The 57,671-nt window shown below is 43.0% G+C and carries 38 protein-coding genes and 1 pseudogene (1 of these 39 running past the window's edge); 24 read left to right on the forward strand and 15 right to left on the reverse strand.

Annotated elements, in window-relative coordinates; translation table 11 throughout:
- Positions 1–782: 782 nt before the first annotated feature.
- The 11 genes from QUB06_RS17770 (at position 783) to QUB06_RS17820 (ending at position 17,648) form a co-directional block, all read left to right on the forward strand.
- Positions 783–1,292, forward strand: coding sequence for a hypothetical protein (locus QUB06_RS17770; RefSeq protein ID WP_333436388.1), 510 nt, complete (start codon positions 783–785; stop codon positions 1,290–1,292).
- Complete coding sequence (locus QUB06_RS17775) at positions 1,289–1,975, forward strand: hypothetical protein (RefSeq protein ID WP_333436389.1); 687 nt, start codon at positions 1,289–1,291, stop codon at positions 1,973–1,975. Before QUB06_RS17770 ends, QUB06_RS17775 begins: the two co-directional genes overlap by 4 nt.
- A gap of 874 nt (positions 1,976–2,849) precedes the next feature.
- Positions 2,850–3,275, forward strand: a complete 426-nt coding sequence (locus QUB06_RS17780; RefSeq protein WP_333436390.1) for a plasmid mobilization protein — start codon at positions 2,850–2,852, stop codon at positions 3,273–3,275.
- A 65-nt stretch (positions 3,276–3,340) separates the two neighbouring features.
- Complete coding sequence (locus QUB06_RS17785; RefSeq protein WP_333436391.1) at positions 3,341–4,936, forward strand: relaxase/mobilization nuclease domain-containing protein; 1,596 nt, start codon at positions 3,341–3,343, stop codon at positions 4,934–4,936.
- A 469-nt stretch (positions 4,937–5,405) separates the two neighbouring features.
- Positions 5,406–7,115, forward strand: coding sequence for an SNF2-related protein (locus tag QUB06_RS17790; protein ID WP_333436392.1), 1,710 nt, complete (start codon positions 5,406–5,408; stop codon positions 7,113–7,115).
- A 19-nt stretch (positions 7,116–7,134) separates the two neighbouring features.
- Positions 7,135–8,175 carry a hypothetical protein gene (locus QUB06_RS17795; protein ID WP_333134554.1) on the forward strand — a complete coding sequence of 347 codons (1,041 nt, stop codon included), beginning with the start codon at positions 7,135–7,137 and terminating at the stop codon, positions 8,173–8,175.
- Between the two features lie 556 nt (positions 8,176–8,731).
- A complete protein-coding gene (locus QUB06_RS17800; protein WP_333436393.1) occupies positions 8,732–9,460 on the forward strand; it encodes a hypothetical protein in 729 nt (242 codons plus the stop codon).
- A 435-nt stretch (positions 9,461–9,895) separates the two neighbouring features.
- Complete coding sequence (locus QUB06_RS17805; RefSeq protein WP_333436394.1) at positions 9,896–11,077, forward strand: restriction endonuclease-related protein; 1,182 nt, start codon at positions 9,896–9,898, stop codon at positions 11,075–11,077.
- The gene (locus tag QUB06_RS17810; protein ID WP_333436395.1) at positions 11,064–14,333 is read left to right on the forward strand and encodes a pPIWI_RE_Z domain-containing protein; all 3,270 of its coding nucleotides are present in this window, start codon (positions 11,064–11,066) and stop codon (positions 14,331–14,333) included. Before QUB06_RS17805 ends, QUB06_RS17810 begins: the two co-directional genes overlap by 14 nt.
- Positions 14,317–17,097 carry a pPIWI_RE module domain-containing protein gene (locus QUB06_RS17815; protein WP_333436396.1) on the forward strand — a complete coding sequence of 927 codons (2,781 nt, stop codon included), beginning with the start codon at positions 14,317–14,319 and terminating at the stop codon, positions 17,095–17,097. The genes QUB06_RS17810 and QUB06_RS17815 overlap by 17 nt, the downstream gene beginning before the upstream one ends.
- A gap of 257 nt (positions 17,098–17,354) precedes the next feature.
- Positions 17,355–17,648, forward strand: a complete 294-nt coding sequence (locus QUB06_RS17820) for a hypothetical protein (RefSeq protein ID WP_333436397.1) — start codon at positions 17,355–17,357, stop codon at positions 17,646–17,648.
- Here QUB06_RS17820 and QUB06_RS17825 read toward each other — a convergent pair.
- Both QUB06_RS17825 and QUB06_RS17830 read right to left on the reverse strand, forming a co-directional pair.
- Complete coding sequence (locus tag QUB06_RS17825) at positions 17,645–17,890, reverse strand: CopG family transcriptional regulator (RefSeq protein WP_333436398.1); 246 nt, start codon at positions 17,888–17,890, stop codon at positions 17,645–17,647. The two genes, QUB06_RS17820 and QUB06_RS17825, sit on opposite strands and share 4 nt — an antisense overlap.
- Entirely contained in the window at positions 17,887–18,477 is a 591-nt protein-coding gene (locus tag QUB06_RS17830; RefSeq protein WP_333436399.1) for a ParA family protein, read from the reverse strand. Before QUB06_RS17830 ends, QUB06_RS17825 begins: the two co-directional genes overlap by 4 nt.
- 66 nt (positions 18,478–18,543) lie before the next feature.
- Here QUB06_RS17830 and QUB06_RS17835 point away from each other — a divergent pair, with 66 nt between their 5' ends.
- Positions 18,544–18,804, forward strand: coding sequence for a hypothetical protein (locus QUB06_RS17835; RefSeq protein WP_333436400.1), 261 nt, complete (start codon positions 18,544–18,546; stop codon positions 18,802–18,804).
- Positions 18,805–18,822: 18 nt separating this feature from the next.
- Here QUB06_RS17835 and QUB06_RS17840 read toward each other — a convergent pair whose 3' ends face one another.
- On the reverse strand, positions 18,823–19,122 hold the full coding sequence (locus tag QUB06_RS17840; RefSeq protein WP_333436401.1) for a serine hydrolase: 300 nt from the start codon (positions 19,120–19,122) through the stop codon (positions 18,823–18,825).
- A gap of 56 nt (positions 19,123–19,178) precedes the next feature.
- Between QUB06_RS17840 and QUB06_RS17845 the strand changes: the two genes are divergently transcribed.
- Positions 19,179–19,778: a DUF1819 family protein gene (locus QUB06_RS17845; RefSeq protein WP_333436402.1), complete on the forward strand. Its 600-nt coding sequence runs from the start codon at positions 19,179–19,181 to the stop codon at positions 19,776–19,778.
- Here the strand turns inward: QUB06_RS17845 and brxL are convergent.
- The 6 genes from brxL to QUB06_RS17875 all read right to left on the reverse strand — a co-directional run bounded on the left by brxL (position 19,771) and on the right by QUB06_RS17875 (position 33,818).
- Positions 19,771–21,789 carry a protease Lon-related BREX system protein BrxL gene (gene brxL / locus QUB06_RS17850; RefSeq protein ID WP_333436403.1) on the reverse strand — a complete coding sequence of 673 codons (2,019 nt, stop codon included), beginning with the start codon at positions 21,787–21,789 and terminating at the stop codon, positions 19,771–19,773. The genes QUB06_RS17845 and brxL overlap by 8 nt on opposite strands.
- Positions 21,790–21,887: 98 nt before the next feature.
- Positions 21,888–23,465, reverse strand: a complete 1,578-nt coding sequence (locus QUB06_RS17855; RefSeq protein ID WP_333436404.1) for a phospholipase D-like domain-containing protein — start codon at positions 23,463–23,465, stop codon at positions 21,888–21,890.
- Between the two features lie 64 nt (positions 23,466–23,529).
- Complete coding sequence (gene pglZ / locus QUB06_RS17860) at positions 23,530–26,082, reverse strand: BREX-1 system phosphatase PglZ type A (RefSeq protein ID WP_333436405.1); 2,553 nt, start codon at positions 26,080–26,082, stop codon at positions 23,530–23,532.
- A 12-nt stretch (positions 26,083–26,094) separates the two neighbouring features.
- Positions 26,095–29,628, reverse strand: coding sequence for a BREX-1 system adenine-specific DNA-methyltransferase PglX (gene pglX / locus QUB06_RS17865; protein WP_333436406.1), 3,534 nt, complete (start codon positions 29,626–29,628; stop codon positions 26,095–26,097).
- A 57-nt stretch (positions 29,629–29,685) separates the two neighbouring features.
- Entirely contained in the window at positions 29,686–33,222 is a 3,537-nt protein-coding gene (gene brxC / locus QUB06_RS17870; protein ID WP_333436407.1) for a BREX system P-loop protein BrxC, read from the reverse strand.
- Positions 33,219–33,818: a DUF1788 domain-containing protein gene (locus tag QUB06_RS17875; RefSeq protein ID WP_333436408.1), complete on the reverse strand. Its 600-nt coding sequence runs from the start codon at positions 33,816–33,818 to the stop codon at positions 33,219–33,221. Before QUB06_RS17875 ends, brxC begins: the two co-directional genes overlap by 4 nt.
- 517 nt (positions 33,819–34,335) lie before the next feature.
- Here QUB06_RS17875 and QUB06_RS17880 point away from each other — a divergent pair.
- Both QUB06_RS17880 and QUB06_RS17885 read left to right on the forward strand, forming a co-directional pair.
- Positions 34,336–34,389, forward strand: a pseudogene (locus QUB06_RS17880) (hypothetical protein); the annotation flags it as partial.
- 97 nt (positions 34,390–34,486) lie between these two features.
- A complete protein-coding gene (locus tag QUB06_RS17885; RefSeq protein WP_445251394.1) occupies positions 34,487–34,636 on the forward strand; it encodes a hypothetical protein in 150 nt (49 codons plus the stop codon).
- Positions 34,637–34,743: 107 nt separating this feature from the next.
- Here the strand turns inward: QUB06_RS17885 and QUB06_RS17890 are convergent, their stop codons facing one another.
- Positions 34,744–35,694, reverse strand: a complete 951-nt coding sequence (locus tag QUB06_RS17890) for a tyrosine-type recombinase/integrase (protein WP_333436409.1) — start codon at positions 35,692–35,694, stop codon at positions 34,744–34,746.
- Between the two features lie 208 nt (positions 35,695–35,902).
- Between QUB06_RS17890 and QUB06_RS17895 the strand changes: the two genes are divergently transcribed.
- The 5 genes from QUB06_RS17895 (at position 35,903) to QUB06_RS17915 (ending at position 48,689) form a co-directional block, all read left to right on the forward strand.
- Complete coding sequence (locus tag QUB06_RS17895; protein WP_333436410.1) at positions 35,903–36,784, forward strand: GIY-YIG nuclease family protein; 882 nt, start codon at positions 35,903–35,905, stop codon at positions 36,782–36,784.
- Between the two features lie 69 nt (positions 36,785–36,853).
- Positions 36,854–39,745, forward strand: a complete 2,892-nt coding sequence (locus QUB06_RS17900; RefSeq protein WP_333436411.1) for a CHAT domain-containing tetratricopeptide repeat protein — start codon at positions 36,854–36,856, stop codon at positions 39,743–39,745.
- Positions 39,746–39,759: 14 nt separating this feature from the next.
- On the forward strand, positions 39,760–42,741 hold the full coding sequence (locus QUB06_RS17905; RefSeq protein ID WP_333436412.1) for a CHAT domain-containing tetratricopeptide repeat protein: 2,982 nt from the start codon (positions 39,760–39,762) through the stop codon (positions 42,739–42,741).
- A gap of 21 nt (positions 42,742–42,762) precedes the next feature.
- A complete protein-coding gene (locus tag QUB06_RS17910) occupies positions 42,763–45,312 on the forward strand; it encodes a CHAT domain-containing tetratricopeptide repeat protein (protein WP_333436413.1) in 2,550 nt (849 codons plus the stop codon).
- A gap of 2 nt (positions 45,313–45,314) precedes the next feature.
- Positions 45,315–48,689 carry a CHAT domain-containing tetratricopeptide repeat protein gene (locus tag QUB06_RS17915; RefSeq protein ID WP_333436414.1) on the forward strand — a complete coding sequence of 1,125 codons (3,375 nt, stop codon included), beginning with the start codon at positions 45,315–45,317 and terminating at the stop codon, positions 48,687–48,689.
- 61 nt (positions 48,690–48,750) lie between these two features.
- Here QUB06_RS17915 and QUB06_RS17920 read toward each other — a convergent pair whose 3' ends face one another.
- Complete coding sequence (locus QUB06_RS17920; protein WP_333436415.1) at positions 48,751–49,704, reverse strand: DUF1822 family protein; 954 nt, start codon at positions 49,702–49,704, stop codon at positions 48,751–48,753.
- A 9-nt stretch (positions 49,705–49,713) separates the two neighbouring features.
- Positions 49,714–50,283 (reverse strand): hypothetical protein, encoded by a 570-nt coding sequence (locus tag QUB06_RS17925; RefSeq protein WP_333436416.1) that lies wholly within the window; start codon positions 50,281–50,283, stop codon positions 49,714–49,716.
- A 186-nt stretch (positions 50,284–50,469) separates the two neighbouring features.
- Here QUB06_RS17925 and QUB06_RS17930 point away from each other — a divergent pair, with 186 nt between their 5' ends.
- Entirely contained in the window at positions 50,470–51,108 is a 639-nt protein-coding gene (locus tag QUB06_RS17930; RefSeq protein ID WP_333436417.1) for a glycine-rich domain-containing protein-like, read from the forward strand.
- Between the two features lie 126 nt (positions 51,109–51,234).
- Here the strand turns inward: QUB06_RS17930 and QUB06_RS17935 are convergent, their stop codons facing one another.
- Positions 51,235–53,751, reverse strand: a complete 2,517-nt coding sequence (locus QUB06_RS17935; RefSeq protein ID WP_333436418.1) for an NB-ARC domain-containing protein — start codon at positions 53,749–53,751, stop codon at positions 51,235–51,237.
- Positions 53,752–54,124: 373 nt separating this feature from the next.
- On the opposite strand from QUB06_RS17935, the gene QUB06_RS17940 reads away from it, so the two are divergent.
- From QUB06_RS17940 to QUB06_RS17950, 3 genes are all read left to right on the forward strand, one after another.
- A complete protein-coding gene (locus QUB06_RS17940; RefSeq protein ID WP_333436419.1) occupies positions 54,125–54,580 on the forward strand; it encodes a hypothetical protein in 456 nt (151 codons plus the stop codon).
- Between the two features lie 93 nt (positions 54,581–54,673).
- The gene (locus QUB06_RS17945; protein ID WP_333436420.1) at positions 54,674–55,366 is read left to right on the forward strand and encodes a hypothetical protein; all 693 of its coding nucleotides are present in this window, start codon (positions 54,674–54,676) and stop codon (positions 55,364–55,366) included.
- Positions 55,367–55,586: 220 nt separating this feature from the next.
- Entirely contained in the window at positions 55,587–56,771 is a 1,185-nt protein-coding gene (locus QUB06_RS17950) for an NAD/NADP octopine/nopaline dehydrogenase family protein (protein WP_333436421.1), read from the forward strand.
- A gap of 163 nt (positions 56,772–56,934) precedes the next feature.
- Here QUB06_RS17950 and QUB06_RS17955 read toward each other — a convergent pair whose 3' ends face one another.
- Together QUB06_RS17955 and QUB06_RS17960 are read right to left on the reverse strand one after the other, a co-directional pair.
- On the reverse strand, positions 56,935–57,012 hold the full coding sequence (locus QUB06_RS17955) for a hypothetical protein (RefSeq protein WP_333436439.1): 78 nt from the start codon (positions 57,010–57,012) through the stop codon (positions 56,935–56,937).
- A 75-nt stretch (positions 57,013–57,087) separates the two neighbouring features.
- Positions 57,088–57,671, reverse strand: the 3' portion of a protein-coding gene (locus QUB06_RS17960) for a 3'-5' exonuclease (protein ID WP_333436422.1). 214 nt of this gene lie beyond the right edge of the window; only the last 584 of its 798 coding nucleotides appear in the window; its start codon lies off the right edge, out of view; the stop codon is at positions 57,088–57,090.

Raw genomic sequence — 57,671 nt, forward strand, 5'->3', positions numbered from 1 at the left:
CGGCTCGCGCACTCTCTCTGAAATCAAGTACAACCGTGCGGTAGCACTGCCTTCAATAAAACCAAACAAACTGAACTGCAACTCAAAAAGAGAAAAACGCTACCGCCATTGTTCCGATACATTAATATGCAATAGCTGAATGGCTAATAACGAGGCCGCTATTTTTTAGGCAACCTTAACAGCTTTTCAATTAGTTCGGCTTGCTCAATTGTGAAAGTACAGCTTGCGATAAATGCTACCACTTTTGAGCCTCTGCTACATTTGCCTAAAATTGGAGTGTAGAGCTTGCTGTTCAATTATTAAATTGATATTAAGTGTACCGTCACGGTAAAAAACCTCAAAATTAACTTTTTGGGGCTGAGTTTTCATGCCTTTTCCTGCGTTTTTTGCTGTTTTTTCGGAGAATGTGCGAGTAAACTTGTGCAAACTCAACTTAATTCTTAGCTGATTTTGGGGGCTTATTCGCAGCAAAAAACGCATGAAAACTCAAACTTATGCCAGAGAGGAAGCTTGCACAAAAAGCAGGAATGAGTCGTAGCAATAGCAATGTTCAGCGATATATTTATATCGGTAAAGGAAAGTTGTGGCTAAGTTTTCTGAAACTTATAGTGCGATCGCTCCTACAACCGCAATTCAGGCACAAGCTATCGCTGTACTCCCGAAATAACTCACGCCCTTCAACGAGCGCCGAACATTAAATTAAAGTCGCCACATCTCGATTATTCGCTATTCGCGAATGTAGAATAAAGGAAACAAGGAAACAATGCGCTCGCTCATCCGCTATGCTAAAACCCCAAGATATCCTTGCAATACTCAAAGTCCACAGTTGGGATTCAACGAACTGGACGTACAGTTCTCTCGCTCAAAGCTTGGGCATGAGCGCATCAGAAGTTCATGCTGCCCTTGAGCGTTCTGAAGCTGCCGGTCTGTATTATGGCTCCGAGCGGAAAATTTTGAAGCAAGCGGTGTTGGAATTCTTGGTTCACGGGTTGCGCTATGTATTCTACGCCCAGCCAGGCCCCCTCTCGCGGGGACTGCCAACTGCACATTCTGCTGAGCCATTGAAAAGCAAGCTGGTTGCTTCACCGTCTGAGGTTTACGTCTGGCCTGACCCTCAAGGTGTCGTGAGAGGGCAGGCAATCGCGCCTCTGTACCGCTCAGTCCCCCAAGCTGCTAGTAACGATCCAGAACTCTACGCCTTGCTCAGCCTCATTGATGCACTGAGGGTAGGTCGGGTGCGGGAGCAACGTTTGGCAATCGGCGAACTTGAAAAAAGGCTCGTCGCTCTATGAACCCGCAGATACTCATGCTGGAAATAGTTGCCAGGGTACTCTCTCAAGTACGCACTACCATCGTTTTCACAGGAGGAGCAACAATATCGCTTTACCTCGATGAAGCTGCGGCCCCCGACATTCGACCCACCGATGATGTTGATTGTGTTGTGGAAATCACGTCCAGAGCTGAATATTACAACTTCTCGAACTTGTTGCGAACTCTTGGGCTTCAAGAGAGTACAGAATCAGGTGCACCCCTATGTCGCTGGCAGTATGAGGGCATTTCAATTGATGTGATGCCGTGCGATGAGTCGGTGCTGGGGTTTTCTAACCGCTGGTACAGGCCAGGTATTGCTAATTCTATTCGCTACCAACTTCCAAGTGGTAGGCAAATCCTAATTTTTTCAACGCCTTATCTCCTCGCCTCCAAAATAGAAGCTTTCATTGGTAGAGGTGGGGGTAACTTTTATTTTAGTTCTGATATTGAAGACATTGTGGCATTGCTGGACGGGCGTTCTAGTTTGTTCGAGGAAGTGCAACAAGCTGACGAAGAAGTGAAAGCATTTTTATCAGGATGGTTTCGAGCCGAGCTGGAAAATCTGTGCTCCATCGCGCCTGCTTTCCTCTCACCCGTTGCTAAAACTTCAGGTCGCACTCGCTTGCTATTGGAAAGAATTGAAAGGCTGGCGATGGTAGTTTAGTAGTTAACTGCTAGCAATAGACAGCAGCGGACACTCGATCGAGGTAAGCCTTACACTCGCAAACAGCCCGGCTCGGAACGCAAAAACCAGATAGTCCATCCTCAACTTTATTGCTGGCATAGTGGGTACTACGCTACAAAATCGCTTCATAAATTTTAGCTACCGCCAATTTTCTCACACTTGCTCAACTTGATTTTTAATTCAATTCCGATGCCACAACTTGACTATTAAGTCAATCCACTTGTTGTTAAAAACGCTAAAAAATTAGCTAATTGTTGCGTCAGCTAAAGTCAGGCAAGTGCAGTATAAAGTCAGGGGTTTGCAGTATAAAATCAGGGAGATTACAGGTATTTGCAGGGGGTGCACTTTACCTGCATTTACCTGTAAATATCCTGCAAATGCCTGACTTTTTCGGTTAAATTGCTGCTTTTTTGTGCAAGGACTGCCTTTGGCTGTTGAGGCAGGTTATGGCTGTTCTCAATTGGTAGCAAGCAATGTTTTTGTCCGTACAAAGCTTTATTTATTACTTTTAAATAAAAACAATGCACCTCATGAATGCGGAATCTTAGCCGCCTGGTCAGGTTTAAGACTTTCTTAAGCTTTAATGACAAATGTAGCTAACTGTAATACAAATTAAGCTGAATATTATACAGCTATAAGAAATGAAAGGGAGAAAGGAGCTGACAACGCCCTCGCCTGTCGAGCAAACACTTTAAGCAAATGGATAGATTGTCAGTTATTGAGTAGCGACGATCGCAACCAAGTTATCCTCAAATGGCGGGGGTCACTTTACGCCCCTATTTTCCTCTTTGGGGTGAAGTTGAAAGTAGTTATAGATTTATAAAATGAGATAAACTCAACTATTATCATGGTTATGAAGCTCAAAAATTTGCCTCAAAGTCAGCCAAATCAGTCAAACCAGCCAAATCAGAGACTTTCAAGTCGGCTGGAAATAAGATTGTCTGACTCTGACTACAATCAAATTAAAGCAAGAGCAGAGCAAGTCAATTTGAGCATGAGCGACTTCATGCGCCGTGCAGCTTTGAGGAGAGCCATACCGCGCCCTCTCGCTGCATTTGACTTGAAAGCCTATCAACTTTTATGCAAGATTGATGCTCAATTGAGAATTGCAGGAAACAACCTCAATCAAATTTCTAAAGCTTGCAATAGTGCTAGGGCACTGGGAGAACCAGTTGTTGTCAATACAGGACTCTTAAAAAGCGTACAGCAACTCATTCGAGAGAACGGGGGTGCAATTAAAACAATAGTTGCAAACCTCGCCAAATCTACAGTACGCTAATTATTAACAACCCTCAGCTTTACCGCCTGAGCAATCGATTCTGTACAACTGACGGCTTTTCGGTTATGATTGGCAAACAAATCAAAGGTACAGGCTTTCGGGGCTGTCTAAACTACGTGCTGGGCAAAAAAGACGCCACTCTAATTGGCGGTACTATGTGCGGACAAACTCCTGAAGAACTGGCTGCTGAATTTGCCATCGCCCGACAACTAAGACCTAACCTGAAAGTAGCAGTTTTTCACGCCACTTTATCTGTCGGTAGCACCGAAAAACTAGAAGATTCTGAAGAAAATGACCAACGCTGGCTGGCGATCGCAGCCAACTACATGAAAGCGATGGAATTTGACAACAACCAGTATGCAGTTGTCAAGCACAGCGATACAGAACACGACCACATCCACATCGTCGCCAGTCGCATTTGCCTAGATGGAGGTGTTGTTGACGATAGCTGGGACTATTACAAAAGCCAAGAAACTATTCGCCAGCTCGAACGGAACTACAACCTGGAAACTGTTACACCCAGTTGGGAAACAGACAAGCGGGCTCAGACTACAGGAGAACACAGGCAATTAAAAAGCAAGGGAAACAAGAGCGTCAGGGTGCAATTGCAAGACCTAATTGATGAAGTCACCCAAGACAACCCAAGTATGCCAGAATTCGTTGAGCGGTTGCAGCAACAAGCCGTAGAGGTGCAAGTCGGATTGACTCGAACTGGCTTCAGTAAAGGCATTTCTTACAATTTAGATGAAGTCGCTTTAAGTGGTACTCAGTTGGGTAAAGCCTACACTTTTTCTGGATTGCAGAAGCATCGAGGCGTTAGCTATGACAAAGGGCGAGATAACGCCCTAATTGAGGCTTTAATGCAGCCACAACACTTAGCTATCGCCCCCAGTGAGGCAGAGGAAAATGAGCTAGAGTCGTCACAATCCGAGTTAGTAGCAACCCTATCTGCAACAGCAAATGAGTTAGAGTCGTCACAATCTGAGCTAGAAACAACTACACCTGCAATTCCTGCAACAGCAAATGAGTTAGAGTTGCAATTATCAATCCTGCCTGAAAGGGATGAAACTCAGTGGCAAAAAGTGCGTTCGCATCTAGCAGTCGAGTACAGTTTACCTTTAGAATTGCTTAATTTATTGCACTCTCATTCTTGGCTGTATGCCGGCTCAGAAAAGGCTGTCTTTACGGCACGGACGCTTGACGGGGAAGCCCGGTTCGCTTTTGTTCTCGATGAAAGAGGCAACTTTACTACAACCCATCCTCTGTCATCTGAAGCTGCTTTCTGGGTAGCCACTACAGGAGAAATTGAGCGAGCTGTGATTGCCTGTAACCCAATAGAAGCTCTTTCAATTTTGCTTATTGAACAGGAAAATAACCAGGATAACTCTGCAACAGCACCCCCCACAATTTACCTAGGAATTGAACGAGCTTCACAACTGCCTAGACAATTTTTACAAGAACTCGATAGCGTTATTATAGCGCTCGCAGAAAATTATCAGCTCGCTCGAAATGCGCTTGCGCTGCTACCGAATGCAGAACTTGTTAATCCACAGTCAAGTTGGAATGATATCTGGATACAATTAATTGAGCAAGAAGAGCAAAATATTCAACCAAATAACCAACCTTATAAACAGCGCATCCAAGACATCGAACTGGATTAATTGTTGCTACCTTAAATTTGTCTAGAATTTAAACAAAGTGCTTAGGTTCATAAAATCAATCAATATGTTTGATAAAACCTGTTGATCAATACTTCGGACAGTTTTTTAACGGCCCTGTAAGCCGAGGGCGAGGAAGCCCTGCCATTTTTTACGCATTTTCTGAAACGAGTGCGCGCTTACTTAAACCTTGAAAAAATAGTCCAGCATATAGCCAGTAAGGGTTTCGGAGACTCGACTAGATCTAAAACTGTCCTCCGTATTGCTTATGGGACAAGGATTATGTCTCACCACTACTTCCGTATCACTACCAAGCATCATAACTTGGCTGTACAATAAAGGGTTCTAGCCGTGGGTCGCCCGTATTCTTAGCCTCAAACGCTAAGGATAATGACTACACTTATTACCTAGCAAAGCTTTTAGGCTAGCGGACAGGTCTGTTTAGCAGACCAAGTAAGGAAAAACTATAAATATGGAAAAAAACTATACATTTCAATTCAATCCTTCCACTGCCTTAGAAGCCCTGAAAGCTGGTAAATACGACCCGCTTAACTTCTACGAAGCGCGTTTAGACCTGTTTAACCTCTCGGTAATGGCAGACTATGACCAACTCATTTGCCTACCCACATTAACTGCTATCGACAAATACTGGTATCAGATTGAAACAGCCCGAAAAGTCCTCAGACAAATGGGTGGACGGGCATTACTAGCGGATGAAGTCGGATTGGGTAAAACCATTGAAGCGGGACTAATCATCGCCGAATACTTAGCTAGGGGGATGGTAAAGTCCATCCTAGTGTTAACTCCGGCATCCCTAGTTTCCCAGTGGCAATCAGAGTTAAGTGACAAATTTAATATCGCTACTATCACCACAGATAACCGTGACCCACAACAACCGATAGACGAATTTTGGACAAATAATCCGCGAATTATCGCTTCATTAAACACGGCTAAGTCTGCTAAACATTATCTTCACGTCACCAGTCGTACTTGGGATTTGGTTGTTGTCGATGAGGCACACCATCTAAAAAATCGCAGTACCCTCAACTGGAAACTGGTCAACGCCCTCAATAAGCGGTTTATCCTCATGCTTACTGCTACGCCAGTGCAGAACTCCCTTGTGGAACTGTTTAATCTGCTAACCCTCCTCAAACCGGGACTGCTACAAACAGAAGCCGCTTTTAAAAAAGAATACGTCAATTCCAAGAATGGACGAGTCCCTAAAAATCCCGAAAAGTTACGCACTCTGATGCGGGAAGTTATGGTACGAAATACCCGTGCCCTAGTAGATGTCAAACTGCCCAAACGCTTCGCCACCACAATTACCGTTACCCCGGCAGCCGGAGAGGAGAAACTTTACCAAGACTTGAGCAAGTATCTACGTTCTTCAGAGGACAAACTAGACAGACTCTCCCGTACTAATTTGCTAATGCGAGCGGGTTCATCCCCTAATGCTTTAGCTGACTCCCTCAAGCAACTGACTATCCGCCTACCCGATGAAGAACTGAAGTCTTTAGCTGCACGAGCATCCCAAGTCAAGCAGGTCGAGAAAGCAAAAACCTTAGTAGAGATGCTCTCCAAATCTCGCCAGAAAACCTTAGTTTTCACAACCCATAAAGCAACTAGCACCTATTTAGCTAAAACGCTGCAAGCGGAAAATATCCCCTTTGCAGAATTTACTGGCGGAATGTCCCTTAAACAGAAAGATGAGGCTATAGCCGCATTTCGGGATAATGTTTCTGTACTCTTAGCATCGGAAACAGGGGGAGAAGGACGTAACATCCAGTTTGCTAATGCGATCGTTAATTATGACCTGCCCTGGAACCCAATGAAAATTGAACAGCGCATTGGTCGTATCCACCGCATCGGACAAACCCAGGATGTTTTTATTTTTAACTTCTGTCTCAAAGGCAGTATCGAAGAGTATATTCTGCGGATACTGCACGACAAAATTAATATGTTTGAACTGGTAGTCGGAGAAATTGAAACAATTTTAGGCAATGTGGATGATGAATTTGACTTTAGTGAAGTTGTCATGGATATCTGGCTTAAGCATCAAGTTAAACCCGAATTAGATCGAGCCTTTGAGCAATTGGCAGATAATTTGTTGAAAGCCCAAAAACAATATGAGCAAATTCAAGAACTGGATGAACAGATTTTTGGCGAAGATTTTGAAGCTTGAAAAATTGATTTGATTAAATATGTTATCAGACCCAATAATTACTACTTTAGAAAAAATTGTAGCTCTCCATGACGGAATAGCTGAACCGGCTGGGGAACACGTTTTAAATGCGCTGTTAAATGAAAACATAGCCTCGTTACTTTCTCTACCAGAAGAAGTAACTTTTACAACTATCACTGATGTACCTCAAAGTGTTTTTGTTACTTATCATTCAGAAGTATTAAATAAATTATCTGAACTATTAGCTGTCAAAGGGCAGATTAGTGCCTTGGGTGTAAAATTTGATGGCTATCTAAAAGCTACGGGATTTGACAAAAGCATACCAGAGAGATTCAAACCTCAAAATGGGTTAATTCGTTTTGTAGATGCTAAACCATCAACCACTCGCTACATTTTATGTAATGTGGCTTACACAGCGAATGCCGAAGAAAAAAGGATTGGTCTAGTTTCGTTTATTATCAATGAAATAACAGGAGTAACACCAGTACAAATTGGGGATGCTTTATTTTGGGAGTCTGACAGAATGGATGTGGATAATCAAGAAACACCATTTTCTATTCCTTTTGATGAGTTGTTGAAGTTAATCGAACATCAAAGTGGAATATTGATTGGAAAATCTTTAGATAATTGGCAGGCTAAATTAACAAGAGCAAGAGCTAGGGATGAAGAAAGACTCAAGGATTATTACAACACGATTAGCTCTGGGATTCGCCACAAGATTGAGTTAAAAAATTTGATTGGTGATGAATTAGACAAAGAATTAGCTCGAATTGAAGCTACTAATAGAGAGCTAGATCGAAAATTGTTAGATATCCAAGAGCGTTATGCAATGAGTGTAGAAGCTTGGTTGCACAGTGCAATGATTATCCATCTACCTACAGTACATATTCAATGTGAGTTGCAAAGAAAGAAAACGAAACGGACTGTAACAATAGTTTGGAATCCGTTCACTAAAATTATTGAACCTCTTTGCTGTGAATTATCAGGAGAACCTGTTTACGATTTCTATTTAGATGATCTATCAGCTAAAATTATCTCCCCGACAGTTTGGACTAGATAGGCATTGAGCCGAGATACGGGCTTTCCGAGGACACGACGTAAAGTTTTGTAACAATGCCGCTTTTCAATGTCCCTTCCGCCTAAAGAAGCTGCCAACACTCAGTCAGCTAGAGCAGAGTAGTATTACTACTCTGCCCTCGTACAGACCCAAAAAGCGTCCATCTTTTACTGCTAAACATTTCAGGCTTTGCTACTTCAAGTCATTTTGTCTTATATTTACAAAACTTTACGTCATGTCCTCGGAAAGCGCGTATCTCGGCTATACCCCATCAACAGTCGATGGCTGTCGAGTTGGCAATTGTCCTAAGTATTTGGTGGACTCTGATTTTTTGAGGCTGTACCAGGACCCTGAAAGGGTACAAATTGTGGTTGAGCAAGTCAATTTGTCGCCGGCACCGCAAGCGTTCCGATTACTTTGTCACTTGGCTGTTCAGGGAGGGGGAGGTTTTCAACCGTTTTCTAGTTCGCTGTATCAACCTATTTTTTCGGAACTGGCTGCTACTGGATCTACAATACTTTGAATGTGAGGTTATTGCTGAAACTCAGGAGGAGTAACCGTGAACGAAGATCAGTTGCAAAAATTAATTAAAAAGCTCCATGCTATCCAGAAAAAAAATGGACTATTCAAGGAGACAGAACAAGAATTGCTCACCTTAATAGGCGACTTTTTGAACAGTCTTCAGAGAACTTCCAGCCAAAGACAAAAAGTGTTAGGGGATGCGGACGAAAGTTTGGGGCAAAAGCTCGAACGGCAGATGGAATTAACAAACAAGTCAGAGGCGCAGCTTTCTTCGCCCAGTCTTTCTGTGCACAAGCTAGAACAACAGTCACAGAATTTAGAGCAACTGTTACATAACTCAGAAAAACTGTTAGCCGAAATGCGCGATTACTCTATTCGCTTTGAAACTGAACGCTATCACTGTCCAAGCGATATTGAAAACTTGTTTTACAACACGCTCAATCGCAACTATTGTCAATCGGAAGACGCGCCAAAAGACATTTTAGTTCTGATGCAGATTCGCCCCGAGGACTTAGACAAAATGCCAGCTAGGCGCGATTGGGTAATCCAAGACACCTTATCTGATACCAATGCTGATTTGAGAAAGATGTCCGGCCAAATTCTTCCCGAAAACTGCAAATGCTCCGAATGGGCAGGCATTCCCCTGAAAGTAGAGAAAGTGGAATTGTTAAAGCCAACGGCGGGGGAAGTCGCAAAAGAATTGGCTGGGATTTGGGTGATTCAGGTTGCTATTTGCGATATCAAACCTGGTGTCGGAATTATGTAGTGCAAGCGTTATCGGCATTAAGCCGAGATCCGTGTAAAATTGAGCCGTGTATCCCGGCTCAATGTCAACCCGCGTGGCTGGTGGTGAAGGGGATCTCAAATACCTTCCATTTGTTTGCCACCTTGGGATCGATCTGATTCTTTTCCTTACTCGCGAGAGAATAAATCTTGCTTGTTCGCCGATCGCGAACACCTAGAATGACGTAAATACGTCGCTCGCAGCTTGACAGGGCTAGCGGCTCAATGCATGCATGGGGGATGAGCGTCAGGAGAGTACCAATTCGTAGGCCGCCACTATGCGAACCAGGAGTGTTTAAGTAGCAGCAAGGATTTCAAAGTCGCCTTACAATCTCAAATTCTTTAGATATTTCCATATCCAAACCGCAAAAAACAAGTTACACTTATAAAAAACGTATATTTTAAGGTAGTAAACTCGGTGAAGCTCGGACTACCCACACTAGAGCAGATTTCCGCAGGTCTAATCCAGATTTCTCAGCGTCAGGGGAGGCTTTATCCTTACCCTCTCGACCTGCAACTGGGTTACGACAAGGTTGTTTTGGTGTTTTTACTGGCAGACAAGTCACGCTCGGCCCCAGCGAGCGTGCCGGAGTTTTACCAGAATTGGTGCGAAAAGCCTTTTGAAGAATGGGGAGTAGAAGTTGACGGAGAACTCGATGGCTCAGATACATTGCTGTTCTTTGGAGAACCGACGGAGCTAACCATCGAGCTGGCAGAAGCCTTTGGTGGAAGCACCCTTTCTCAAGAGCAGTCCAGAATAGCAACTATCTTGCTGCAACGGTGCCAAGCGCACTCACAAGGGGCACAAATTTATACAAAGTTCCGCAGGTTTATTGTCGAGCATCCTGTTTTGTCAGATCGGGAGCTAATAGAGGCTAAAGGCGACTTCGGACTGGGGATTGGACTGTCGGACTTGCTAGAGGAGTGCTACGTTGGGGCGCCCCTGTGCTACCAGTTGGAGGGAAACTTCTATGCCTGCCTCTACTGTCACGCACTGAGTGCAGTAGATAGTAGGGGACAAGCCATCGCCAATCCCAACTGCAATCGCTGTCCGCCTGGGCGGAGACTCAAGAAAAAAGTCAAGCTTGAGAGCGATTCTCTCAAGCTCAAACGCGGCATCGAACGCTTTTGGTTTTACCCAGGGCGAGCAGAAATTCGACTGTACGACAAATTAACAGAACTAGGGCTACAGGTTGAGCTTTACCCAGAGAGAGACCGCTACGACTTGCGGGTAACGTTTCCTGACGGCAAAGTTTGGGCGCTGGATCTCAAAGATTACTTTAATCCCTACCTATTAGTAAAGCGCCTGGGCGACGAGCCCATTCCCAAAGATCCGCCTTGGGATGAAGCCTATATTGTCATTCCCAACGAACGCAAGAAAGATCGTCCGGCTTATCTCAAAGAACTTAAATCACGCTGGCGAACTCAGGATGTAAAACCAGTTTTTGATGATGCTATTTTCGCCTTAGCCAAAAAGAAATTAGAGAAATTTCCCGTGCAACGGATGACGGGGACGCCGCCTACAGATAACAGCAACACGTCCCCCTCAAAAACTACCTCTCGCACTAAAAAAAGGAAGAGAGAACATGAGAGACACTAGATCTTGGCGAACTAGAGCGATCGCCACACTACAAAAACAAGCCAACCTCCCGAGAGACCAAATTGAAGCCTTGCTCGATGTGGAATTTGCTCTGTTTGCCGTTGAAAAGCTCGGTCTTCAATCAGAACTCGATACGGCTACTTCTGTTTGGTTGCTCATCTCCAGTCGATTTTATTTGTTTCCGCCCTTGATAGCTTTAACGAACACGGCAGAAGCAAAAAGAACGCTGTTCAATTTGAGGCAACTCCTGCACTACTTATCAAACGAGGATACTGTAGAGCAGTCGGTCAGGGCATACAGACAGATTCCTTCCAAGTATCGAGGTTATGAGATTGATGATGCTTATCGGTTCTCTCGTAAACCCATGCCTGCCGTCTGGGGCAACCGTTTCGAGCGCTTTGAGGACTTGCTGAGCAATAAACTGAAGTATCGCACTCGAACCGTTAAATACGCCGAATCTGGTAAGGAATATTCGTTTCGGTCTCAAGAATCTGCTTACAGTGTCAGAATTCCCCAAGATTTTCCCCGCTACGAGGGTCATAATATCTCCTTGCACCGCGAACATAAAGAAGCGATCTCCGTTACGCGAGCAGAAATGGAGTCAGCAGCAGAGCTTTTAGACCTCTTCAGCGATGACAAATATAGAAAGGAACACTTACAAAAAATCATTCTCGAACAATTCCAAGAAATGGGGTTTGCTGCTACTGATACGCTCGTGTTCGATGGAGTAAAACATCTAGTTGGACTACTCAATGCTGGCAAATCCACACTCATTGAAATCCTAACCGTAGCACTAATAAAGAAAGGACACCGAGTTGGCGCGGTCTTTAACGAAGTTGTCACCTGTTTGAGAATGGCGACACTTTTGGAAAAAGCCGGAGTGCGGGTGTCAGTTGTCATCGGTCAAAGGAATCGAAAAGCTCATCTAGAAAACTGGCATAGTGTCAGTGGCGGACTAGATGGTTTTGAACACTTGTCAACAGCTTGTCCTTTAAGCAGTTATTTTCAACCTTCAGTTCCCCCATCGCCTCCTTGCTTTGATTTAAGACCAATTAGAGAGGAGCGAGATAGCAATCAAGGTAGCAATCAAGGTAGCAATCAAAGTAGCGATCGAGGTAGTAATCAAAGTAGCGATCGAGGCAGTAATCAAGGTAGTAATCAAGCCGAGTATGAAAGAATCTGTCCTTTAATCGGGCAATGTCCCAGACATTTAGATGCCAATCAACTAGCAGATGCTCAGGTAATTTTGACCACCGTAGCTGCCGCTATTTTTACTCGCCCTTTACCTCACGTCAGTCCGCAATCAATTAATTATTACGAATTGATGTATCGTACTTGCAGCGTTGTGTTTTTTGACGAATGCGACAAAATTCAAGCTAATTTAGACTCTACTTTTCTACCAGCTATCAAACTTATAGAAAGGGGAAGTAATGGTTTTCTCGACCAAATCGTAACTTGGACGCGATCGCAGAAACTCCGCAACTCCCGAAATGATTTGCGACAAGTAATATTCGGACAATTCAATCACGCTATCCAAAATGCCGATACTCTAGTCGATAACATCTGCACCCAGTTGCAACTATCACCTGATGAGAGCGAATGGTTAGCCAAGCGTCAGTTTTTTACTTGCTCGTCCTTGGCAAGAGATTTTGTCTTAGAAATAGCTAAATCTCAAGGAATTGACACTGACGAGAGCACGTTTATTCTCGATAAAAACCCGGTTCACCAAGAATTAGCTGAGTTTCTTCGGGGTGATTGGAAAAGCTCTTGGCTAGCTGAATATGCTATGAGGTTGGCTAAAGAAAACTATCAAGAACAGCAGGTCACGCTTTCCCTGATTCAGAAAAAACTGACCGAGCAAGGTTGGTTAAAAACAATAAAAGATCGATGGGGATTTAGCTGTCGATTTGCCTTATTTCTCAAACTGGTACTCTTCGTCTGGTTTTTTCAGCAGGCAGTCACTACAGCTTATGGGCTGGGCGAACAAGCCGATAGCGCCCAGGATGTTGTTTTCTTTAATCGCATTCCCCGTGATTTTTATGGATTAGTACCAGGATTAGCATCGGGTTTAGTTTGCGGATTCAAATTAGAACGGCAGACAAATCAATTGACTCTTTGGTATTTTCAAGCTTTGGGACAAGGACGCTGGCTTTTAGAAAATTTCTCCCAGGTGTTTGCTTTGGAAGGAACTTCTGGCGCACACGCTTTGTTACTTTCCGGTACAAGCGTAGCTCCTCAAAGCCCTGTGGATCATATTAGTTGCCAAGTTGATTACCTCCTCCGTCCGAAAGAACGCAGTGCCACAGAAGCTATTTCTCAAAGTAGTTTCTACTTTTCTCCTTGTTATTGGGCTGATGGAAAACCCGTTCGCATTTCTGGGGTGGATGCTAAAGAAGAATCACTGTTACAAATTGTGCGATCACTGTTGCGTCAAACTGACTTAATGCAATGCGATTTTGACGCTCTCCCGGTCGGTCGAAAGCGTTTGATTTGGTATGTCAACAGTTACGAACAAGTTGACTTTGTTTACAAGGCAATTTTAACGATTGATAGTCTTGGAGAATGGAACAAGCGGGTTGCAGCTTTGACAGCTAGATCGCCCCTTGAGGAAATAGATGAATCTTTAATTCCGCGGGGCAATGTGGAAAATTTTGCTCAAACGAATCGAGCTATTCTGATTGCACCAATAGCAGCAATTGGGCGGGGTAAAAATATTCTCAACGAGCAAGGGTTGAGTGCTTTTGGAGGAGCTTACTTTTTAGTTCGTCCTCATCCTTCTGCTGACGACCTCGATTATAAATTTCGCTTGGCATTGTGCAGAGAAAGAAAGGCAATGGCTCAAGAAAGAGAGGGGAAACTCCACGAGGCTGCTTTGACTTGGAAAAGTGAAGGTTATCGCTTGTTTCTCAAGAGTCTCGATACTGTGTTGCAATATTCCCACAAAGGATTAGAGAAAGATGTCCGAGAAGGGCTAATTTGGAGCCAAATGGTGCTGACGTGGCAGGCAATTGCCCGTACCATTCGTGGCAATCAACCAACGCTCGTTCGGTTTATTGATGCCGCCTGGGCACCCAATCTTGCTGTTAACAAACCAGAAACCGAACAAGAATCCTTACTCAAGGGATTTGAGTATGTTCTTCGTCCCTACTTTGGCAAGACAAGAACAGCTTTTGACGCACGGGAACTTGCTCTCGTGCGATCGCTCTACGAACCTTTTTATCGTGCATTGGAGAAAATCGATGGCATCAAAATCTAACCCAATCCAACTGTTTGCGTTGCAAGTCCCCACCCAAATCTCGCTCCCGTTTGATTTGTATGCGCTGACTGTTCCCCAAAACTGGAAGGAACTATTTAATCGGTTGCAACAAATTAAGCTGGGGAAAAATTATGTCTTGCCACCAGTAGAATCTCTCAACCAAGCCCTTCAACTGTTGGTTGACGGCATTTTGTTCTCTTCTCCAAATGCGTTCCGATTAAAATCTACAGCCAACTGGCTGTATTTCAAGGCTGACAATATAGACACTGCCTGTATTGCTACTGCTGTCAAAACCTGGCTGAACGTCTCCTTTGAGAAGTGCAATTTTTTAACAGACGATGACATTGCTAAAATTCATGCTATCTCTGGTAGCGACTTGCAAATCGAAAAAGTGCAACTTCCCACTCCGGTGTGGGAAATTAAGGATGTCAGCTTAAAAATTGACTCTTTGTACTATGATTTGATTCCTTATTTTTTAGCAAGTGAAGTAGCCAGAAGTCCTCTTGCTTTGATTAATCCTAGAACGAATGAAGAATTTGAAAAAGTAAAATTTTGCGAAATTGTCTCGGCAGAATCTGGTGCTAAAGAAGTCATTAGCTGGCCTCCAATGCTAGCAGTTAAAACTCGCAAAAAGAAAGACAGCGAAGAAAAGGAGACAACAACACATTACTACTCATACCGCTTGACATTTGTTCTACATTACAGTACAGGTGGAGAACCATACATCATTTGTGGTTGTGGTATTAAGCGGTGGGTGAGTTGGGAATTTACATATCTGCGTTCAGGTGCAACAGTCTGCATCAAACCTACGAAATCTACAAGATTTGCTGCCTGTAAATTGAAGTATATGGGCAAGGAGAAAGGAATAGACTTTGAAAGCAATCTTGCGCGTTTAGTCAAGGAACTTAATTTTCGAGATAAATTTACTGCTCAAGATGTAATTCAAATTCCTTGTAAAAATGATGAACTTGCCTGTAAAAATGATGGACTTGTCTGGGCCGTTACTTACAGCAATATCATGTCGCGATCGCATAATACAGATGTCGGGTGGTTCCCTATCGACCATGAGATTTTTCTTCAAGCCTGCCTGAAGCGATTTGAGAAGGTTTTTGAGGGCGGCTTTTCTTTGATAGAAACTTACTCGCGTTGCGAAAACAGGAAAGCCCTTACAAAAGCGGCTTCTGAATACAAAAAGGTGGAAAAATTTATCAAGTCACACTTTGCTGAAGAACCTAAAACTCCACCCTTCTATATCCCCCCTAATCTCAAGCTACTGTTGTTAGCACAAGACACGCCATCTGAGAAACTGATATTTCCACTTGCAAAAAAGTACGGCATTAGTAATGTAGTTGTCCGAGAACTTGGAGCTCTTGGTGCAGAACTATTAGGGAACAGTTGGTCTGCTAACTGTTCGAGTAGAATTAAAGACTTCCAAAAGAAGCTCTCCCTTTCAACCGAAAATACAAAAACAGTTACCTTAGTCGAAATCCTTCCCAAAGATCATTTTTGGCGAGATGCTTCTAAAGATCCAAAACCTTGCTTTCGGCCTGCCTTGGCAATGTTGGGCAGCGTTACAGATCACTTTGAACCCAAAGATGAAGAGGATACCAGTGATTTTCTAACTACAGAAGATTTAAACAGTGAGCTTGTGCAAAGGGAAGCTGCAAGGGAAGCTGCAAAGGAGGCTGCAAAGGAGGCGGCAAAGGAGGCGGCAAAGGAGGCTGCAAAGCAGGCTGTAAAGGAGGAAGATAAAACATCTAAAGCGAAGTCACTTAAAAGTGAGTTCGCCTATCGCTTGGAAGCTACGCTACTTAGCGGTTTGTCAATGGCTGGCGCTTATGTTTATCCCCATTTTGACGCCAAAAATTTTCCCCAGGATGTTGCCAGTATAGGTGTCTATGTAATCCCTTACTACCAAGGTGAAAAAACCAAATATCTGCCGGTGGCAGTGCGGATGGATAAGACAGGTGTTACTGCCAAAGCTTATGGGTTAAACGAGTGGCTGGATTTTCACACTTTTCAAGTAAAAATGGCATCAGGGTCTAAAGACTTCCACCCTTTTGATTTCAATAAGAACAATATTCAATCTTGGGTGTTTAACATTTTGTTCCCCGAGTGCAAAGGACCAACGTTATTGTGCTTTGATGCTGCGAATGTTCGCACGAAGGGGCTAATATTCCTTCAGAAAAAGTTCTGGCACAAGCACCTTCTTGCTTTTGATACAGGTGAAATTATGGGGATAGGTGAAAACCTGGAGACAGGTAAAAACATGACTTTCATCCCTCTTTCAAAGTATCCTCACGTTCGTATAGCGGGTATCATTTCACCCAATACATCAGAAGTCCCTCTCTATCGCGTTTGCGATGAAGGGAATAAATTAGCAGGACACACCGCAGGTGTTTTTTATCCCTCGTCTCAGAATGCTGAATGCGGATACTACTACTTGAGCAATCAGCGTCCAGAGTCTCGCAGTGGTGGTATTCTTCAGCAGAGTAAATTAATACCCATGGCAAAAACAAGAGGTGAGAATATGGGAGAACTGAAGAAGCCAAAACCCTACGCACAAGGATACAATCCCCGCGGCGTTTTCCTCAACCTTACTCTTCAAGAAGGGGATTGCTTTAGCGATTGGGCAAGTTTCGTTCAATGTCTGCGACTTTACGGATTGATTCATTATCTGGGTGCTACAACATTACCTGGCCCACTTCATCTTGCTGCTGGACTCAATGATTACCGACCGATTCAAGCTATTCGCGAGCCTTAACTTTAGCGAACTGCGATCGGGGTTTTTGCGAGACCGGATTAAACGTAACCGAGGCCGAACCTCAGAACGGATTAAACGCAACCAGACCGTAATTATGCAGCAGAGACCGGATTAAATGGGGTAGAGCCGAACAGTGGCGTGCGGTCGGGGCTCCGTTTTGGTGATCGCCCCCCGCTGCCACAATTTCTTCACAGTCTGCCGCCCTCATTCTCACGTCAATCCCAAGCTTACCAGCAGCCCGACACTAAACCGACTGAATGCAGCAACCGCCTAACACTACGGGATTCTGTGCGTTGAGCTATCTAGATGTTCAAACATTCAAGCGTTTGAACATTCAAGCATCTAATCCTTGGGCTTTCCCATTGGGGTCGAACTTTTCGAGCGCTCGACTGAAAACAGAGATAGTTGTCGCGATCGAGCACCGTAATCCCCAACAGGTAAACCGTTCGTGCGGGCGACTCAAAAAGGAATGGGGAATCGCAAGGCGAGACAGTTTCTTGTTTTTAGAGTGGGGGTCAAATGCTTTAACATTCAAACATCCAAATGTTTAAATGCTGTCGTCGGGATTGAACTGCTGGAGGTATTGAGCTACGGACTTTTCCACCAGCTCACTCATTTCCTGACCTGATTGCGCTGCTGCGGATTTAAGTTGGCGGTGCAGAATTTTTGGCAGATAGACGGTAGTCCGAACAAAGTTGGGGTCTTTGCTTTTAGATAGCGCCACACTGGGTGAAAGGTCAGGTTCACCGGGTTTGAGTTTCTTGGCTTTCAGTAAATCATCAAAGCGACTCATGGCAGTATCTCCTTTCCAACAGCGGTGTAGCACCCCCAAGCAGCTTTAGCATAAGGGTCTTTGATAGCGTTTACAGGAACCCCAGCGAGGGCAGCTTTTTGAAATACCGCCAGCCTCCTGATATCAGACTTAAAAATAGGCAGTCCCGCTTTTTCAATGGTTGCCCTCGATTCAGCCCCGACTTTACTCGGAGCGGGCGGGATGACCGTAAGCAAAATGCGGTAATTGGATTGCAGAGAATAGAGATATTCCACTATTTGCAGCATAGCGCTCAGGGCCATAGCATCGGGAGAGCTGGGCAATATCAGCAAATCGCACCCTTCAGCTAGAGTTTTCAGGTCTTCTGGGGTAGGTCGTGCCGGCGTATCGATGACGATATGCTCGTAATCCCTGGCATAGCGCACGCCTTGCTTTTCATCGACCACTTTGAACGGGAGGGAACCGCGAGCAGCCCAATCTAATGCACTGCGGTTGAGATCGCCATCTACCAACAACGCGGGTGCTTTGGTCTGCAAGTAAGCGGCTAAGTGCAGCGCGGTGGTTGTCTTCCCGACTCCGCCTTTAAATGAGGCGATTGTCACAATCATAGGTAAGCCTGCTGAGTTCATTAACTAGATTTTACACTCTAAACATCTGAATGTCTAGATAATTGAATGTTTAAATGTTTGCTTTCTAGAAAAAGTCATCCTAATTCTCTACGCTCAGGAGTGCAGCCAGAGCGATCGCATCCTCTTCTCAAATCTCCAGTACGTTCGTCTCCAGGCACTCGTTGGCTGGGAATGAATGCGCGTGCATCGGTTGCCACACCAGCCGCGATCGATGGCAACGCGCAAATGCAAACATTGAAGTTCCATTGGACGATCGGCATTTTGAATCTGATGTTTAGTTGCACCGCCAGAGCGATCGCCCCTTAACACCTTCACCTTCAGCAACTATTTGCTCCATTCGTCCCATGCTGCCTTCGCCACTTTTGCGATGACTTCCTCCCGTACCGCAGTTTTTGCTCCAGAACCTGAAACAAAAACTGCAATCGCCAGATGTCGTCCATTGGGGAGCGTCACGAGTCCAACATCATTGGTTGCAGCCGTCACTCCATCAACGGTACGCGACGTACCAGTTTTGTGCGCTACCGGGGATTTGATGTTGACAGGGACTTTGGCGATCGCTAGAGTTTTCGATTGAGTACCTGTTACTGTTGGCCCAATGGAAAATTTTCTATTGGATTTCTCCATCTATTCAATCCCAGGAATTCGGCGCAAACATTTCAGAGTTACTAAAGCCTCAACTTATGACTTCTACTTCTTACGTAGCTCGCACAAATAATGCCTTTATCCTCACCGAAACAGTAAAAGTGGCTCAACTGATACACCAAGGAGCGACTTTCGATGAAATTCGGCAACAAGTAATTGAAGAGGACTTATTTCAATTGCGATCGCTAACTTCCCGTAGTCGGGTATTGAACACAGTCTTACAACGTTTGCAAAAAGTAGACCTTAGCTACATTAAGTTACTAACCCTAGGTAATACTGATATTCGTCGCCTGACCAATCTGTTTTTAATTTTGCGCTCTGACCTTCTTCTAAGAGAACTGATTGATGAAGTATTGTTAGATAAACTCAAGCGCCTTGTTTACACGGTTAATCCTGCTGAATTGCGAACCTTTTTCGAGACTAAGCGGGAGCAAAGTCCAACCATCGCAAAGTGGTCGGATTCAACTTACCAAAAAACTGCAAGCAATACGGTGCTGGTACTTGTGAGTGCAGGGTTATTGCAACCCATCAAGCCACGAGGGAATTATGAAATTAGACCTGTTCCTATTCCAGGGGCGTTACGCCAGCAACTCTTGCTTGACGGAGAAGAACTTTACCTGCGTTTGATGCTCAACTAACGCCCAGTGCTTTGAATGTGGCATCTACAGGATCGGTGTAGAAAGATGTTTGGAACTTGACAAACAGTTCAGGGGGTACGGTAGGCAGGTCAGCCGCACTGGTCATTGGTAGTAAAACGCGCTTGGCACCTGCATCGAATGCTACTTGGAGACTACCTGCCAGATTACTAACTGGGGTAATAGTACCACCCAAGGTCATCTCTCCAAAAATCGCTAGTTGGGACTGTACGCTCCGTCCTAATGATGCCGAACACAAGGAGATAAACAAAGCCAGTCCGCACTCTTGGGGAAGTCCAGTCCCTTGCAAATCTAATAACTGAAGTAAGAAATCTACGTTTTCTGGATGAATAGTCCCACTAACTCGGTGGGCATTGGCTTTGAAGAAATTTAAGGCAATATTCATGCGGTCTTTCATACGGCTGCTACTGGCTACTCCGGTGCGAACTAGCTTCCCGTTTCCTGGTACTGTTTGTAACTCTAGTTTGAATGCGCCAATCATCTCACTATCGCCTGTGCTGACAAAGTGCAAATGGCCAGGAGCGAGAGCATCTTCACCTATTAAACTTACACCCCCTTGTTCTGGTACAGAGACAAAGTGTTCTTCTAGAGTTTCCAAATCAATGTAGCTAAAGTGGACATCATAGAATTCCATCCCGCCAATTTTCTTTAGTTGCTCTTTGATGCGACGGCGGACTCGCAGTGCATATACCAGTGCTTCGCGCACGTCTTCTTTACTAAATGAGCCATCAGGGAATAGTAACTTTAACAGTCCCGATACCGTTTTGCGGACACCTTGTACATCTCGTTGTTTCAGGTTATTTCCCAAGCGAAAATAGAGATCAATCGCATCTCCAAAACTACGTTTCCGCATTTCTCGCAGCCATTCGGCTAGGTAATCCACAATAAAGCCATACTGTTTAGTAAAGTTTTGGGGACTAAATTTCGGAATTTCCCAACCAGGAATGTAAGCATGAAAGCGATCGAAAAAGGCTGTATCAATCATCGCTTGGGGAAAGGGGGCAAGCAAGTGAGAAGTTTTAACCAAGGACTCTACACTTTGATTAATATTGCCCACAAATACCATTGAAGCATTGGCAGAAATCTCTGCTTTACCCCGTGCAAACGAGCCTGATGCCATATAATCTTTCATAATTTGCACGCCGTCATTATCGTGGAAGCTAATTCCGGCGACTTCATCAAAAGCTACTACATCAAATAAGCCTACTAGCCCTACTCGGCGAGATGCCATGTTGTAAAACAAGTTGGCGACAGTAGTTTTACCACCTGAAACTAATATTGAGTTGGGCGAAACTTCTTTATAAATGTGGGATTTGCCTGTAGAACGTGGGCCTAATTCGCAGCAATTATAGTTGTTCTCGCATAATGGCACCATCCGTGCTAACAAATGCCATTTCACATCTTCAGTAAATGTAGTCGGTTCTAGTCCTACAGAGCGAATTAGCAGGTCAATCCATTCAGTTTTGTTAAAAGCTGGGCGACCTGCAAACAGTTCCTCCATATCTACATTAGGCATTTGGATGGGTTTGAGACTGGCGACAATGAAAGGGCTTGGATCTGCTCCAGCTTCGTATTCTAGTTGTAAGATACACCAAATACCCCCGCCTAAAAGCTTTTCATTACGTTTGACAATATCCGGGTCAATTTCTACCCCTTTAATTCCCAAGTTTGCTAATTCGCCTTGGTAGATGTCAGCTTTCTCGTTTAACTTGACTGTTACGCGATCTATAATAGTAAATCTGCTTAATTCCCGAATTTTAGATTTAACTTTTTCTGCTTCATCAGGACGCACGTAATTTTCAGCAAGGATACGTTTGACGCTTTGAATACCTTCTTCAATAGTGGTTTCGTCATCAGTGGCGCAGTACATTCCTAGTAGATATTCCAGTACGTAAACGGGAACGTTAGCACCTTCCTTGATTCGCTGGGTGAGGTCTTTACGAACTACTTTGCCAGGATAAATTTGATTTAGTTTTTGGTCAAGGTCATCCATAATTAGTTGTAACTGTATTTCTGTCAGTGCTTAAAAGTTTGACTTGAATCACCGTCTAAATCCCCAAAAAATATGTCTTGGAATTTGATCATTATTTTTTATTCTTGCTGTTTTTTGAACACTATTAAACTATCTATAGCTATTTGTTTCACTTTTTCATCATTTATATCATCCTTATAGAGTATAATTTTATCATCTTTGTTTAAGAAAATCCCATTTATTCGTTTATAACCTTTAACTATTGTACTTTCCTCTTCAAATTGAAAAGCTCTGAATTTTTGTTTCGATTCAATTTCTTTTAAATCTCCAATTCGATTTTCTTCTAGTCTGTTTTTAGCTTGTGCAACCAATTTCTCGAATTCAACCTCATTAAAACTAAAATTTCTATTTTCGTGAAATTGAGCAAATTCAAGCTTATTAAAACTAAAATCACTATTTTCGTGAAATTGAGCAAATAATTTACCAATACCAATGTGGGAATCCGACTTATGGTAAAAATCTTTTATGCGTTGATAAACTTTAAAAACTAAATCAGGTTCAAGTCTGGGGAATTCAATAGGTTCATAATCACAGATGAAAGTATTTAATAAATTTTTATCATTCAATATCCGGTCAACTTTGTTACGCCAAGTATCAACAGCCAATAAATTATTAGAATCAAGTTCGATCACTTTTTCTTGAAATTTTCTGTCAACAAAATCCTGCAACATTGTATAATATTCTTTTATTTTTTCTGAATTACTAATTTCTTGAATAAGATCTTTAAATATTTCCTTAGTTAAATTAACCTCATCTTCAATCAACTGACTAATTTCATTTGGTACCCACTGTCCCAAAAGGGTATCAATACTATAAGTTCCCCAAAAATCTCCTGGGATGGGCTTTGGGCAAATATTAAACATTGATTTAAGATTTATTGGATCTTTGGTTATACTTTTGATTTGATTCAAAGTAAAGTCCTCTATGTTTTTCCGAGTTTCTTCATTATTTGCAAGTTCATACAATCTTTCTTTCTCTTTAGCAGATAAAGTCAAGCGGAATTTTAAATCCAATGAAGGATGCCATGTATGGTAAAATTTTCCTTGTGCAAGAAATTGGGACGCTGATTGGAACTTTTGGTGTTCAGCTTCTTGTTGAGGAGAAAGCGCATATTTATGCTTTAATTTTATAAATAATTTAACAAACTCATCAAGAGAATTCGGATCGTCAACTATTTGCCCAATTTCAACATTATCAGTGAGCCCTGACCTGGTGAAATTTCCAGAAGTCACAAGAGCAAAACCATTATAATCACCACTTGCTAAAACTGGCTTTGAAGAAATTAATGCGTAAGATTTAGCATGGAAAAGCTTACTACGACAAGCTATAGGTGTCAAGGAAATTTCTCTAATTTCCGAGCACCCTAATTTCTGATATACAATATTGATAAAGTTACTAATAGTAATAGGTTGTTTAATCCATTCATCAGCATCAACAAGTAAATGAACTTCTGATAAAGTATCGTGTAGTATTTTTTTTATATCACCAACCAAATTTATTATTACATCAGGATTAAAATAGCAAGTAATAGCATAAAATACCCACTTTTTTTCGTCTAGGCTTGATGCTTGTGTAACTTGTTCTTTTATGAAATTTAATAGAGAATCTGAATCTGGCTCGTTGAATAAGATAGGCATAAAAAGTGATTCCTAAAATTTTAGTTTAATGGAGTTAATTATTATTGTAAATTATATCAAAGCCTTAAAAATCCCCAAAATCATTGGTAATTCCCAAATTTACTATCCAAGTTTCTCGCAAAAGTTCGCTTTCATCATCGGCATCTTTAACAATTAAGTAAGCAGTTGTTGGTGGATTAGTTGTAGTTACAGTCAAACGAATACTAAATTCCCGATCGCTAGGACTAACACTACTACTACTTAACTCTGCCCCCGGCACGTCTGTAATCGGTGCTAAACTCTCAGGGTCATAAAGGGCAACTGTTACCTGACGCGATCGCCATCTCCCCTCTACAGCTTCAGTTTGTACTAAACTGAGGCTAAAGCGGTTATTGGTCACTCTTCGGGCTCTGGCGTTGACTTGCACTCCCACTTTGCGGGCTGGCCCTTCATCGCCCTTGACGGCGCGTTGGTGATGGTAGGTAATCACCGGAATGCAGATTTCTTGTAAACTAGCACCACCGTGTACATATTGGGAACCTGCACCTTGGACGGCAAAACGCAAACTACCGCGAGGAACGATCGCGATCGCGCCCCCAGTATCATAAGGTAAGTTAAAGGCTTTAGTCCCGGAATCAGCTTCTAAGTTTCGCCCCAAAACATAGCGGCGATTTGTTTCCAGCACTCCTTCCCCCCGTGGCAAAGGGCGTTTATCGGCTTCAGCAATCGGACGGCGCTGGTATAAAAACCCATGATCTGAGGTAATTAATACATGGGTTCCGTTAAGAGAGTTACAAATCTTTTTCACCAGTCGCACCAGTTCGCTAATAGCTTGTGAACAAGCTGCAAATACCTGATGTTCGCTAGCAGCTTTATCACCAATGGCATCGATGGTGTTGTGGTAAATATAGATGAGGTGGTGGGGGGAAATCGCTGCCCGTCCCTGTTCGGTATTCATTGTCAAAAGTTCCTGGGCAGCCAGTATCGTTGCTTCAACACGGCTGTTTTGGTCTAATACTTTCTGACGCGCTGCTGTCCCTTGGGTACTCAGTCTGTCTCGGAGTACATCACTATTTCCAGGCAGTAACTCCAGCTTCATCCCAGGTAGTAGCGCCGCCATCCCTAACTTGGTGACGCTGGGTAAAACGCCAAACAGAGGTTCAATAGTGGTTTTACCCCGAAGTTCTTTTTGAATGGTTTCTGCGAGTTCGCTAGCGACTTCGTACCGAAGGGCATCGGAGATAATCACAAAAGCTTTTTCGGGGTCTTTTCTACTAATAATTGGTTGTACGTGCCCTCCGAAGAAGCTGGTTTGGCTGGAAATATTTGCTAATTGCCAACTGTTTTCTAAGGCATCTGACCAGGCTTCCCCCAATTCATCTAAATACCATTGGGTGTAAAGGTTTTCTATATCCTCGATTAATCCTTTGAGGATATCGCCAAAGGCTGCATCGCTGGCAACAATAAAGTGGCGGTAAGTTTGGTCAAAACGGTACAGTTGTTTGGCATAAGCTTGAAATAGTTGGGGTGCAGGCATCCGAAAGCCTTCGGGATATTGGCCCTTTAATTCTAAAAGTTCAATGGCTGCATCCAGGGCGCAATAAAGAGGTTCGTATTTGGAGAACCAAAACAAAGTGCGTCGGGCTTGTAACCAGTTAGGCCAAAGGGTGAGGTCAGGAGTGGGGGAACGTAAGGCTTTGACGCAGGCGCGAATGATGGCTTGGTCTACTACTTCAAAAGTAGCGGCTTCATAGAGGATTTCTGGGGATAAATTCTGGATGGCATCAAGAATGTTTAATTCCTCTGCTATTTGTTGGCTTAATTCCTTCCATCCGGGTGAGTCTTGTTGGTCGCGCATCCACTGGTCGATGAAGGCGTAAGCCCGCTGTCCGGGGGTAATAACTTGTGCTTTAAAATCAATAGGAATTGACCCGTGTAAGGACTTTTCAAAATGAGTGATGAGTAGCTGTACGAACAGTTTTCGCAAGCTGGGGGTGGTGTCGGCAAAACCTGTATGTTCTTGCACGACTCGCCAGAAGTCATGGGGATGAACAAAACGCTCAATGTCTTTCCACAGCAGATTATCTGATTCCAATAATCCTTTTAACAAGACTTGGCGAATCAGTGTGCCTGCATCGGGGACTTTTAACCCAGCTAGTACCGATAGCATTGCCAAAATTAACGCCCGTTCGTCGGTATCTGGGGGTAAGCCCATATTTTGCAAGGCTTCGGTGCGTTTGCGGCTGTTGAAGAATTTGAGGCGATCGCGAATTGTTATTTCCAGGCTACGCTGTTTGAAGCCTAAGTCTGCGTAGATGAGGGCAGCAGGGTCAGCCGAAAAGGTTAAGCCGGACAGTTGGATGTCGAGTAACCAGTTATCCTGGTTTGGGGGTTCTGGAAAAGGTGCGTAGAGTAAAAAGGGTTGTTCTGGTTGTTCGATGAATAGGTGATGTTTGACGGTAAAGGGAGTGTCGCCAAGTTGTAATTTTTTGATGCCATCTAATTGTAATTCGTTGAAAGCATCTGCAAATTGCCCATCTGGATCGTACCAAAACACGACCCGTCGTCCTGGGTGCGACCAGCGGTTATCATCTTGAAATAAAGTTAGTATGCTACTTTGGATGCGGGTAGTGTTCATCTTAGGGAATAGTTAACCGTCTACTTTTAACAATTCTAATTTCCATTTTGCTGCTTTTTCCAAATCTGCCATTTTCAGATCGGAACCTTCATAAACTAAACCCTTAAACCGAGTATAGTTATAAGCAACTCCATCATCTAAATCGAGTTTAATTCTGGCATCTGCCATTGTTTGTAATTTGGCTTGATAATCGCGGAGCTCTAACTGTTGGGTTTGCAATTCTTTTAAGCGTTTGGTAGCCGCTTTTTTTGCGATGCTAATGGTTGCATTATCAAATTGCTGTTGAGTGCGGGAAATTTCGCCATCAAGTTTGACTTGCTGTTCTAAAACATAGTCGGTGCGGAGTCGGGCGAGAGTATCTGGACTGTAACGATGCAGGTAAACTAAGGCGTTAAAGGCGCGATTTTTGCCACTGGTGAAGAGCCAGTAAATCGGACGTTTTTTATAGGTTTGGATATGATCAGAAATGAATTCAGTTAGGAAGTAGCGGCGAATTCGATCGCGGGAGGTTTCGCCACTTCTTCGCGTTAAGGTATCGGCTATAAAATCAAGGTTTTCCGTGAGGGTTTCTGGTGAGTAAGCGACGCGGATAAATTCGACAAAGCGGTTAACAATATCATCATCAAAGTAAGCTTGGTCGGTAATCGGAATAATGGCATCAATATCGGCGGAAAAAATGGTATGTTGTGTCGGGTTAAAGGGTTGTCCGGCGTGAATTAAGCCGGGTTTATCGAGGGAATAGCGCCCCATCATGCAACCAACGGCGTAGGAAATGAGGTAACGAATATCGCGGTTTTGGTCGGCGCGACGGATGGTGATTTGGTTATCGGGGACTTCTGGGGTGAGTTCGTCTTGTAGTCCGTATGCTTCTATCCAGTATTTGTTATTTTCTTCTTCGAGTTGTTTGAGTTTTTGAAAGGCGTTTTCGCTGTCGGTTTGCCAGTTTTTAAAGGCTTCTGATATTTTTTTGATATTATATCTTAATAAGGGATGGGTTTGGAAGTCCCAGGAGGTTTCAAAATTGTCCCATTCTTGATGAGAAACACTTTGCGCTCTTAAAATAAGATCATCTATATAATGCTCATTTTTACCTTGGGTAAAGGGTAAATCTCTAATATCTTTAACTTGAAAGTTTAAGGTTGGATTCATAACTTTTAGTAGTGTTAATCCAACAATTGAGTTTAAAAAACCTAAAATAGAATTTAATGTAGAATCATTTATTAAAAAGACTGAAGAACCACCTTTATCAAAGGTAGCAGAAGAAGGAAGCTTCCTAAAGCTAGGATATGAAGATGTTACTAAACCCCAAGTAATTCCTTGCCTGTACCATAAATATTCAGGAATTAACCTACAAATACTATTTTTACGATAATGCGTCAACGCTTGTTCTGACCAGTCTACCAATGAATCTAAATTTCCAGCCCACTTTCTAAAACCTCCTCCTTTTGCATAAAATCTCCATCTAACTTCTTGTATTTTTTTTGAATCAACTTCCCAGTATAATCTAAGAAATTTATCATTATTTCCTGTAACATTTTGACCATCTGAGATAGTCAAATCCCTTAAAGATATAAACTCGGAAAAAGCTTTTTTTATTGCTGGGCTTACCCAATAAGCGATCGCACTCCCCGGTATCTTACCAAAATCAGCCTGATTAACTCCTAGATAACGATATTCATCCTTAAAAAATGCTTCTTGTTTCCATGCAACACTATAATTATCTACTAATCTTATAAAAATTGATTTACTTTCTCGTTCCGAGGGTTTATGTTTACTTAAAATAAAAGCAGTAGATTGAATAACTTTACTATTAAGTTCTGGAAAAACGCCTATTCCCAGATGTAACATACTTTGAATCGTATAGTTTGCAATAATATCTTTTCTTAGTTCTTCGTAACTACTTAAAAACATCCAGCTATGCTGATTAATATTAGCCATTAAGCCTTCAGGCAAAGTTATTGATAATGATTTTTTTATAAAAGGCGCAAATAAATCACCTTTACAAGAAGGATAATGTTTACTGATAAAAGTTTTCAAAGTATCATTAAATGAACTACCCCCCATATAAGGTGGATTTGCCACCACCACCCAATACTTATTCCTCAACAATTCCGCTTGTAAAACCAACCCCCGCAACGCTGGAACAAACCCTTTAAACAACGAATCACTCGCCTCTAACGCCGCCAATTGCCCCCTTAACTTTTCCCCATCAAACGCAGGCGGAACAATCAAACTCCCCAAATTATCCGCATCCTTAAACGCCTCAATTAACCCTTGCCAATCTTTAACATTCAACTCCGAAGCCGGAGGTAAACTTTGGCTATTCGTCGGACGCACCACCGTAAGATTTAACGCCAAAGACTTCCTAAAAATCCGCGAATTAATCGCCCTCGCCTTCATCAAAACCGCAAAACTCGCTAACTGTACCGCCCGTTCATCAATATCCAACCCATACAAATTATGCGTCAAAATTAACTCAGGAATATCCCTTTCTAAATACCCTTGTTCCCGATAAATCAAAAACAGCAAAGTAAACGCATACACCAAAATATGACCGCTTCCACAAGCAGGGTCACAAACCGTTAAATCTTCCGGTTGTAACGGTTTAAAACTTACCTTTTCCCCGTCGTCTTGGTTAGGATTCTCCAAATAATAAGGCATATAATCCCGCAACTTCGACTCAGGATGAGACTCCAACCACAACCGCCCCAAACTATTTTCCACCATATAACGGACAATCCAATGAGGCGTAAAAAGTTGCGTCGCTGCGGGAATATCCTGCGCCTCCACTTTAGATTTAGCCCCAATCACTTCATCCTTCTTTTCCGAAATATAAAACTGATACAACCAACCGATAATTTCCACATCCTGTTGGTTTTCATCATCTGGTCGTTTTGCCAGCCAATCATCCTCACTAATATCATTCACCAACCGCCGCAAAATCGAATCTTGGTTTAACAAATTCCCGGGCATAAATAACGCCATATAATTCTGACGGCGGTCAAACAAAAATGGCAAACTATCCGCCAAATCTTCACACTGACACAACAACAAGCGCCGATACAGAAACTCATCCGAATTAAGTTCCCGACTCGCCAAACTGCGCCACTGACTTAATACCTCTAAATTTAATTCCGATAACTTTTCTAATTCCGCAATTTCACTCGCTTCCCGTAAAATATCCGGGTCAACAAACGTCGAATCACTACTACTTAAAACCCGCCCAATATAACCGTTCACTTCCATATAGCGCAACGCAATTAAACGGTTAAACCAAGTATAAGCAATTTCATTAATTAACGTTTCTACCGCATCCGCCAATTTACCTTTCTGCATCAAACCTTGGAGATGCTGACGCAATAATTCATACTGCTTCGCCTCCCCCGCATCCAAAGTTTGTCCCGCAACTAATAACCCCCCAGAAACCGTTGTTGGTTCCACCAATTCTTTAGCAGTAATCCCATATAAAGCAGCCCGCGCCGTAACTTGTTCCCGGAGGTGGCGACGCGCCCAAATAGCAAAAGTTTTGATAGAGTTGCGGTTCATTTTCAGAAAAGAGACTAACAGTCCAAATTGAATGTATCTATTAAACAGTGATAATATTTATTCTAGACGCACGCGGCGGTTTTGCTCAATTTCTTCTAGTAATGCTCCTCGTAAAGCTGCTAAATAAGATTCTACATCCTCAGCCGTTTCTAAAAAAGGTTTAGGAGCATAGCTTACCACCCGGACTGGTACAATAGCTTTGAGCGAATTCACCTGATAAGAATCTGTTTTTTCTTTAGCGCTGTTGATGATTTGAGCCGCCACAGCATCAATTTTTTGTTTAAACTTATTGACAAATCCCTCTAATTCACTTTGTCGCGCGATTGCAGAATCAATATTAGTAGCATTTTTAATCATAGAAATTGCCCCTTCAATCTCTGTAAAATACTGCCCCAAATCAATTTGTTGAGTAGGATAGCCAGCTTTGACATATTCAACAAGCTGTTGTTTAATATCTTCAGAAATTAAAAGTGCTTGTTCAATTTGTCTCTGTAAAACCTCACGCGCCTTATCTTTAACTGGCTGCAATAACATCGGTAATTGAGGAATTTTCGCCGTTGGGTCTGCCATTGCCAAAATTTGGCGCACTGTTTCCACCCGCTGCAATAATTCTGCATCATTAATATGACGCAACTCCAGTTCCAAAAATTTTAAATCCTGCTTCGCTTGCTCAAATACCTTAACTTGTCCAGTGAAGAAAGATTTCAGCTTTTGTCCATCTTCAATCAAATTTTCCAAGTCATCTTGATGGTGGCGAACAGCATTGTAAAATTCTGCTGGACTTTCCTTACTTGTCAACTCCTTTACCAAAGTTAAGTGAGTTTCTAATAGCTTAATAAAAGGCAGTCCTTCTAATTGTGCCTGTGCTAACCAAGTTTCTAATTCCGCCTGTTTTACTTTGAAGTTATTTTGGTAAACTTCAAATAACTTTAAGGGGTCGTTTGGTGGTGTAATTTCCAATAAATCATTTGCTAAATCCTTAGCAACTCTCAAACTAGCAGGATTGATTACTTCACCGAGACGTACAGTATATTCACTGAGTCCTTTGCGACTTCTTAACTTAGCAACTAACCCTGGTTCTTGAGAATTTACCGTCCCTTGAGCTAATCGCAATTCTAACTTACCCTGATTAACCAATTCTGCCATCACACCCAGAATATCGAACTCTGACCAACCATAAGGACGAACTTCAAACTTGTCCCTTAAACTCTTAATTGTCACTTGCCGATGAGTTCTTGCTTCATCATTTAACCAAGTTAGCATTTCACCATGAGCGGCTGCATTAAACGCCTGTCCCGAAGTATTTTGTTCTTGATGTTCGCGGCAGAAAGCATTACTTACCTGTTCTTCAGTTTCAAATCCACTATTAACGTAATTCAGCTTATTGTAAACATTATCAATTAAATAAGTTAACCCTTCAGTTAAAACATTTTTCGAGTCCCGAGTGCTAATTTCTACCTTGCTACCGCAAGCGAATACATCTGCACGCTCAATTAAATCTTGTAAAGTAGTAGTAATACGTTCCTTTCGCCGACTATTTCCTTCACTGCGAGTAGTCAGAATTGTCTGGACGCTGGTACTGAGGGTGCTGCTATTTTTACGCCGGATATATTTATCAGTTTTAACCAGTTCAGTCAGTTCATCTAATAGAGTTTGGTCGTCACCTAATCTAACTAAAACCTCCTGTGCAGTTCCCGTAGTGAGAATACAGGTAGCATCTTGTTGAAGTTGGGTATAACGATCTGCATAAGGCGTAATAATATGCAGGGTAAGGTCGCTAGTTTGTAGTCCATAAGATTGATCGTCTAACTTTCTATTAAAGGAATATTGATGCCGTTGGTCGTAACGGATCTTCTTCTCGGTAAAAAGAGAATCCCAAACTAGCTTTTGCAGTTCTGCTGTTACGTCACTGGGGTCAATTTCGGTATTTTTTATTTCCCGTCCGATATCCTGTTCTTCATAAGTGAGGAAGTTATATTCATCTCCCACTCGCTGAATTAAAGTTTGTTTCTCTAGGCGATTTAGAGCCGCTTCTACCTGCGCTTTAAGTGCCAATTTATCTTGGTCAATATTATTCAAGCATAAAGTGGTCAAGTTATCCAAATTGGCGCGAATTTCTTGGACATATTTAATCATAAACAGGGTTTTTAGCAAATCAATGTCAAACGGTTGCAGTTGAGAATTTCGTGCTGCTTGGTCAATAACTTGACTAATGGTGCTATCTAAAAACCCTTCAACAGCTAAGTAGAATGTATTGAAAGGAACTAATCCACCTAACTCTTGACCTGCTACTGCTTTGGAGGCAAGCTGAAAAGCATCTAATAAAGAACGTTCTCCCGATGCTAAATGTTTGCCCGCCGCCCCCATCATCCGAATAACCGTAAAAACTTTTTGCAGTAAATTGAATTGATAAGGAATAAAAGGATAGGCAGCAACAAATTCTTCTGCATTACGATATCCCGGTAATTCAGCACTGTCTGTAAAGAGAATTTGATTTTTTAAAATAGCAACTTTTTGATAGTAAAGAGCTTCTAAACATTGAGTAGCTGCCTCTTTCTTCTTCAACAAACGCAGCTTAATAACTTCATCTGTGTTAGCAGAAGATAAACTTAAAGGTCTGCTAAATCGACCAATAATTTTAGAAAAATCCTGCCCTTTGATGCGATTTTTGGTAATCTGATCCATCGCTTCTTGGGAAGTAACAACAACCCAAGCTCGTCCCTGACAATAAATCCCTAAATCCTCAACAACCGTTTGCAAATTTAGCATCAGGTTGCTGTCATCTCCTACATATTGTCCAACTTCATCCACCATGAATAGTAAACGGTAGTGAGTGCTCTTTTTATCAAGATATTGTTTAACAAGACGAGCAAACTTTTCACTACTTAAGCTATAATTTTGTTCGTTAAAATCAAGCAAACGGGAAGCAGCTTCCGCACTCATTCCGGTAACGGTTTGTAAAGCTGTAGAAATTTCATCTTGGCAAAATCCCCAAGTATCCCGATTTTCTTTCCAGTCCAGTCCCGAAACTTGTTTAAATTCCTCTTGGAAAGCTACGTACTTACCTTGTTGGTCTAATTGACGTTCAAATTCGGCGATCGCTGGAACTGTACCAAAATATCCTAAATGCTCGTCAAAAACTTTCTGAAAAACTTTTACAATACTTTCTTTATCATTTTTACTATTAGCATCTGCTTTAGAATCAATATTAAACAAGATTACATCTGTAGAATTCCGTACCGCTTTAGTAATACTAGCGTGTAACATGGGATCTCGAACTCGCTCTTGATTAAAGTAATCTAAAGCGTGACGGTTTCCCACTGGGCGGTTATCCAGTAAATAAGATAAGATTTTCAGGAAGTGAGATTTACCCGAACCAAAGAACCCAGAAATCCAAACCCCCATTTTGTCAGTTGGGGTATCTAGTGCCGTAGTATAGCGCTCGAAGAAACTGCAAAAGTGCTTATTGAGTTCGTGAGTAATGACATATTCTTCAAGTTCTTGGCGAATGTTATCGCTATCAAGTTGACCAACTTTAATCACACCATTAATATTACGATGAATGTCTTTAAGAAATAATTCAGAGATATTCATAAAATACGTTCCTGTCGGGGAATAAGTGGGAAAGCTCGGTAATAGTTATCGTCTTTAAAAGTGTTGAATAGGCGAAGTTCTTGACCATCGTAGGAACCGGGAAAAAACATCACCAGTGGCGTGAGATCCAGAACTGGGTGTAAGTTGTTGAGGATGGTGTGAGATCGCAGCAAAGGCCAACTCGCGCCCACCCCTGTCAAAAACACAAGTTGTTCCTGACCACTTAATTTTTTCTGGATATGGTCAACAACCTGAGCAGCACGCACCAAAGGAAAAATAGTTTTACTCAGAACTGCGCTACCTTTAGTTGCTTCCAAATCAAATGCTTTCTCCAAAACTCGCCGTCCTTGCAAGATTTCCAGAATGACATGGTAGAGGTTAATCTCCTCTACTTTCAGATTATTGGGAGAATCTGCCAGTTGCCGTTTTAAACGAGAAACGTGCTGCTGGACTAATGGCTCATGTTCGGGGTCATAATCAAATATATAAAAGCCAATTTCGTTTCCAATCCCGCGATTACTGAGCAAGCGAAGGTCTTGTAAACTAAGGAGTAAATTGTCAAGACGTTCCTGAATAGGTGGCAAGATATTTTTCATGCTGTTGGGTTTATCGGATACCAGCTTGGCAAAAGAGGAAGACCGAAAACCAGATCCATAAATTTAGCCAGAAACATCAAGCCCGGTATCAACGTGCAGAAGAAGGAAAATGGCAATGCCCACGGGTGAAACTTATACACAGTCGTTGACGCCTGGTTGACTGACAAAACTCCAAGGGAAAGGAAGTTCAACCCATAGTTGAAGGGCATTTCCGGTTTATTGTGAAAGTTACCACACAACCACAAAAACCAATGAGAACCTCCTAACTCTATCATCAACTAAAGACTTTGTTTGGTCAATCCATGCCCTGGGCAGACTATCGGCATCTACAAACACTCATTTGGAGGTGATTGGCTTAGTCTACAGCGAATACATTAATTTAACCAAATGGACAATCTATGCGCGAACTCGTGCTCGGTTTGCTCAGAGTCATTAACGCCGCTTCAGGCGCTGGTTGCACAACCCTCGCATTCGATGTCCAACAGTGATTTCGCGTGAGACGAGAATATCCTGGTCAATGCTTGCAGCCGGAAGAGATCCAGAAGTTTATGCTCATCCAGAGGAATTTCGGCCGGAACGTTGGTTAGACAAGAATAAGGAAACAAGTTCACTGCCAATGATAGACTTTGGCGAGCGGCTCGCATCGTTGTTTAGGAGAGCATCTATCAATGCTGGAAGGAACGATGATGTTAGCATTATTGCTGCGCCACTTCGATTGGGAGTTAGTCAAAGGTCGTTCTTCTCTGGAACAATTACAGCAAAACCTGTTAATTTATCCATCAGATCGAATGCCAGTACGCTTTCGAGGCAGAAATTAAGCCTAAACCTTTCAAACACCGCCATTTTTAAGAATGTACAAGATAGCCTGATTAGGGTGAATTGGCTGGCTTAAGAAAATCTGCGAATGGCACCCCCACCCTCAAAATCAAAACCCTAAGTGCTGCACAGCCCGTCGCTTCGTTTCTTCACCCCGCCGATCGTACTTAGCGGTGGTCACAGGGGAAGCGTGACCTGCCAACTTCTGCACTGTCACTATATCGACTCCAGCATCGAGGAGGTCTGAGCAAAACGTGCGCCGAAAATCGTGAGGCGAGAAAGAATCCACTCCAGCGAGGAAAGCCCGTCGCTGCAAAATCTTCAAAACACCATCGTCCGTCATCTGCCGAAATTGAATTTCTCCTCCCTTACGGATGGGAAAAAGCAGCGGCCCTGGCGCTTCTCCCCTCAACTTGAGCCACTTTTCTACCAACGCCATCGCTGCCTCTGGGAGATAAACCATCCTGTTTTTCTTCCCCTTCCCGAATCGAATTTCCAATGCTCCCGTAGAGTGGTTGAAATCCTCCAAATTAAGGCTGACTGCTTCAGCGCGGCGGATGCCACCCCCCCGCAAGATAGCAATCAAAGCTGCATCTCGAACATCAACGGTACTCTCGCCAGAGCAGCTTTGCACCAGCGCTGCAATTTCATCCGGGGATAGCGCCCGCCCCCTTGGCTTTCCCGATTGCTTGACGCTTCTCACGTCCACCGCCTTGCTGTAATCCAGGGGGTCGATTAAATCTAACCGCAAAGCTTCCTTAAGCACCCGCCGAAGGGCGCACAGCATTTGATTGACCGAAGCTGGCGCGTACTTTTTCTCCAGTGCCGAGCGCAGCGCTGCCGTGTGCTTGTAGCGCAATGCTGCCCAATTCAACGTCATCCGGTCGCACTCGGAGCCCGCCAGCAACTTCGCCATGATGTCGAGTCCTGCCGCCATCGTTGCCTTCGAGCGATCGCTTCCCAAACTGTCAAGGTACACCTCCGCGGGATGAAGCGCCAGCGGCACCGGTGACGCCAGCTTCAAGGTTTGTGGCTCTTGCTCTGGGAGTAGATCGAGCATTTACTCTTTCAAAGTGTGATTATAAATACTAATTTAGACTAATTTAGACTTGCCTTTATCCAAAATTTACCTCTCAAAAGATTCGCCCGAAGCAGCACCTGGAGGTTGGTTCTCCCCGCCTGGCAGAGGCTATTAACAAGCAATATTGTTACAATTCTTCATCTAGCGGGTGCATCTTCAAACCTGCATTGAGGAGAATTGAAGGGCGATGTGGCTTAAATTTGGTGTTGCTCGCAGTGGCGAACTGACGAGCATTGATGAGGTTGTGCGCGGAAAAACTCAGCTAACTTGTCTCTACTGTGGCGGCGGATTGACAGCAAAAAAGGGTTCGGTGAAAGAGCATCACTTTGCCCATACTGAGGAAAGTTGTAAACCAGTCTCGCAGCGGATTAAGACAAAAGCGTTTCCCTCGCTGCCCCTCTATGATAATTTCAACATCCAGCTTAAGGGTGAGGAATTGGAGCAACTAAAAGTGCTGTGGAAAGAATACGGCGCACAGAATTACGGCATTCCCAAAGACTTGGTAAACTTTCGATGGCAATTGAAAGGATTGTTGGAATCAGAGGGATCTCGCTCTTATCAGTTTACCGATTTGGGTAAAATCCCGGTCGGCGCGCTTCCCCTGGCGCTGTTCAACCAAGTCCAAGAACCGCTGCTGCTGTCAGTGCTGGCTTCATTGGAAGGCTCTGTAGAGATTGCTTTATCTGCGGGTTTATCTTGTTTGGAAGAACGGAGGGCTGATTTGCTAATTTATCGATCACAGCTTCGTCGGATTCTGGTGAACTCGCTCTACTTCCTTGAGGTTAAAGCGGACGGTCACTGCTTCTATAAAATTGGGGTAACAACTCGATCGATCGAGGAACGCATCGCCGAAGTGCAGCGGGATGTGAGAGCGCATTACTCGGATGTTGCGGTCAACTTGCTAGGATTGTGGGAGAGCCGGGGGAATGTGGAGCTGTACTTCAAACACCGCTACAAAGGATTTAATCACCGCATCGGTAAGCTGACGGAGTATTTTCAATTTCCCGATGTCAAGGTCGTTCTGAACGATTTGTACGGGATGGAGGCTGCTTGTGTTATCGACTGTTGAGGTGTGAGGTATTACTGGATGTAGAAAAGGCATTTAATTTATGCTGGGCCAGTAAGTAAATAAAAACTAATGACGAACTCACCGATCCATTCCGCTTATCTTAATTTAATCCAAGCACTGCTAAATTGTCCTAGTGGGGAGGAAGCCCAGATTTTGAAGGCCAACCTCGATTTGATCGATGCCGGGTTGGTAGAGGTCATGGAACAGGTAGTTCTTGTGTTAGAGCAGAGGGGCAACCAAAAGGCAACTGATTTTTTAATCGCTCTTACCCATCAGCTAACCACGGCACTGGGATTGCCAAGTAATGATAAGAAAGGGAGGACAGCCGCTCAGAAGAGGACTGCTGAGGAGGAAACCCCCGAGGAATATTTTAATTTTTTGATTAAGGTATTAGATACAGCTCTCAAGAGCGGTGGTGACAAAAGTATAGTTTACCCGCTGTTAGACGCGAATTTAAACAAATTAAATGATAGATTTGCCCAAGTCTTGCAAGCATGGGTAAGAGCTACCTTGCCAGAACTGGAAATAGAGCAGTGTCGAGTTAACGCACAGGCAATTTTCATTTTTAGTAGCCTAATTCAACAGTTTCCCAAAGGAGACAGAGCTAGTAATTTAGAGATTGCGATCGCTGGCTGCGAGATAGTGTTAACTGTTTATACTCGTGACACATTCCCCAACGATTGGGCCCAGACCCAAAACAATTTAGGGAATGCTTACCTCTATCGTATTCGGGGAGAACGGGCAGAGAATCTTGAGCAAGCCATTGATTGCTACGAAAAAGCTTTGCAGGTGCATACTCGCAATCAGTTTCCACAGGATTGGGCTAGGCTTCAAAATAATTTAGGAAATGCTTATATCTATCGCATCAAGGGAGAACGCGCCCAAAATGTAGAGCAGGCGATCGCTTACTACAAAAGAGGTTTACAGATTCGCACCCGCAAGGCTTATCCCAAAGACTGGGCAGCTACCCAAAATAATTTGGGCAATGCTTACACTGAACGCATTCTTGAAGCTCTAACAGATAATTTGAATCAAGCGATTGCACACTATGAAAATGCTTTGCAAGTTTACACCACTGAAACTTATCCAGAACAGTGGGCTATGCTCCAAAATAATTTGGGAACTGCTTACAGCAATTACACGGTAGACCGGGAAAAGAAGCTAGAAAAAAGCATTGCCTGCTTCAAAAGAGCCTTATTTGTCTATACCCCAAAAGCTTTTCCGAAAGATTGGGCTATGCTCCAAAATAATCTGGGAACTGCCTACAAAGGTCGTATTTGTAAGGAGCGCTCAGAAAATTTAGAAAAAGCTATTACTTGTTTTGAAAAGGCCTTGCAAGTCCATACCTTTGAGGCTTACCCGGAACAATGGGCTATGACCCAAAACAATCGAGGGATTACTTATAGAAACCGAATTCAGGGGGAACCAGTAGAGAATCTAAAGCAAGCTGTGACTTGTTATGAATTGGCACTTCAGGTGTATACCCGTAAGACTTTTGCACAAAAGTACGCACAAATCTTACTCAATCTTGGACTTACCTACAAGGCAGCTAAACAATTTACAAATGCCTATACTGTTTTTGCAGATGCTATCGAAACTGTAGAGAACCTGCGTCGCGAGATTGTCTCAGGGGATAACGTTAAGCAGAAATTGGCTGAAGAATGGAACCAGCTTTATAGAAGCATGGTAGAAATTTGCCTAGAAATAGGGACTACTGAACCGCGATACGAAGCACAAGCTATTGAATATGTGGAGCGCAGTAAAGCTCGTAGTTTGGCTGAACTTATAGCTACTCGCAACCCAAATCTGGAATTTAAAGGTAACATTTTCTTCCCAGAAATTCAAAAATTGCTACCCGACAACCAAACAGTTATCATCGAGTGGTACGTTCTAGCTGAAACATTCCTTACATTCATCATTACTCCCCAGACTCAGTATGTTTTGCAATCTCACCCAGAACATCTCGAAGCTTTAGAAACTTGGGCGAAAAAGTATCTCGATGCCTACTATGGGCGAAAAGACTATTGGAAGACTACCCTAGCCTCTCGCCTTCGCCAGCTCGCCAAAATTTTGCAGCTTGATGATATTGTTTCGCTCGTACCTGACACCTACAATCAGGTAATTCTAATTCCCCATCGTGGTCTGCATATATTTCCTCTTCACGCACTGCCTCTAGCAACTGGCAATTACCTCCTTGACCGCTTTCAAAGGGGAGTTCGCTATGCTCCTAGTTGCAAGCTGTTGCAGCTAAGCCTAAATCAGGAACGCCCTGACTTCAACTGTTTCTTTACCATAGAAAACCCAAATTCTAACTTACGTTTTGCCAACCTAGAAGTCAGAGCTATTAGTCACTATTTTCGCTCTTTATGTGTCCAAGCTCAGGAGCAAGCAACAATAAAGGCTCTTTACCAATCTCCTAGTGCAGACGAGTTGCATTCAGCTCACTGTGTCCACTTTTCCTGTCACGGTTTCTTCGATCGGAAAGACCCATTGGAATCGTATCTTGAGTTACCGCCTGCACTCCTGACTTTGGGAGACGTATTTGAACTCGATCTCAGTCGGTGCCGCTTAGTTACCCTTTCTGCCTGCGAAACCGGCTTGATAGACTTCATCAGCATCAGCGATGAGTACATTGGCTTGCCCAGTGGCTTCCTGTATGCAGGCAGTCCAGGTGTCGTCAGTAGCTTGTGGACAGTAAACGACTTATCTACTGCCTTACTAATGATAAAGTTCTACGAGAACCTGGAAAACCCCCAGACCTCTCCCACTGTGGCTATTGCTCTTAACCAAGCTCAGCGATGGCTCCGAGATGTCAAAAAAAAGGATTTACTAAAATGGATAAATCAGTTGCCATTAAAATCGCGTGAGAGGAGAGAAGTAATCTCATTTATTCAGAAGCAGTCGGTACAGCCTTTTGAATCACCTCACTACTGGGCAGCATTCTGTGCAATTGGGCAATGATAGAAGAAGAAATAATGATAAATGAACAAAGCCGGAAGGTTTATATCAGTCTGATCGATGCACTGCAAAATTGTCAGAGCGCAGAACAAGCCCTGGAAATCATCAATGCTAACCAAGAGCTAATTGATGATGAGTTTGTAAAAAACGAAATCAAGTTGGCTGCTACTCTAGAAAAAATAGGTTTTGATACTGCCTTAGAATTTTTAAAAAGTGCAATTAATCGTTTAAAAGACAAACTGGGAAAATTCAAATCAAAAGAAACCCGAATCTATGAAGTACGAATTTTTATTTCCGATTTAATAATAACAGTTCTCAAAACCGACTGCAATCCCCAGGTTGTAGTTCCCTTAATTGCTGAAAACTTGGATAAACTAGATGATGAATTTTGTCAAATTTTGCAAAGTTATGCAGCCGATACATTGCCGACAACAGAACCAGCGTCAGCTAGAGGTTTGGCAATGGCAATTAATGATTTCAGCAATATAATTGGGGAATTTCATTTAGGCAATAAGGTTAACAATGTAGAAATTGCTATTACAGGCTATGAATTAGCAGCAACTGTATTTTCCCGAGAAGTGTTGCCAGAAAGATGGGCAATGCTCCAGAATAATGTGGGAGTTGCTTACAGCAATCGACTCCGAGGGGAACCAGCGCAGAATATAGAAATAGCTATTTCTCACTATCAAAAGGGTCTCCAAATATACAGTCCAAATTCGTTGGGCGACCAAGGGGCTTTTGTACAAATAAATTTGGGTGTCGCTTATAGCGAGCGTCTAGTTGGTCAGGCCGAGTATAATTTGAATATGGCTATTAAATGCTATAAAAATGCCCTGCAAATTATTACATATAACTCCTTCCCTGAAGAGTATATCAAGCTCCAAATTAACTTGGGAATAGCTTACAGTGATTTACTTGTTGTAGGAGAAAACGAGAATTGGAACAAGGCAATTGAATGTTACCAAGAGGCTTTACGAGTCTGTAGCTCTAAAGTTTACCCAGAATTGTGGGCTAAGATTCAGAATAATTTAGGATTGGCTTACAGCAATTACAGCTTGATTCAAGCGGAAGGTAATTTGGAGAAAGCTATTAATTGCTATCGAAAAGCTTTGCGGCTCTATACTCGCAAAGCTTTTGAGCGAGATTGGGCTATGGTCAAAAACAATTTAGGTATTGCTTATAGGAGAGCCGGCAATTTAGAATTAGCTATTGTTTGCTATCAAGATGCTTTACAGGTTCGTACCCGCAAAGCTTTCCCTAAAGAATATGCAGAAACTCAACTGAACTTAGGACTTGTCTATAAAGATTTCCGGCGATTTCGTCAAGCCTATATTGCCTTTGCCTCTGCCATTGGCACTGTAGAATCCCTGCGTAGCGAGATTATTTCCGGAGATGCCGTCAAACAAAGATTAGCTGAGACATGGATTAACCTCTATCAAAATATGGTAGAAATTTGCCTTGAACTAGCTACTACCCAACCGCGCTACAATTCCAAAGCTATTGAGTATGTGGAACGCAGCAAAACTCGCAACTTGGTGGAACTCCTAGCAACTCGCAACCTCTACCCCAAAGGCAACATTCCCGAAGCTATCCTGAACAAACTCAAGTACCTGCGGTCAGAAATTGCATCTGAACAGCGACGGCTTGACATTGAACAGAGAAATCACTCAAGAAATGGTGCAATCATTTCTGAAAACATAGGTCAACAGCTAAGTAGTTCTATAACTGCTGCCATCCCAGACCGCAATCATTTAAATCAATTGCGCCAACAACTAAACGAATTGATTGCCAATCAGATCCAACCAATTGACTCCAACTTCAGCCAGACCCAACGAGTAGAAGGTATCAGTTTTCCGCAGATACAGGAATTGCTGCTGGACGACAAAACCGCCCTTATTGAGTGGTACATTAAAGGTGAAACCTTCGTCACCTTCATAATTACCAGGCATACTCAATATCCCATTATTTTGGAATCTTCATTTAAAGACCAGAAAGCTTTAATAGATTGGGCTAAAGAATATCTAAGAGACTACTACGAGCAGAAAGATAAGTGGCAGACGCAACTAAATCAGCGACTAAGTAGATTAGCTGAGATTTTGCAGATAGATGAGATTTTGACTCGGATTCCCAAAAAGTGCGATCGCTTAATTCTGATTCCCCATCGCTTCCTGCATCTATTTCCTCTCCATGCTTTACCCATTGTGGCGAATCAATGCCTCCTAGAGCGATTCAAGGCAGGCATTCGCTATGCTCCCAGTTGCCAATTGCTGCAACAAGCGCAAAACCGGAAACGGTTAAACTTTAATCATCTATTTGCCGTATCCAACCCAACCCAAGACCGCCCTTACACAGAACTAGCAGTTGAAGCCATTCGTCACCACTTCAATTCCACCTGCGTTCTAGCTAGGGAGCAAGCAACCAAAGTGGCTCTTGATAACGCTCATTCAGAATACCTGCGCTCTGCCCACTGCGTTTTGTTTGCGTGTCATGGCATCTTTAACTTAGAATCACCCTTTGAATCTGGTCTGTTCTTAGCAAATGAAAAACTTATCACTTTGGATGAACTCTTTGGTCTCGATCTCGGCGAATGCCGCTTGGTGACTCTCATGGCTTGTGAAACTGGTCTCACCGATTTCACTAGCATTAGCGATGAGTATATTGGCTTGCCGAGTGCTTTTCTGGTTGCAGGTAGCTCCAGTATAGTTAGCAGTCTGTGGGAAGTGCCTCAAGGGGCTACTGCTTTTTTAATGATCCAGTTCTACGAAAATCTGAAAATCCAGTCTAATCTGGCTCTTTCACTTCAAGAAGCTCAACTTTGGCTGCGAAATGTGACGAACAAAAAACTAAAGCAATGGATGAAGGAGAAAGAGTCTATCTTTAGACCTATTTTGGGTTCTCGTGAATGGATAAAGTTGCTTCGATCGTTTAATGGGGATGCCAATGCTAAGCCTTTTGAGTCACCCTACTATTGGGCCGCGTTCTGTGCTATCGGTCGCTGAGCAAAGAAAAACGAAAAACTGATGACAAATTCACAACACGAACAGATTCTCAACTTCTTACTTGAGGTATTACAGGCAATATTGGATAACAAAACAGAGTGCAGGCAAGTAGTATATTCAATGCTTTCTGCTAATGTGGGAAAACTAAATGAAAGTTTTGTAGACTTGTTGGAAAATAAATCCATTGTTTTCTTATCTCAAGGAACTCCCGATGCAGAAATAACGGCCAGAGTAATTGTTATACTTAGTGGTTTGATTTCGGAGTGTCCTTTTGTAATTGGATATATTAAGTGGGAAATTGCAATTGCTGGTTATGTAAGGGCGCTTTTGGAGAACCTCGAACAAAAATTTTTTACACAAAAAGAATCAGCGGTTCTTATGAATAGTTTAGCAATAGCCTATACGAATCGGATTCGTGGGGATAAAGCGGAGAATATAGAGAAAGCTATTTCCTGGAGTGAACTTGCTTTGCAAATTTTAACATTCGATACATACCCCACCGAATGGGCGATGCTTCAAAATACCCTAGCAAATGCTTACACAAGTTGCCCAGTTGGGGAAAAAATAAAAAATCTAGAATTGGCAATTCTCTTTTATAAAAGTGCTTTAAAAATTTATATAAAAGAAGTTTTTCACAAACAATGGGGAACCATTCAAAATGGTCTGGGTTGTGTTTATCTACAGTGCATTTATTGTGGTAAGCGAGCCGAGATTGAAGAAAATCGAGGCCGAGCCATCACCCACTTGCAAAATGCTTTACAGGTTCGCACTCGTGAAGACTTTCCCCAAGATTGGGCTACCACTCAGAATAATTTGGGCGTGGCTTATATTGCACGTTTTCATCGCGTGCAAGCAGAAAATTACGAACAAGCCATCACCCACTTGCAAAATGCTTTACAGGTTCGCACTCGTGAAGACTTTCCCCAGGATTGGGCTACCACTCAACACGATCTGGGTATGGCTTATGCCGATAGAGTTTTTGGAGATCGCACGCAAAATCTCAAACAGGCAATCAATTGTTATGAGAACGCTCTGCTATTTCGTACCCATGATAATTTTCCTAGAGAGCGTGTTGAAACTTTATTTAATTTAGGCGCTGTATACCGATTCAACAAACAATTTAACAGTGCATACACGAATTTTTTAAATGCAATTGAAACTGTAGAATTTTTGCGTAGTGAAAGTGTTTCTGGAGCGGAAATGAAGCAAAAATTACTAGAAACATATACACAACTTTATCGTTCTTTAATAGAAGTTTGCCTCGAACTAGCTCATGCTGACCCGCGTTACTACGCCAAAGCAGTTGAATACGTCGAGCGCACCAAAGCGCGGAACTTGGCAGATCGCCTTGCTAGTTGTGACTCATACTCTCAGAACGAGATTAATGAAAAGTTTTCCTCTCTTTCCTTCTCAGATATTCAGGCATTGCTACCAGACGAGCAGACCGTTATTCTTGAGTGGTATGTTCTGAATACAACATTTGTTTGTTTCATTATCACCCGCAACAATCCGTATCCTCATATTTGGCCGCCTCTCCAAGAGCAGCAGCAAGCCGATCTGGATGCCTTGGTCGTTTGGGTTGGAGAGCATCTGGCAATACACTATGCACAAGAAACACAATGGCAAGAGCAGCTAGTCTCTAGCTTAAACCGCTTAGCTAAGTTATTGCACATCGAACAGATTCTTTCTCTGCTTCCCGAAAGCTACGAGCGAGTAATTTTAATTCCGTGTAGCTTACTGCATTTATTGCCCCTCCATGCCTTACCCCTAGCTAATGGTTCTTGCCTCCTCGATCGTTTTAAAAGAGGTGTCAGTTATGCACCTAGTTGCCAGCTACTGCAACTTGCGACAAGGAGGAGCGAGAAACTCTCCATACCAAATTTCAGTAACTTGTTTGCTATCCAAAATCCAACCAACGATCTGTTGTTCACCAATCTTGAGGTAGCAGCTATTAGTAGCTACTTTGACTCAGCTAAGATTCTATCCAACTATAAGGCTACTAAAGTCGTCTTGAATCAAGAGGCAGCTACTGGTCAGTTGCTTTTAGCAAATTACGTCCACTTCTCGTGTCACGGCACATTTGACTTTGCCTCGCCCCTCAAATCAGCGTTAGTTTTGGCAGATGCACCCCTCACGCTAGGAGAAATTTTTGCTCTGGAGCTGAGTCAATGCCGCCTCGTCACCCTCTCCGCCTGCGAAACGGGTTTGACAGACTTCACTGTCCTAAATGACGAGTATATCGCCCTACCTAGCGGCTTTTTGGTTGCGGGTAGTCCCAGCGTTGTCAGTAGTCTATGGGCAGTAAATGACCTATCCACTGCCTTCTTGATGATAAAGTTTTATGAAAACTTGCAAGACTCCCAGACTTATCCAACAGTTGCAGTGGCACTTAATAAAGCTCAAATCTGGCTGCGAGATGCCACCAAAAAAGAATTATATAGATGGATGAGTCAACTACCAGACCCAGTTAGTAGGAGAAAACTGCTAAAGTGGATTAAGTCGATTGAAGCTGAAACTAAACCATTTGAGTCGCCCTACTATTGGGCAGCATTTTGTGCGATCGGGCAATGATTATGGATGAACAGCGCCAAGAATCCTATCTGAATCTAATCAAAATATTGTTGACTTGTTCTGGAGAGGAGGAAGCAATACAAGTTTTGAACGCTCACTTAGAACTCGTTGATGAAGATTTGGTATACACGATAGAAAAAGTTGCTGCTGTGGCAGTGAAGGAAGGAGAAGCAGAGGGGGCAGATTATTTGCTTGACCTTGCTGAACAAATCGGTAAAGTCCTGGAAGATTCAGAAAATGTAACATTGTTCCTTCCTCAAGGATATAGGGAATTTTTTCATCAAGTCATAGCAGTAACCAACGAAAGTCAAGGCGATTGGCAACAGGTTTACTCTTTCCTTCAAAGGAACTTGGACAAACTGAATTATAACTTTGCTCAGATGCTGCACCATTGGTCAGCCCATTCCCAGTATAAGCTAGAACCAGAAATGCGCCGACAAATCGCTTCAATTATTGGCAATTTCAGTATTACGATCATGGATTTTCCTTTGGGAAGCAGGGCTGACAACTTAGAAATTGCTATTGCTGGCTTAGAGGCAGTTATTACTGTTTTTCCTCGCGCAGATTTTCCCCAGGAATGGGGAAGTATCCAAAATAATTTAGGAAATGCTTATGGCTATCGTATCCGAGGGGAGCGAGCAGAGAACCTGGAGACTTCTATTCACCACTACTACCAAGCTCTACAAGTACGCGATCGCGAAACTGTTTCTGAATATTGGACCGAGACTCAAAATAATTTGGGGGAGTCTTATCGCGCTCGCATTCGAGGGGATAAGGCAGAAAATATCGAACAGGCAATAGTCTGCTACTCTCAAGCTTTACTGGAATACACCCGCGAAAAATTTCCTGAAGATTGGGCGATGGTACAAAGCAATTTGGGGAATGCCTACGCAGAGAGAATTCGAGGAGACAGAGCAGAAAATATAGACCAAGCTATCAGATGTTACTCCAAGGCATTGGAAATACGCACTAGCACAGGTATTTCTGAAAAGTGGGCTGAAACTCAGAATAATCGAGGGAATGCCTATTCTTTACGAATTCTAGGGGATAAGGCAGAAAATATCGAACAGGCAATAGTCTGCTACTCCCAAGCTTTACTGGAATATACTCGTGAAAATTTTCCTGAAGACTGGGCAATGGTACAAAATAACCTAGGTCGCATCTACCTCCAACGCATCCGAGGAGATAGAGAGGAAAATGTTGAGCGAGGGATTAGCTGTTTATTACAAGCTTTGAAAGTTAGAACTTATGAGGCATTCCCAGAAAAAAGAGCTGAAACTCAACACAACTTGGGTGAGGCTTACCTTCGTCGTCTTCGAGGGGATAGGGCCGAAAATATTAACCAGTCAATAGTTCACCTCTCTCAAGCTTTACAGATTTATGATAAAGAAGCATTTCCCGAACAATGGGCAAGCACTCAACACGATTTGGCTAATGTTTACCTAATACAGCAACCTAATGAAGAGATTATCAACAGGGCAATAAGCTGCTGCTTAAAAGCTTTGGAAGTTCGCACTCGCGCAGATTTTCCCGAACAGTGGGCAGAGACTCAACATAATTTAGGAGTCGCCTACGATAATCTTATTAACTTCTGTAAGGACTTCGAGCCGCAAAAATGTCTGGAGCAGTGCATAGAATGTTATCAGAATGCTTTACAAGTACGCACTAAAGAAGCTTTTCCCCAATCTTATGCAGAAACTCAACTTAATTTAGGCATTACTTATCAAAAAGTTCGTGACTTCTCTAAGGCTTATCAAGCTTACAATAAGGCAATTGATATTGTAGAAAATTCGCTGCGAACTGAGCTAATTTCCGGTTCTGAAGGCATGGAAGACAAAAGGAAACTTGCTGAAGAATGGAACATACTTTATGGACGTATGGTGGAAGTTTGCTTAAATTTGGGTAAACTGAGGGAGTTTACTGAGTATGTTGAACGCAGCAAAACTCGCAACTTAGTTGAACTTATTCTCACCCGCGATCGCCACACTATTTTCCCAGCAGAAGTGGTCACTCAACTAGATCGACTGCGAGACGAAATCACCCGCGGTCAATACGAACTTCAAAATGCCACGGCAGAAGACCCCACAACTTTAGCTCAACATCTCCAACAACTTCGACAAGAGCGTAACGAATTACAAGACCAGTACCTGCCTATCGGTTCAGGTTTTCAGTTTGAGCCATTCCGGTCAACTCTAAGCGATCGCACTGCAATTGTTGAATTTTACATTACAACCGATCGGCTACTTGTCTTTATTATTACCAACCAAACCCAACAACCCATCGTTTTACCACCCGATTTTATAAACCCGAACAAATTAGCAAATTGGGCAAACAGCTATCTGAAAGCCTATAGTAACAAAAAATCTCACTGGCAGCGCCGTTTAACTACCCGCCTACATCTGCTGGCAAAAATTCTGCACGTTGATGAAATTATTGAGCAAATTCCAACAGAGTGCGATCGATTAATTCTAATTCCCCATCGCTACTTGCATTTGCTGCCACTTCATGCTTTGCCACTTACAGAAGACTCCAGTCTTTTTGACAGATTTCCTGGAGGAGTCAGCTATGCTCCTAGCTGTCAATTACAGCAACTTGCCCAAACTCGACAACGCCCTGAATTTACTCACCTATTTGCCGTTCAAAACCCCACAGGTGACCTCTCTTATACCGATCTTGAAGTCGAAACCATTCAAAGCTATTTTAACACCACTAATCTTCTCAAAGAAAAAATAGCAACTAAAGAAGCTATTGATAATACTTCTCTTAGTAATGTTCACTGCGCTCACTTTAGCTGTCATGCTTACTTTAACGAAAGCGAATCTCGCAAATCTGCTCTGATTCTAGCCAATGCCGAGCTAAATTCTGCACCAACACAATCCGATCCAGAAAACTATCTCAGTTTGAAAAAGGGTGGCGTACTTGACCTCAACAAGTGTCTGACTTTAGATGGCATTTTCACCCTGAATCTAGAACAATGTCGCCTTGTCACTCTATCTGCTTGTGAAACCGGATTAATTGATTTTCAAAATACCAGCGACGAATATATTGGATTGCCTAGTGGTTTCCTTTATGCAGGTGCTTCTAATGTTGTTAGCTCGCTTTGGACGGTGAATGATATATCCACTGCCTTTTTAATGATAAAGTTTTATCAAAACCTACAAGACTTCCAAACCTCTCCAACAATTGCATTGGCGCTTAATAAAGCTCAAATCTGGCTGCGAGATGCTACCAAAAAAGAATTACATAGATGGATAAATGAACTATCAGACCCAGTTAGTAGGAGAGAACTACTAAACTGGATTAGGCCGATCAAAGCTGAAACGAAACCATTTGAGTCGCCCCACTATTGGGCAGCGTTCTGTGCTATTGGACAATAGGCAGTTTTAGCATAAATATTGAGATCCGCTCATTAGGATTCATCTGATGATGAGAAGTTTTTTAGATAATAAAATTTTCCGTAATGCTGACATCGGCAAAAGAGATAAGAACGCTAAAAAGTTCGCCCGGAGCGGCAAAAAAACTTAGATGTATTTCGCAATCTTCATTGCGAGATTGTGTTTCAAAAAATGTTACCCCGCTTTCATCTAGGGTCATCTTTTGGCCAAATTCATCAAGCACTATCAGTTTTAAACCTGCGGGCAAATGGGGTTCTTCAGTTGAGTATACCTGGAGAAAAATGTCTATATCCCCATCTTCTCTAGTTCTAATTGCCACCAGAAGTTCGATACTCAACTCGTCTGTTATTTGGATTTCCTTACGTTGAGCTACAGCAGCTTTAGGATGGTCTGGGTCAAGTTTACCCAAACTCAAAGCGATTTGCCAATTTAAAGCTAACTTCTCTTTGTTTTCCTCAGTCTCTTCAACATCAACGTCTGCTAAGCGATTGACTAAAGCATTAATAACCTCTGGGTTAGCATCGCTTTCTCCCAATTCTAAAGCTGCTTGAAATTGAAAACCGAACTCCTGATTTTCTTTCTTCAATGATTCGATAAGCTGATTGAGTCGATTAGGTTGAGAATCTTGAGCTTGGGAATCTCCTACAGATTTGCTAAGAGCAGCATCAAAAGCAGAGCGATCGCTTACAACTGGGTTCAGTTCTTGTAATGCAAAATATGTACCCAGAAGTGCTGGTTCATACTCTCCCCAAAGCTCAGGAATGCGTTGAAACCAACGACTCAACTGCTCCCAAGAGTTGTTAGTTTTAGTTACATCTGGTTTGGCTGGCAGTTTTTCTATATCTGTTGATTGTTTTCCTGGATAGTCTGTACCCTCTACCTCCAAAACTTGAAATCCTACTAAATTATTAAGTTTCCCTGAATCAAAAAGCTTTTGAATTTCTTCAAATACTTCTTGAGTACCTTCAACTAATAAAACTAATTTTTTCTTTTTCATTTTAGCCTCTCATTCATTCTCTTCGTAATAGAAGTGTTTAACTTGGAAACCTTGAGAATATTTTTGATACAAATTATCTAGTGCTGTATTACGGGATATATTTTCTGCTTCTTCAGAATCAACTTCAAATTCTATGGTTATTCTTATAAGTTTTTTTTGATTAGCTAGTCTGCGTGGTCTTCTATACCCCTGCTGATCGAGATATAAAATTATTTGAGCCCAGTCACTTACTTTTTTTTTGACAAGAATTTTAACATACTTATAAAGGCTTCGAGAAAAATCTGAAGTTAATCCCCTTATTTCTCTATTAAGCTTCCGAGCTATATCGTCAGGAGTTAATCCACTCAGTAATAAACCTAGCCAACACTTTTCAGTGGGTGTAAGTTCCCTTTTATCAATATTAAGTATTTTGATATCTTCATCTGTTATATCTGCTGTACCTAAAACATTTTGTATGGCTTTGGTTCCAGCTAAATCGTTGAAAATACTATCCATATTCCATTCTTTTTCTGCCTTGGGACAATCACTGCAAGGTGTTTCATTCAAGGTAGAGCAATTCTTTTCTGATAAAAACATCATTAAGTAACTATCCTGTAAATGTCAAATAAGGGGTTTATAGAAAACACCCAACATTGGTTGGGGAAAATAATCTTAAAACATCAACTATCGTGTGGAGCGGGATATGGAGTGAAATTGCCATAACAAAGAGGACAGAAAAAAGAGCGGTCATTAGTAATAACCGTCTAGCTACTATAGGGGCATTATATGTCATCACGTGTCCAAGATCCAATCGAAAAATCCCTCCACTTGGGTATAGAAAGGAACAAAATTCACCTGCTCAACGAGCCTCAGCAAGCTGAACGTATGAAGGAAATACTGAGCCAGCTTGAAGGTGGAACCTTGCTCAAACAGCTGAATTTGCATAAGGAGGGGCCAATTGCTGCTCATCTTATGCACCCAACCAAGGGCTTTGGTTGGACTTACGAGCAAACGACCAGTGCAATTATGCGCTACATAATGTTCCTGCTCCTAGCTTACCTCCATCCCCAGATCACCTTGGTCCCTACCTCGACGATTGATATTGTTTGGCATCAGCACATTTTACATAACACGGTCAAGTATGTCGAGGACTGCGAAATGTGGTTTGGCCGTGTTTTTAACCACTGCTACGATCCAGCTGAGCTTTGGGGCAAAACAGATCGGGAGAATCCTGATACCGCTTTTGCTCAAACTCAAGCCCTATTTGAGCAGTATTTTGGCAAAGGTGTTTTAGGAGGTGCTAAGTGGGATCAAGCAGAAGGCGAAGTAGTAGAGCGTCAGCCTGAACAGCAAGATAACAGCGGCAATGGGGAACAAGCATCGCGTCCTACGGCTTGTGGTATGCCCAAGCCAAAGAAGGCTTAGAACCTGGCTGACTTTTACGTAGCTCGTTCTCAATCTGACAAATGTCTGAGGGTGTCTAGTGATAGGCACCCTTTTTTTATTGATGCAGTCATACACGACCGATCAGTTATTCGTACCATCTGCCCTTCAAGCTTCAAGCCAAGACTGCATTTGTTTAACTTCCGATAACATCCCCAGACGCTCGAACCAGTCCTTAGCCTCTGTTGCCCACCGTTGGGATTCGGCTGTATTCCCGCGTAATTTCTCCAATTTTGCCCAAGAACACTTGTGGAAAGCAATAGAACGCCTATCCATACTGTCAAGAGCAATAGGGTGGCTTAGATTTAACAGGCGTTCTGCTTCATCCAGGTTCCCTTGTTCGATAGCTATATCAGCTAACCAATTGAGTGCATAAACTTCCACTTGCTTCCATTCAGCTATTTTTGATAGTTCTAGAGCTTGGTTGTAAAGAGTTTTGGCTTTTTCGTAATCCCCTGTTTTAAACCAGCTCTCAGCCTCATAGTAATCAATGCGAATCAAATAGCGCTGGTGTTTTGCTTGTTCTATCTGACCTTGATTTAGTAAGTTTTTTGACTCATTCAACCAGTCACGCGCTTCAACCAATTGTTGCTGGCGAATGTGTACTACAGCAGCAGTGATAGTCAAGTCCAACTGGAATATCAGGTCCTGATATTGCCGCAGGTTCCAGGCTTGTGCTAGCAGGTTCCCAGCTTCGCTCAACTGCTCTGGTTTGCCCATCAAGATAAGTGTCCAGCCTCTATCGTATAAAGCCTCTGCTAATGTTGGCTGGTCTCCGTGCTGCTCGGCTGATGAGATCAACCATTCCATCCAGATTAAGCGCTCATTCCAATACCCGAACAAATGGGTAAACCCCTTAATATACTGCCAAAACTTTCGGAAATCCTCATATCGCTCTTGTTTGATACACCATTCAACTACAGAGCGGAGATTCTCCCACTCCTGCTCTAGGTGTTCGTATTGAACGTGCCACTCTTTCCAATCTTGTCCTGCATACAGCTCGGAAAATCTTAGATACCAGTCGATCCATCGCTCCCGTACTTCCTGCTCAAATTCGGGATGAGCCTTCAGTTCAGCAAGCGCATACTCGCGAGTCAAAGAATGATTTAAGTTGTACCATCCATCCTGCTGTATTACTAAACGGAGTTTATAGAGTTGAGCCAAACCATCTATGGAGTTGGCTCCTGCAAGGGCAACTTGAGCGATCGCTTCTATTGAAGCAGATTTGGTAAACAAAGCTAGCGCCATTAGCAACCGATGCGCTGGTTGCCCTTGCAGCGGTTGTACCAACTCTCCAATGCAGTAGTGAGCGAAGTCACCTGTGGTCAATCGAGCTGGTACTGCATTAAGTGGAAGTCCATAGACTGACATTTGACCAATGGTATAGATAATCGCGATCGGGAGACCACCAGTTCTCTGGTAAAGTGCCTGGAACTGTTCGGAGTTCAATTGCACTCTTTGTTCTTGTATCTGATGCTGAATCAAATGCTGGCTATCATCTGGTGGCAAACACTCTAAATGAATGGGAACGCCTAACGCTGTTCGTATACGGGTAGTAATTACGACCTTTACCGTTGGCGGTAGTTCGTGCAGAAAGGAAATGACATCCTCTTGATCCTCGATAGTTTCGAGATTATCCACAATCAACAGAGTACGCAGGTAAGCCAAGCTTCTTTGAAGGCACTCCAGTTGATCGTTAAAGTGTGCGGGGATAACGTCAGGGCTTTCCAGCGTGCGAAATATAGTTTTAAAGATGTCACGCAACGTGCGCTCTCGCCTATGACGTTGCAAAATGTCGATACCAATGAGATGCCGTTGCTTGGCTGAGGTAAAAATGATGGCATCAAAGGTGGGAAAGTTAGGAGTTGCCTCAGCATTGCAACTAGCTTCTAGGCAGCGGTGGGCGACTTCCAAAACGAGCGCAGTTTTCCCCACGCCACTGATGATTCCTTCAATGCTAATCAGATGGGTGTTGTGATTGAAGGAGAGCAGTGTCAAAAGTTGATCTATTTGTTTCTGCCGACCAACCAAGTTTGTATGGTGAAAGCGTGGCAGGTTGTGGTAAGGACGCGATCGCAGCGATGTAGAAGGAATGTTCACAGAAGTCTCTAAGCTTTCTACCGCGAACGTCTCTTGTGTTTCCGGAGGGGACTGAGGTATACGAGGCAACTCTTGTAGGTCGATGGTTGAGACCCAGCCGTTACGCTGTTCTAGCACTCTGGTAGTAACTATTTCCATTCCATCTTGGTTAGTGAGCGACTCCTTGCGTTCCTCTTGAGTGGAAGAGGATGGAACTTCTGCTGGCTGCGTTAGCGAAGTGGCTTCGTACCCCGCAACAGTTCCTGAAGAGTGCGAGCTTCGCCAACGCCGCTTCAGGGCTTCCCGAAAGTCTCCTTTACTGACCTTTTCTTCCAGTACCTCTGAAAGCAGCCTCCAAAGTTTTAGGCCAACATCTCTTCTTAAGTAACCTTCACCGTAATGGGACGTCTCTGCTATCTCCTTATACGTCTTGCCTTGCCAAGCGCCGCGAAGTATAGCGGCCTCTACATCAGTTAGATGTCTCCCTTTTTTGTCAAAAATCGTTGCATCCGCCACTGTGAGTGCTTCTTCTTCGCCAAAGTTCATTAATTAATTAGCCAAACATCAAAGTTTCTTCTAGCCACTCTAGACTACCCTGACTTTTCCTGACACAACCCCTGACTCTACCTGACTCTACCTGACTCGACAGTTTCAATTCCATATATGACCATTGAATAAAGAAGCAAGGAGTTGATAACTGCTGCTATCTATTCAATAGCCAGAACCAACCCATTCAACTTTGTAATCCACACTTCGTATTATCTGGACTTAATTAACACAAAATGTGGGCAATAGGTTATTGCTGCTCAACTATCTCCAGGTAATTCATTGAGAAAACAAGGCTAATGGAGATTCAGCCCTGCTGATTCGATTGCAAGAATATATTTTGATGCAGTTTTCGATCTGATAAGGAGAAACCATGACTACCGAATATCTTGGCTCAACCATTGTTCTCAATGAGCAAGATCAGCCAACGCTTCTTACCCACTTGCTGAACGAAAAACTCAATATTTTACACTTTCAAGACAGCTATGGCAGTGGCAGAACGTGTAACTGTGTTCTTTCCTCTATCGAAGCGAATTTGGAGCGGCTGAGCAATTACGGAAGCACTACCTTAATTGTTGCTGATGATGCCTTTGACAAGGATAATCCCCCAAAAACGAAGGTTCATCGGGTCGTGATGACGAAAGCCGAAATGGGCCGTTTGAATTTGCTCGATGAAGAAGGTTACGTCCGTCGTACCACATTGATTGTTGATAGCACTGGCTCTGTTTTAGCAACCCTACCAGTAACAACTGAAGAAGAGTTAGCCACTCACATTGAACAAACTGTAATTTCCACATTAATTCAACTTCAAAGCCAAGCTTCTACCTAGTGTTACTAAGGCTTTCGAGGGAAAATGTTCTGGATATTCCCTCTGAAAGAACCTGGGTATCTCGGTAATGGTGATTCTTTAGAGAGATTAACAATGAGCAACATAACCTGTGTAACAAGTAACCAATCTATTTTGACAATTACTGACTTGGCTCAAGGTAAAAATCTTACCAGCAGTAATTTTTTTGATGCAGTTCGCTTTATCAAGCAACAGAAACCTGGAATTATTTTAGGACTGGAGCCGAAGCGAGGAATTAGAAAGATGGTAGGGCTTGTTAAGCGTACTGCTCGATTTGAATTGATTGGCGATCGCCCAGCCAAAGATGCCAACTTCATGGTGAATGTACCGACTGGAGGAATTATCGCTATTGAAATAGGGCCTTCTGCTGGACCAAACACTCCGATCGGTTCCATTGTTGAACACAGCCTTTTCCAACAAGGAGTTGCTGGTATCATAATTGGTGGTAGGCTGCGAGATGCAGAGAGCATCCCAGAAGATCGTTCCATTTGGGCGCTAGGAACCACCTGCTGTGGAGCCTACGGAGAGCTTTGGGAAGAAGAAATTGACTGCCCAATCTCCATTTTGGGAACACAAGTTACTTTAGGAAGTTTGATAGTGGCCGATGAAAGTGGCATAGTTGTCAGCCCTCCCTTAACGCCGAGAGAATTGGAGATTGTTGGTAAATTCGTGGATGCTGATAATTATGCCAAATTCTTGGTGCAACACAAGGGCATGAACCCGAACGATGCAAAAGACCAAGCTTCTGAACGTTTTGGTCTTGTCTGATATACCCACCCTAGAGATAAAACCCCTCAAAGATTAGATAGAGTGGCTGACAAGTAAAAATTTGTAACAAGAAGCGACCTTTCGCATAAAACTGTCAGCCTGATTCTGATCGAGAAGTAGGAGCGCATCAAGTTCTACCGTGAGGATACCTTTTTGAATTCCGTTGTCCAACAAAATCATAATTATTAGCCAAGATTTTAGCCATTGACTGGAGGTTTACATGAAGTCTCTATCTAACGTCATTGTGATGGGCGGAGGACACGTCGGTTTTGCTGTTGCTGCTTTCTTGAGTTCGCAAGGCGTCAAGGTACATCTGTTTTCTCGCCGTTTGTTGCCAATCACCAAAACACTGACTATTAAAGCTATTGGTCAAGTTTTGTGTGGTAATTATCAAATAGCCAGCTTTTCAGCCCAAATACAAGCGATCGCCGCACAGTTGGGACAGCTACCTCCCACAGTAATCATTTGTTGCCGAGGCAACGATTTAGTGGAGTACGCTCGCATCATATCCCGGTACGTTTATTCAGAAATGAACATTGTATTGTTCTGTGGAAGTCGGTTGGATGACAGGGTATTCCGCCAACAGTTGCTTTCAAGTGGTGTTTTAGAATCCCAGATGCCAGCCGTTGCGAGTGCTACAACCAGCCCTTTTTGTTGTTGCCTACAATCAGACAGCACAGTTGAGATTAAGGCAAAGAAAGGCCAAGTCTGTATCAGTGCCCAAACACCAACTCTGACAGAACGGATATTCAATACTTTGCAGCCCTGGTTCACTAATTTAAAGATTGCAGGCTCGTCCTTGGAGGTGGCTTTGGAGAAAGAAAATGATATCACTCATATTCCTCTCATGTTAACTTCAGCACGAACCTTGGAAAAGGGAGAACCACATTTATTTTACCACGAAGTAGGACCTCGTACTGTTGGTTTGATTGTGGCTCTAGACAATGAGCGTCTGAAGATCGGACAAGCTTACGGTCTAAAACTCCGTGATTGGATTAGTTGGCATCAAGCTCAATACCATACGTCTGGCTTATCAATCTACGAAAATCTTCAGCAGACGAGCGCGTATCAGCACTCGTTTATGGATACTCTTGATGATCGTTACTTAACAGAAGATGTCCCTTACGGTGCAGTTCCTCTTCAAACATTAGCGCGAATCGCAGGAGTACAGACTCCAGTATTAGATGGATGTATAGCGCTTGCCAGTCAACTGATTGATATGCCCGCCCCGGCTTGGACTGCTGAATTATTGGGTATCGCTGGACTTAATCCGACTCAGGTCTCGGCTTTATTGAGTAGTTCTTGGGTTAAGCAACCCTTGTATCTGCCACCAGCTTCACTTTTGTCTCATTTGGCTCAACCTACTTCCCAGTCTGATAAAAAGATTGAGAATGTAGAAGTTTGAACATTAAGTTCAAGAATCTTATAAACGTTTTCTAAAGTCTTTAAACTCTCAAAGAACTCCGAAGCGCTCCGCTCATTTGTGTTAAACAGCGGAGCGCTTTTACGGTCATCAGAAATCCTTGGGGGAGGCGCTGCTGCCAGTTAGCGAAGGTAGCATTTGGCGGTCAGCGGTAGTAGGTGCTGTTAACTTCAACGGTTTGATAGTGCTGGATGTAGCAATTAAGTCGGGAGCGCGGCGTCATTGACTTTTAGATTTGCGATCGCTCTCTGGAATCGGCACGGGGCAATTGATTTGATCGGAATCCGCTGCTATGCGTTTAATTAGCTCGCATAGCAGCGATGCAATCTCCCAGCGCTCGGTGCTTTCCATCAGGCAAAGGAAAATATTTATAATCTTTATAATAATTGCTCCAATCTCCCCTCCACTGTGCTGCCCATTCCATAAGGCATTCGGAGCGTTCTTTTAAATTGAGAATTGGCAAACCGTGTAAATTGCAGCAGTAATTTAAAATTTTGATATCAAAGGCAGAATTGTAGATTAGCACTCGTTTATCTTTCATAACTTCCGCAAGAGAAGGGTAAATCTCTGGAAAGGTGGGTGCATCCTTTACATTTTCCTCCGTTATTCCGTGAATTTCTGTTACTTCTGCGGGAATAGAAGTCGCAGGTCTGACGAGTGTATTGAGCAGCGGTTCTCCCAACGGATTAATAATTGCAATTTCCACAATCTCTGCATTATCGAAGCCAGTAGTCTCAGTATCCAAAATCAACCATTCATCAGGAACAAGAAGCTGTTCTCTTGCCCACTTCACCGCTCTTACCCTATCTCTTTCGATAAAACCCACTTCTCGATACCACTCTTGATAATCCCGCTTGATTTGAGCTTTGAGGCGGTTGGCAG

It is taken from the genome of Microcoleus sp. D2_18a_D3 (genome assembly GCF_036702455.1).
GTDB lineage: Bacteria > Cyanobacteriota > Cyanobacteriia > Cyanobacteriales > Microcoleaceae > Microcoleus.

Excerpts from the sequence above, each read along its gene's own strand:
- QUB06_RS17835 (WP_333436400.1), top strand. The coding sequence starts at position 18,544 with ATGTTTAAATGTTTGCTTTCTAGAAAAAGTCATCCTAATTCTCTACGC.
- QUB06_RS17875 (WP_333436408.1), bottom strand. The coding sequence starts at position 33,818 with ATGAAAAATATCTTGCCACCTATTCAGGAACGTCTTGACAATTTACTC.
- QUB06_RS17955 (WP_333436439.1), bottom strand. The coding sequence starts at position 57,012 with ATGACGCCGCGCTCCCGACTTAATTGCTACATCCAGCACTATCAAACC.
- QUB06_RS17790 (WP_333436392.1), top strand. The coding sequence starts at position 5,406 with ATGGAAAAAAACTATACATTTCAATTCAATCCTTCCACTGCCTTAGAA.
- QUB06_RS17810 (WP_333436395.1), top strand. The coding sequence starts at position 11,064 with ATGAGAGACACTAGATCTTGGCGAACTAGAGCGATCGCCACACTACAA.
- brxL (WP_333436403.1), bottom strand. The coding sequence starts at position 21,789 with ATGGATGACCTTGACCAAAAACTAAATCAAATTTATCCTGGCAAAGTA.
- QUB06_RS17935 (WP_333436418.1), bottom strand. The coding sequence starts at position 53,751 with ATGAACTTTGGCGAAGAAGAAGCACTCACAGTGGCGGATGCAACGATT.
- QUB06_RS17845 (WP_333436402.1), top strand. The coding sequence starts at position 19,179 with ATGACTTCTACTTCTTACGTAGCTCGCACAAATAATGCCTTTATCCTC.
- QUB06_RS17785 (WP_333436391.1), top strand. The coding sequence starts at position 3,341 with ATGATTGGCAAACAAATCAAAGGTACAGGCTTTCGGGGCTGTCTAAAC.
- QUB06_RS17950 (WP_333436421.1), top strand. The coding sequence starts at position 55,587 with ATGAAGTCTCTATCTAACGTCATTGTGATGGGCGGAGGACACGTCGGT.
- QUB06_RS17885 (WP_445251394.1), top strand. The coding sequence starts at position 34,487 with ATGCTGGAAGGAACGATGATGTTAGCATTATTGCTGCGCCACTTCGAT.
- pglZ (WP_333436405.1), bottom strand. The coding sequence starts at position 26,082 with ATGAACACTACCCGCATCCAAAGTAGCATACTAACTTTATTTCAAGAT.
- QUB06_RS17905 (WP_333436412.1), top strand. The coding sequence starts at position 39,760 with ATGATAAATGAACAAAGCCGGAAGGTTTATATCAGTCTGATCGATGCA.
- QUB06_RS17930 (WP_333436417.1), top strand. The coding sequence starts at position 50,470 with ATGTCATCACGTGTCCAAGATCCAATCGAAAAATCCCTCCACTTGGGT.
- QUB06_RS17890 (WP_333436409.1), bottom strand. The coding sequence starts at position 35,694 with ATGCTCGATCTACTCCCAGAGCAAGAGCCACAAACCTTGAAGCTGGCG.
- QUB06_RS17795 (WP_333134554.1), top strand. The coding sequence starts at position 7,135 with ATGTTATCAGACCCAATAATTACTACTTTAGAAAAAATTGTAGCTCTC.
- QUB06_RS17945 (WP_333436420.1), top strand. The coding sequence starts at position 54,674 with ATGAGCAACATAACCTGTGTAACAAGTAACCAATCTATTTTGACAATT.
- QUB06_RS17940 (WP_333436419.1), top strand. The coding sequence starts at position 54,125 with ATGACTACCGAATATCTTGGCTCAACCATTGTTCTCAATGAGCAAGAT.
- QUB06_RS17855 (WP_333436404.1), bottom strand. The coding sequence starts at position 23,465 with ATGCCTATCTTATTCAACGAGCCAGATTCAGATTCTCTATTAAATTTC.
- QUB06_RS17915 (WP_333436414.1), top strand. The coding sequence starts at position 45,315 with ATGGATGAACAGCGCCAAGAATCCTATCTGAATCTAATCAAAATATTG.
- QUB06_RS17815 (WP_333436396.1), top strand. The coding sequence starts at position 14,317 with ATGGCATCAAAATCTAACCCAATCCAACTGTTTGCGTTGCAAGTCCCC.
- brxC (WP_333436407.1), bottom strand. The coding sequence starts at position 33,222 with ATGAATATCTCTGAATTATTTCTTAAAGACATTCATCGTAATATTAAT.
- QUB06_RS17900 (WP_333436411.1), top strand. The coding sequence starts at position 36,854 with ATGACGAACTCACCGATCCATTCCGCTTATCTTAATTTAATCCAAGCA.
- QUB06_RS17895 (WP_333436410.1), top strand. The coding sequence starts at position 35,903 with ATGTGGCTTAAATTTGGTGTTGCTCGCAGTGGCGAACTGACGAGCATT.
- QUB06_RS17780 (WP_333436390.1), top strand. The coding sequence starts at position 2,850 with ATGAAGCTCAAAAATTTGCCTCAAAGTCAGCCAAATCAGTCAAACCAG.
- QUB06_RS17920 (WP_333436415.1), bottom strand. The coding sequence starts at position 49,704 with ATGAAAAAGAAAAAATTAGTTTTATTAGTTGAAGGTACTCAAGAAGTA.
- QUB06_RS17820 (WP_333436397.1), top strand. The coding sequence starts at position 17,355 with ATGCAGCAACCGCCTAACACTACGGGATTCTGTGCGTTGAGCTATCTA.
- QUB06_RS17770 (WP_333436388.1), top strand. The coding sequence starts at position 783 with ATGCTAAAACCCCAAGATATCCTTGCAATACTCAAAGTCCACAGTTGG.
- QUB06_RS17775 (WP_333436389.1), top strand. The coding sequence starts at position 1,289 with ATGAACCCGCAGATACTCATGCTGGAAATAGTTGCCAGGGTACTCTCT.
- QUB06_RS17825 (WP_333436398.1), bottom strand. The coding sequence starts at position 17,890 with ATGAGTCGCTTTGATGATTTACTGAAAGCCAAGAAACTCAAACCCGGT.
- QUB06_RS17910 (WP_333436413.1), top strand. The coding sequence starts at position 42,763 with ATGACAAATTCACAACACGAACAGATTCTCAACTTCTTACTTGAGGTA.
- QUB06_RS17840 (WP_333436401.1), bottom strand. The coding sequence starts at position 19,122 with ATGGAGAAATCCAATAGAAAATTTTCCATTGGGCCAACAGTAACAGGT.
- QUB06_RS17925 (WP_333436416.1), bottom strand. The coding sequence starts at position 50,283 with ATGATGTTTTTATCAGAAAAGAATTGCTCTACCTTGAATGAAACACCT.
- pglX (WP_333436406.1), bottom strand. The coding sequence starts at position 29,628 with ATGAACCGCAACTCTATCAAAACTTTTGCTATTTGGGCGCGTCGCCAC.
- QUB06_RS17830 (WP_333436399.1), bottom strand. The coding sequence starts at position 18,477 with ATGATTGTGACAATCGCCTCATTTAAAGGCGGAGTCGGGAAGACAACC.